Raw genomic sequence first — 53,795 nt, 5'->3', positions numbered from 1 at the left:
CGGCAGGGCGAGATCTTCGGGCTTCCGGTCGACGAAGTCGGCTTCCTCACGGGGTGGTTGCACGTCGGCTATCAGGTGAAGCTCATCGGCGGACGAGCCGTCTTCGCCCCGCCGAAGCGCGGCAAGGTGCGTGACGTTCCCTTGCCCGTGCACGTGAGCCGCGCGCTGGCCGCCCATATGAAGGAGTTCCCGCCCGAGGAGGTCACGCTGCCGTGGGAGACGCTGAACGGTCCGCTCGTGACCAAGCGTCTGATGTTCACGACGGAGGAGGGCAAGGCCGTCGGCCGGCACTACTTCAACACCGCCTCCTGGAAGCCCGCCCTCGTGGCCGCGGACGTCATCCCGGCTCCTGAACCGGGGGAGAGGCCCAAGGAGTCGCGCGAGGACGGCATGCACGCGCTGAGGCACTTCTACGCCTCCGTGCTGCTCGACGCGGGCGAGAACATCAAGGCGTTGAGCGGCTATCTGGGGCACGCCGACCCCGGCTTCACGCTGAGGACGTACACCCACCTCATGCCGAGCAGCGAGAGCCGCACCCGGAAGGCTGTCGACGACGTCTACAAGGCGCGCGGCGAAGCACCCGACGGCCCACAGACGGCCCAGGCGGCATGACGACGGCCCCCACCAGTGGCAAAGCTGCTGGTGGGGGCCGGTTTGGCCTCAAGTCTGGCCAAGTATAACTAGAACTGGTATCAGTTCTGAAGAACCGTCAGGAACATCGTCGGAACTTCAACGGGCAATTCCATCTCCCCGGGAGGCAGCGGTCATGACCGAGCTTGTGGAGCACGGAAAGCTGTTCATCGGCGGGGAGTTGACCGATCCCCTCGGCGACGGGGTCATCGAGGTGATCTCCCCGCACACCGAGCAGGTCATCGGCCGTGTCCCGCACGCCTCCGAGGCCGATGTCGACCGGGCCGTGGCCGCCGCCCGCGCCGCCTTCGACCACGGCCCCTGGCCCCGGATGACCGTCGAGGAGCGGATCGCGGTCGTCACCCGCATCAAGGACGCCATCGCCGTCCGGTACGAGGAGATCGGCCGCGTCATCAGCTCCCAGAACGGCTCCCCGTACTCCTGGTCCGTCCTCGCCCAGGCGCTCGGCGCGATGATGGTCTGGGACGCGGCGATCACCGTCGCCCGGGACTTCCCGTACGAGGAGCGGCGCGGCGGTGTCCTCGGGCCGCTGCTCGTGCGGCGCGAGCCGGTAGGGGTGGTCGCGGCGGTCGTCCCGTGGAACGTGCCGCAGTTCACCGCCGCCGCCAAGCTGGGGCCCGCGCTGCTCGCCGGCTGCACGGTGGTCCTCAAGCCCTCGCCGGAGTCGCCGCTCGACTCGTACATCCTCGGTGAGATCGCGGCGGAGGCCGGGCTCCCGGAGGGGGTCCTGTCGATCCTGCCCGCCGACCGCGAGGTCAGCGAGTACCTCGTCGGCCACCCCGGCGTCGACAAGGTCTCCTTCACCGGATCGGTCGCCGCCGGCAAGCGGGTCATGGAGGTCGCCTCCCGCAACCTCACCCGCGTCACCCTCGAACTGGGCGGCAAGTCGGCCGCCGTGATCCTCCCCGACGCGGACGTGGCGACCGCCGTCGCCGGGATCGTCCCGGCCGCCTGGATGAACAACGGGCAGGCGTGCGTGGCCCAGACCCGCATCCTCGCGCCCCGCTCGCGGTACGAGGAGATCGCGGAGGCCCTCGCGGCGGCGGCCGGCGCGCTCGTCGTCGGCGACCCGCTCGACCCGGCCACCCAGGTCGGTCCGCTCGTCGCCCGGCGCCAGCAGCAGCGCTCCCTCGACTACATCGGGATCGGGCAGGCCGAGGGCGCCAAGGTCCTCACCGGCGGCGGACGTCCGGCCGGTCTGGAGCGCGGCTGGTACGTCGAGCCGACCCTCTTCGGCGACGTCGACAACTCGATGCGGATCGCCCGCGAGGAGATCTTCGGCCCGGTCATCTGCCTCCTGCCGTACGGGGACGAGGCCGAGGCCCGGCGGATCGCGAACGACTCCGACTTCGGGCTCAGCGGCAGCGTCTGGACCGGGGACGTGGAGCACGGCATCGACTTCGCCCGTGGCGTCCGCACCGGCACCTTCAACGTCAACACCTTCAGCCTCGACATGCTCGGCCCCTTCGGCGGCTACAAGAACTCGGGCCTGGGCCGGGAGTTCGGCCCCGAGGGCTTCGGCGAGTACCTGGAGCACAAGATGATCCACCTGCCCGGCGGCTACGAGGGCGGGGCGTGATGGGGGACCGCTGGCACGTCGAGGTCGACCGGAGCGTCTGCATCGGCTCCGGCATGTGCGTCAACCACGCCCCGGACGGCTTCCGGCTCGACACGGCCCGTCAGTCCCACCCCCGCGAACCGGAGACCGACGCGGGCGAACGCCTCCTCGCGGCGGCGGAGGGCTGCCCGGTGGAGGCCATCCTCATCACCCTGGCGGACGGCGGGGAACCGGTGTTCCCTCCGGAGGAGTAGCCCTGTCGGGACGAGCAGCCGTTTCCACGTGCAAAACTAGGCCCCTTGGTCACGGGGGCAAGGGGCCTTCGTGCGCGCGGAATTGGGAGTGTTGTGCGCAAGGCGATGTGGGTGGCCGCGGCCGCCGGTGTGGCGCTGCTCGTCTCGGGCTGTGGCAGCGAGGGCGGTACGGACAAGGGCGGTTCGTCCTCGGCCGGTTCCTCCTCGGCCGGTTCGGCTTCGACGGGCGGTTCGGGCGGGGGCTCGGAGGCGGGCGACGGCACGCTCACCGCCGACGCGGTGAGCAAGGAGATCGAGAGCGCGGCGACCGCCGCCGGCTTCGCCGAGGACCCCACCGGCGACCCGGTGGCGCCCGAGCTGAAGAACTGCATGGTCACCTGGAACGCCGACGCCGAGAAGGCGGCCGACCCGAAGAAGTCCTACGACGGCACGGTCACGGCCCTCGCCAAGGGCGGCTGGGCCGAGGGTAAGGGCCTCGCGCAGGGCGGCTCGGAGATCAAGACCTTCACGAAGAGCGGCTGGCAGCTCAAGGCCAGCAACCACTCCACCGGGCCGCTGAAGATGGTGATGTTCATCGCCACCGACACCGGCCCGGAGTGCGAGGCGCTCTTCGCGGCCGACCTGAAGAAGAACAAGAAGCCCTGAGGTCACTCGCCCCCGGGAGCGGCACCCGCCCCGGGGGCGGTCAGGTCGATCAGCCGGCAGACCGTCTCGATGTCGATCTTCACCTGTGCGATCGAGGCGCGTCCGGACAGCCAGGTGATCAGCGCCGAGTGCCAGGTGTGCTCGATCACCCGGACCACCGAGAGCTGACTCGGGGTCGGATGCTCCGCCCCCATCGCGTCCAGGATGATCGCGGTCGTCACCCGGGAGACCGTGTCGACCTCGGGGCTCACGCTGCGGTCCGCGAAGGTCAGCGCCCGCACCATCGCGTCGGCCAGCTGCGGTTCCCGCTGCAGCGCCCGGAAGGCGCGCATCAGGGTCTCGGCGACCCGTTCCGCCGGGTCCGCGCCGGCGGGCGGCCGCTTCCGCAGCGTGGTGTGCATGTGCTGGAGCTGGTCCTGCATGGTCGCCACGAGGAGGTGGATCTTGGAGGGGAAGTACCGGTACAGGGTGCCGAGGGCGACCCCCGCCGCTTCGGCGACCTCCCGCATCTGCACGGCGTCGAAGCCGCCCCGGGCCGCGAGCTGGGCGCTGGCGTTCAGGATGCGGCGCCTCCGCGCCTCCTGGCGCTCCGTGAGGGGCGGCGACGCGGCTCTGTGGTCCGCTCTGCTGTCTGCGGTCATGAGGTCCCGTTCCGTGCGGCTTCCGTTCGGTGGGGAGCGACAGTATGGCCGTGCCGCCGCCGTGGCGCGAATCACCTGTTCCGGCTCTCACCACGGAGCTACCTGCCGGTAGATTCTGTGCTCCTTGAAGGATCAAGAACGATCAAGTCTGTAACTTGTTCTAGATTAGCGCGAGCGGTTACGCTCCCGCGAAACGCACGCTCGAAGGGGGTCGCGCATGACCGCTGAGGCCATAGAGGCAAGCCCCCGACAGGGCGTCACCGCGGCCGGTGACGGTCCGTTGCGGATCGCTCTCCTCACGTACAAGGGGAACCCGTTCTGCGGGGGCCAGGGCGTCTACGTCCGGCACCTCTCCCGCGAGCTCGTCCGCCTCGGCCACAGCGTCGAGGTCATCGGCTCCCAGCCGTACCCCGTCCTGGACGAGGGCGAGGACCTCGCGGGGCTCAAGCTCACCGAGATAGCCAGTCTCGACCTCTACCGCTCGCCGGACCCCTTCCGGACCCCGAAGCGCGAGGAGTACCGGGACTGGATCGACGCGCTCGAAGTCGCCACCATGTGGACCGGCGGCTTCCCCGAGCCGCTCACCTTCTCCCTGCGGGCCCGGCGCATGCTCGCCGCCCGCCGCGGCGACTTCGACGTCGTCCACGACAACCAGACCCTGGGGTACGGGCTCCTCGGCGGGCCGCGCGCGATCGGCGCGCCGCTCGTCACCACGATCCACCACCCCATCACCGTCGACCGGCAGCTCGAACTCGACGCCGCCGCCGACTGGAAGCGCCGCGCCTCCGTCCGCCGCTGGTACGCCTTCACCGGCATGCAGAAGAAGGTCGCCCGCCGGCTGCCGTCCGTCCTCACCGTCTCCGGCACCTCCCGCCAGGAGATCGTGGAGCACCTGGGCGTACGGGAGGAGCGCATCCGGGTCGTCCACATCGGTGCCGACACCGACCTGTGGTCGCCGGATCCGTCCGTCGCCGAGGTCCCCGGGCGGATCGTCACCACCTCCAGCGCCGACGTCCCGCTCAAGGGCCTGGTCTTCCTCATCGAGGCGCTCGCCAAGCTCCGTACGGAGAACCCCGAGGCGCACCTCGTCGTCGTCGGCAAGCGCGCCGAGGACGGGCCGGTGGCCGCCGCGATCGAGCGGTACGGGCTCGACGGCGCCGTCTCGTTCGTCAAGGGCATCAGCGATGCCGAGCTCGTGGACCTCTACCGGTCCGCGCAGGTCGCGTGCGTGCCGTCGCTGTACGAGGGGTTCTCGCTGCCGGCGGCGGAGGGGATGGCGACGGGGACCGCGTTGGTCGCGACGACGGGCGGCGCCATCCCGGAGGTTGCCGGTCCCGACGGCGAGACCTGCTTGGCGGTGCCGCCGGGGGATGCCGGTGCGCTGGCCGCTGCGCTGGGGCGGGTGCTTGGCGATCCCGAGCTGCGGGCTCGGCTGGGTGCCGCCGGGCGCGAGCGGGTCCTGGCCAACTTCACCTGGGCGCGGGCCGCGCAGGGGACGGCCGAGCTGTACCGCGAGGCCGTGGCCCGTCAGGGAGCCGGAGTCCGCCGGTGACACCCCGCCGTCGGTGCCGGGTGCGGCCCGGTGGGTCGGTTGTGCCCACCCGTTCCGCCCCGCGGAACGCCTGCCCACAACCGAGCGGCGGCGCCCACCCACAACTAGGCGGCGACTGCCCGCAACCACTCTCCAACCGTGAAAGGCAGACCTCGTGCTGACCGTCGACTTCACCCGTTTTCCGCTCGCCCCCGGCGATCGTGTGCTCGATCTGGGCTGTGGTGCGGGGCGGCATGCCTTCGAGTGCTACCGGCGTGGTGCCCAGGTCGTGGCGCTCGACCAGAACGGCGAGGAGATCCGCGAGGTCGCCAAGTGGTTCGCCGCCATGAAGGAGGCCGGCGAGGCCCCGGCCGGTGCGACCGCCACCGCGATGGAGGGCGACGCCCTCAACCTGCCCTTCCCCGACGAGTCCTTCGACGTCGTGATCATCTCCGAGGTCATGGAGCACATCCCCGACGACAAGGGCGTGCTCGCCGAGATGGTCCGCGTCCTCAAGCCGGGCGGCCGGATCGCGATCACCGTGCCCCGGTACGGCCCCGAGAAGGTCTGCTGGGCGCTCTCCGACGCGTACCACGAGGTCGAGGGCGGCCACATCCGCATCTACAAGGCCGACGAGCTGCTCGCCAAGATCCGGCAGGCCGGCCTCAAGCCGTACGGCACCCACCACGCGCACGCGCTGCACTCGCCGTACTGGTGGCTCAAGTGCGCCTTCGGCGTGGACAACGACAAGGCGCTGCCGGTCCGCGCGTACCACAAGCTCCTGGTCTGGGACATCATGAAGAAGCCCGCCCTGACCCGGGTCGCCGAGCAGCTGCTCAACCCGGTCGTCGGCAAGAGCTTCGTCGCCTACGCCACCAAGCCCCACCTCCCCAAGGCCGACGCCCAGTGACCTCTCCCGAGCGGATCGCCGAGCACCTCGTCCTGCCCGGGGTGCTCACCGCCGAGCAGGCCGCCGAGACCGTGGCCGGGATACTCGCGGTGCAGCGCGAGGACGGCGCCATCCCCTGGTTCCGGGGCCACCACCTGGACCCGTGGGACCACACCGAGGCCGCCATGGCCCTGGACGCGGCCGGCGAGCACGAGGCCGCCGCCCGCGCCTACGCCTGGCTCGCCCGCCACCAGAACGGCGACGGCTCCTGGTACGCGGCCTATCACGACGGCGACCCGGAGCAGGTCACCGACCGGAGTCGCGAGTCCAACTTCGTCGCGTACATCGCGGTCGGCGTCTGGCACCACTACCTGTCCACCGGCGACGACGCCTTCCTCGACCGGATGTGGCCCGTCGTCTACGCGGCCGTCGAGTTCGTCCTCGGGCTCCAGCAGCCCGGCGGCCAGATCGGCTGGAAGCGCGAGGACGACGGCACGCCGGTCGACGACGCGCTCCTCACCGGCAGTTCGTCGATCCACCAGGCACTGCGCTGCGCCCTCGCCATCGCCGAGGTCCGCGAGGAGGCGCAGCCCGACTGGGAGCTGGCCGCCGGGGCCCTCGGCCACGCGATCCGCCGGCACCCCGAGCGCTTCCTCGACAAGTCCCGCTACTCGATGGACTGGTACTACCCGGTCCTCGGCGGCGCGGTCACCGGGACTGAGGCCAAGGAGCGGATCGAGGCCTCCTGGGACGCCTTCGTCGTGCCCGGCCTCGGCGTGCGCTGCGTCGTCCCCAACCCGTGGGTGACGGGCGGCGAGAGCTGCGAACTGGCCCTCGCGCTCTGGGCGATGGGGGAGTCCGACCGGGCCCTCACGGTCCTCCAGGACATCCAGCACCTGCGCGCCGCGAACGGCATGTACTGGACGGGGTACGTCTTCGAGGGCGCCACGGAGGGCGACAAGGCCGTGTGGCCCGAGGAGCAGACCGCCTGGACCGCCGGCTCCCTCCTCCTCGCGGTCGCGGCCCTCGGCGGCGAGGAGGCGACCGTCGCCGTTTTCGGCGGCGACCGGCTCCCCGCGGGCCTGGCCCCGGACTGCTGCTGAGCATGCTTTCCCGCGCTCTAGGATGTGCGCGTTCATGAGTGGCATGAACATGCGCAAGGTGCGGGAGAGCAGAGTCAAGTGGACCGTCAAGGGTCTGTGAGCGGGAGATCCACGGCCTCGGCCGAGGAGCTGGCGAGCGAACTGCTCGCCCTGAAGAAGGCGTCGGGACTGAGCTTCGCCCAGCTCGGCGAGAAGACCCACTACGCGAAGTCGTCCTGGGAACGCTGGGTCAACGGGAAGCAGTTCCCGCCGCGGGCCGCCGTGGAGAGCATCGCCCGGCTCGACGGGAAGGACCCGGCGGTCCTGCTCGCCCTCTGGGACCGGGCGGACGAGGAACGGGCGTCGGCGGACGAGGCCTCCGACGGGGCCTCCGACGAGGCGCCCGTGCCCGTGCCCGCGCCCGCTCCGGACGCCGCGCCCGCGCGGCCCGGGCGCAGGCGCGCGCTGTGGATCTCGGCCGTGGCCGGACTCCTCGTCGCCGCGGCGGTCGCCGTGGCCGCCGTGATGTTCTTCGGCGAGAAGCCGGAGTCCCGCCCCACCCGCGCCGTGCAGGTCGCGGGCCCGGCGACGGGCTGCACCGGCACCGCGTGCGAGGGCCGGGACCCGAAGAAGATGAACTGCGGTGCCGACGCGGTCACGGAACGGACCGGCTCCATCCCCAAGGACCTGGTGATCGAGCTCCGGTACAGCAAGGCCTGCCGGGCGGCGTGGGGTCGCATCTCCTTCGCCCAGATCGGCGCCACGGTGGTCGTCAACAACTCCGACGGCGCCGCGCAGGCCGACGTCGTGCACTACGACCGGGACGTCTACACGCCGCTGATCGCGGCCCCGGACGACGGCTCGGTGTGGGTCTGCGCGGCCCTGCCGAAGGACGGGCCGCGCAGCTGCACCGGCCGCTTCATCCCGAGCGAGGAGAAGTAGCGGAAGCGGACAGGACCTCGCGGGACTCCCGCTCCTGGCGGTCCGTCAGGGTCTTCCAGTCCCTGGCGACGGCCGGATTCCGGTCCAGCCACCGCTGCTGGACGGCGGCGAGCCGGGTGTACGCGGTGTCGAGGTAGCCCGTCTCGTCCTTGCAGCGCAGATCCGTCGCCAGGGCGGTGCTGGACGCCCGGGCCCCGGGGGTGCGCAGGGAGGCGAGGAGCCGTGCGGGATCGGGCTCGGTGAACCCGGCCCGGTCCATGCACGTCCGCCACCGCGCCGTCACGGCCTTGAACGCGGGATCCTTCTCCACGTCCTTACGGGCCTGCTCCTGCGCCTCGAAGAGCATGATGCGCACCTGGAGCCACCGCATCCGGCCGTCGCCGAGGACGCGCTTCTCGGCCTCGGCGAGACAGCCGTTGCCCGGGCGGGACACGCTCATACGGATGCCCTTGGCCGTGACCCGCTTGCTCTGGTCCCCGAACAGGGCCCGGGCGTACGCCTCCGTGCTCTCCGGGCTGCCCGGCTTCGGGGGCGCCTCCGTCACCGGCGGGGCGGCCTCCGGGGCCGGCGACGCCGACTCCAGGCCGAACGGCTGCGGGAGCTGGTCGCCGCCCTCCGCCGCCTCCGCCGCCCCGACAGGGGCGTACCGGTAGCCCCGCTTCGCCATGCAGGTGATGGCGAACTGCCGCTGTGCCTCATGGCTGCGGTCGTTCGGGGTGAACAGGAGCTCGGTGACCGGGGGCCGCCGGTGCAGCTCGGCGGTGTCGATCCGGGTGGCCGTGGTGGTCCGGTGGTCCGGTTCCGGCGTCGTGCCGCACCCGGACAGCGCCGCCGCGCCGACGGCCAGGCCGAGCGCGAGTATGAGCGTGTGCCGCATCAGAAGCAGGGGATGGTGGTCGTGGAGCGGACCCGCAGGGAGCTGGCCTCGTTGCGCTGGCCCTTGCCGTTGCCCGAGTAGCCGTCCTCCGTCAGCGACCAGAGGTCGACCGAGCTGCCGGGGTTCACGCAGAACACGAGACCGCCGCCGTAGTTGATGTCGTAGTAGTAGTGGCTCTCGTAGCCGCTGTTGCTGGAGTTGCTGGCGGCCTCGACGTAGTCGTTCACCTTCACGTCGGCCGGGGCTCCGTCGAACGTGTCGTTGGTGAAGTCGCTGTCGCTGCTGAAGTACGAGTGCTTGACGTTGTTCTCGATGGAGCTGATGAAGACGCAGTGGTACCCGGACGCGCAGTTGGGACCTGCCGCCGCGGGCCCCGCGGTCGCGACGGCGCCGCCCACGAGCAGCGCGGTCGCGCCGGCCACGGAGGCGATCCGCTTGCCGAGTCCGGTGATCCGGTTGTTCTTGGTCATCTGTGAGCTGCCTTTCGGATGCGTGGAGGGGGACGGGGCCCGGCACACCCCCGTGTCGCCGGGCCCCGGATCGCGCCGGTCGGTCAGAAGCAGGGGATGGTGGTCGTGGAGCGGACCCGCAGGGAGCTGGCCTCGCCCGCCTTGCTGCCGCTGTCGCCGTTGCCGTCGACGCCGTCGTCCGGCAGCTGCCAGGAGTCGACCGAGCTGCCGGGGTTCACGCAGAACAGCAGCCCGCCGCCGTAGTTGATGTCCCGGTAGTAGTGGCTCTCGTAGCCGCTGTTGCTGGAGTTGCTGGCGGCGTGGACGTCGTCGTTCACGACGTTGCCGTAGACGTCGAAGTAGTCGTTGGTGAAGTCGGTGTCGCTGTTGAAGTACGCGTGCTTGTTGTTGTTCGCGATGGAGGCCGAGAAGACACAGTGGTAGCCGGACGGGCAGTTGGGGCCGGCTGCCGCCTGGCCCGCCGTCGCCACACCGCCCGCGACGATCAGCGCCGTCGCGCCGAGGGCGGCCGCGGCCCGCTTGCGGAACCCAGTGATGCTGCTCATTCTCTGATCCACCTTCATGTCGTGAGCCGGTGAGCGACCCGACGGGTCGCGCGCGCAGACAGGCTGACACCCGCCGCACGGCTCCGTATTGGACAAAAACGCACCACACGGAATGGCCGGTTTCAACCGGCCAGCCATGCACTGGCCCCGCTCCTGGCCGCCAGGAAACGGCCCGGCGGCATCCCCGTCATCGCCGTGAACTCGCGGCTGAGATGGGACTGGTCGTAGAACCCGCAGTCGGCCGCGACGCCGGCGGCCCCGCCGCCCGTGGCGAGGAGCCCGATCGCCCGGTTCAACCGGAGGACGCGGGCCAGGCGCTTCGGGGTGAGACCGATCTGCTCGCGGAAGCGGTTCTCCAGGTGCCGCAGGCTCCAGCCGGTCCTGGTGGCGAGCTCCCCGATCGGCAGGCGGCCCGCCGTGCGGTCGAGGAGCCGCCAGGCCTCCAGGACGGCGGGGGACGGCTCGTGGGACGGCGCGGAATCGGCCGTCCAGCGCAGCAGGGCCTCGTCGAGCAGGGCGAACCGTTCCCGCCACCCCGGGGCCGCCTCCAGGGCCGCGCCGAGGTCACGGACCCGGCCGCCCAGGACGTCCGCCGGGTCCGTGACCGTGTCCGCGAGCTCCCCGAGGGCGGCGCCGAAGAGGCGGTACGCCGCCCAGGGCGCGAGGGTGAGCTCCACCCCGTGGAGGTCGCCCTGGTGGCCGAGGACCCTGGCCCGGGTGTGCAGACCGGACACCACGGAGGTGTGCGCCGGCGCCGCGGCCCCCGCCGCCCCGCGCCCCGTCCGGCCGAGCCGCATCTCGCTGCCGAACCCGATGAGCAGCGACACCCTCCCGGTCGGCACCACGAGCCGCTCCTGCGGCAGGCCCGCCGTCGACCGGAATCCGCGGTACGCGCCGATGCCCGGCCGGAGCCGGGCGTCGGGCCTCGCGTAGAACCACTGGCAGTTTCCCGCTGCGCAGACGCGGCGTCTCACCGTCACACCCTTCCGGGTCCGGAGCCGTCCCGGACCGACCTTCGTGACCACTGTCCGATCGGGCCGGACGGGGGGCCAGAGGCATCGGCGTCCCAGGGACGCGGAGGGACGTCCCACGCCCCTGACCTGCGAGGACGTCAGTAGAGAGGGATGCGCGGACCGGCTGCGGCCACCCGTTCGGGGTCGCCCGGGTGGCCGCACGGAGGGCCCCGGGCGAGGCTGGCGCCACCGTCACCAGGGAGGTCCGTCTTGTCCAGAAGTGTTTCGCGCGGAGTCGTGGCACTGCTGCTGTCCTGCGCCCTGCTCCTGACCACCGGCGCCTGCGGCGGCGGCGACGACAAGACGAGTGCGAGCGCCGCCGAGGCCCCGACGGCCTCGGCGAGCTTCGAGCAGCAGAAGCTGGCGAAGACGCGGTTCGTGGCCAACGCCGGTCTGGCCGCCGGTGCCACCTACCAGTGGATCGTGAAGCCGTACCGCGCGGGCAAGTTCAAGAAGGGCGCGGACGGCAGGACCTTCGCCCTGGTGAAGGCGGGCCTCGCGGGCGCGTTCACGTACAACCGGCTCAAGGCGGCGGTGAACAACGCCAAGGGCGACCCGCTGCTCTCGAAGGCGGTCGCGCCGCTCTCCGCCGGGATCGAGTCGCTCAAGGACCTGGGGACGAAGCTCCGCAAGGGCGAGGCGGGCGACGCGGACGTCGGCGCCTTCGAGAACATCATCAACAGCGTCAAGGACGCGGGCAAGAGCGCCGGCGCCGAGGTCGTGGACAAGGTCCCCAGCGCCTCACAGCTCGGCGGCGGCTGACGCTATGCGTTGAGCTCCGCGAGCAGACGGAGCGTGGCCGGGTCCGGTGCCGTGACAAGGAGGTCCGTCACCGGGCCCTGCCGCCATCTCTCCAGGCGTTCGGCGATCCGCTCCCGGGGGCCGACGAGCGAGATCTCGTCGGCGAAGGCGTCCGGCACGGCGAGCACGGCCTCCTCGCGCCGGCCCGCCGCGAACAGCTCCTGGATGCGGCGGGCCTCCTTCTCGTATCCCATGCGCCCCATCAGGTCGGCGTGGAAGTTGCGGGCCGCGTGCCCCATGCCGCCGATGTAGAAGCCGAGCATCGCCTTGACCGGAAGGAGTCCGGCCGCCACGTCCTCGCAGAGCTGTGCCCGGACCATGGGGGCGACCAGGAAGCTTTCCGGGAGCGCGTCCGGGAGGGCGTCCGGGAGGGCGTAGACCTCGGCCCAGCGGTCGGGCGTCCAGTAGAGGGGCAGCCAGCCGTCGGCGATGGCGAGGGTCTGCGCGATGTTCTTCGGCCCCTCGGCGCCCAGCAGGATCGGGACGTCGGCGCGCAGCGGGTGCGTGATCGGCTTGAGCGCCTTGCCGAGGCCGGTGCCGTCCGGGCCGGTGTACGGGTGGGAGTGGTGGCGTCCGTCGAGCCGTACGGGGGCCTCGCGGCGTAGCACCTGGCGGACCACGTCCACGTACTCGCGGGTCGCGGTCAGCGGGGAGCGGGGGAAGGGGCGCCCGTACCAGCCCTCGACGACCTGCGGCCCGGACAGGCCGAGCCCGAGCAGCACGCGCCCGCCGGAGAGGTGGTCGAGCGTGAGCGCGTGCATCGCGGTGGTGGTGGGCGCGCGGGCGGCCATCTGCGCGACGGCGGTGCCCAGCCTGATGCGGCTGGTGTGCGCGGCGAGCCAGGTCAGTGCGGTGAAGGCGTCGGAGCCCCAGGCCTCGGCGGTCCACACGGAGTCGTAGCCGAGCCGCTCGGCCTCGCGGGCGAGGTCGAGGTGGGCGGGGGAGGGGCCGCGGCCCCAGTAGCCGAGGGCGAGTCCGAGCCGCATGCCCGCATCCTTTCTGACGCTTCGTCAGATACGTGTTGCGGGGACTGTACGGCAACGGCCCCCCGCCCGGAAGGGATTCCGGGCGGAGGGCCGTCGGGTGGAGCGGGGGATCAGCCGCGCTGGATGCCGGTGGTGTCCTGGAGGACGCCGCGGCGGCCGTCCTGCGTCTGGGCCACCAGGCCCGGACCGCGCTGCTCGACCGCCAGGTACCAGGTGCCCGGGGCGAGTTCGGCGATCGGCGCCTGCGAGCCGTCCTCCGCGTACAGCGGACGCGCGGCCGGGACCGCGAACCAGAACGGCGCGAAGTCGGAGGCCGGCTGCGGGGCCGGGGCGGCTGCCTGCGGCTCGGGCTGCTGCGCGGCCTGCGGCTGCGGGGCGGCGGCCTGAGCGCCGAACGGCTGGCCCGCACCCTGCGAGGGGTCCTGCGGGGCACCGTACGGCTGCTGCTGCGCGCCCGGGTAGCCGTAGCCGCCGGGGACGCCCGGCTGACCCGGCTGGCCGGGCTGCACGCCGTACGGCTGCGGGGTCTGCGGCTTGGGCGCGGTGACGAGCGGGGCCTTCAGGGCGGGGATCATCGGACCGGCGACGGCGGCACCGGCCAGGGCCAGGGAGGCGATGAGACCGAGGATCAGGCCCGCGCCGGCGTCGGGCCCGTCGAGGTCGATGATCGTCCAGAGGAACGACCAGGCGGTGAAGATCGTGGCGGCGACACCGAACTGGGCGAGGTCCAGACCCAGGACCTTGCGCGGCTGCGACTGCGGCAGCATGCGGGGGAGGACGATCAGGGCCGCGCCGATCACGCCCACCATGTAGACGCCGATGGCGTTCCCCAGGGAGGACCAGGAGTTCGGGGCGCCGGTGGGCACGCCCGTGTAGGAGTAGTAGCCCAGGAACGAGGCGATGAACAGCAACGCCGCTGCACCGATCAGCACGCCGTCGCCTCGGGTGAGGGATCGGATATCCACGTAAGAGTCCTTCGTCAGGTCGTCGGTCGTCGCGTCGGGGGTGGCGCTCGGGTGTTTCACGGCGCGGGAGAGGCCCCATCGTACGGAGCGAATCTATCGCCCGCCGTTCCTACCCCTCGAGGTAGGTCGCGATGCCGTCCGCGAGCCCCTGCGCCGCCTTCTGCCGCCACGTCGACGACGTGAGCAGCTGTGCGTCCTTCGGGTCACGCATATTGCCGCATTCGACGAAGACCTTGGGGACGGTCGAGAGATTGAGGCCGCCGAGATCGTCCCGTACGTCCAACCCCGTACCGTCGCCGATGTAGTTGGCGGGCGAGGTCCCGGTGGCGCGTGCGAACCGGTCCGCGATCCGCTCGCCGAGCGTACGGGACGGGGCGACGATCTTCGCGGTGTCGGCGGAACCCGCCCGGACCTTCGCGGGCAGGATCACGTGGAAGCCGCGGTGGCCCGCGGCCGAACCGTCCGCGTGGACGGAGACCACGGCGTCGGCGCGGGCCGCGTTCCCGATCCGGGCCCGCTCGTCGATGCACGGCCCCCAGGGGCGCTCGCCGTCATGGGTGAAGACCACCTTGGCGCCGCGCGCGGTGAGGAGGTCCCGCAGCCGGTGGGAGACGTCGAGGGTGAAGGAGGCCTCGGTGTAGCCGGCGTTGGTGGAGGTGCCGGTGGTGTCGCACTCCTTGCGGGTCGTCCCGATGTTCACCTTTTGGTTGATTTCGGTTGAGTGGTGGAAATTGCCGGAGTTGTGGCCGGGGTCGATGACGACGGTCCTCCCGGCGAGCGAACCGCTCCCCCGCGCCGGGACCGGCGAGCGGGTGGGCCGGGGGGCGGCGGGGGCGGAGGCGAAGGGCGGCCGGGACTGCGTCCCGCTCTCGCCCTGGGGCGCCTGGGCCTTTCCGCTCTGTGACGCGGCCTGGGAGGCCCCGCACCCGGCGAGCACGGCGCAGCAGCCCGTGGCGGCGAGGGCGAGGGTGAGGGTACGGCGGGCGGTGTTCCGGTGGTGGTACGGCACCCCGCGACTCTAGGCCCTGCGCGGGGCGAAACGCCGTAGCGGGTGCGTCGAGGTCGGTCACGGGCTTGCCGAAAACGGTGGACGCGTGTGGGCGAACCGTGGAGGGTAAGTGAGAAGGACGACGGTGGGGTGTCACCGCGCATGGACCACGAGGGGGAACCGTGGTGGGGGAAGAGCCGAACGACGCACGTCCCGAACCGAACGACGAGCCGCCGGCGGACAGGGCGCCGAGCGGGAGCGGGTCAAGGGAGGACCCCTGGGCCCCTCCGACCGCCGCCCCTGCCCCTACGCCTCCGGCTCCGGCGGCCCCCGCCGCTCCGGGCGCTCCGGGCGCGGGGGCGCCCACACTCGCCTTCGGGCCGCCGCCCGGCGGGGCGCCCGAGGCGGCCCCGCCCGCCGCCACTCCGGCCCCGGCTCCCGCGGCCCCGGCCGGTTCCGGGGCCCCGGCGGCTCCCGCCGCTCCGGGCGCGGGAGCGCCCACGCTCGCCTTCGGCGCGGGGGCCGGGGCGGGGGCCGAGTCGGCCCAGCCCGCCGCTGCCCCGCCTGCGGCGACGCCGACTCCCGCGGCCCCGCCCACGCTCGCCTTCGGGCCACCGCCCGGCGCGGGGGCCGGGGCCACTCCGCCCGGCGCGGGAGCCGGCGCCACTCCGTCCGGCGCCACTCCGCCCGAGGCGGCTCCGCTCGCGGCCATGGCCGGTGCCGCGGCCGGGCCCGCGGCCGCGCCCGGCTGGGCGGGGGGCGGGACCGTGCCGCCGCCGCCCGGCGCCCCGCCCGGTTTCGGGCCGCCGCCCGGTTACGGCCCCCCGCCGCCCGCGCAGCCCCCCGGCGACGCGAACCCGGCGCAGGCCGCCATGATCGGCCTGCTCAACCTCTCCTGCCTCGGTCTCGGCTACGTCCTCCTGCGCAACTGGGTCGGCGCCGCGCTCTGCTGGCTCGCCACCGCCGCCCTGCTCGTGGTCGCGCTCCCCGCCGACGTCGACGGCGTCCCCTCCGGCCTCCTCGTCGGCTACGGCGTCTTCCTGCTCGCCGTCGCCGCCGACGGCGCCCGCCGCGGACTGCGCGCCACCCTCCGGATAGGCGCCTCCTTCCGGCGCCTCGCGCTGCCGCTCGCCCTCGTCCTGCTCGCCGTGCCCGCCGGAGGCTCCCTCGCGTACGGCGCGGCCCGCGACGAGGCGAAGGAGCAGGCGATGCTGGAACTGCTCGCGGCGGCGGACGCGCTGGTGAAGTCCGCCGACGGCCTCGCCTTCGACAAGGCCGAGCCGACCTTCCGCAAGGCGCTCAGCGCCTATGAGGACCTCGGCACGAAGCACGCCGGCTCACGGGCCGGAAAGCTCGTCCCCGACCGCCTCGACGCGTACTACAAGACGGTCTCCGCCCCGTACGAGCACAAGCAGTACTGCGCGGCCATAGCGCCGCTCAAGCACCTGCGGGAGCTCCCCGCCACCGTGGACAAGGACCTCCTCGGCTCCCGGCCCGCCAAGACGGACGAGCCGCTCGCCGAGTCGCTCTACGAATGCGGTACGGCGGCGCTCGGCGTGCAGACGGCGAACCCGCCGGCGAGCGAGAGCCTCAACGAGCTCCTCGACACCTTCCCTCAGTCCGCCCAGGCGGCCAAGGTCGAACCGGCCGTCCGTGCGGCCGTCAAGACCCGGACGACCGCCCTCACCGGCTCCGAGCCCTGCGACGCGACCGCCCAGCTGCGCGCCCTGCGCTCCTCCCTCGACAACATGCCGGACCCGTCCCTCGAAGGCGCGGCGAAGGAGACGGCGGCCGCGGTCCAGAAGGGCGACTTCGCCTGCGGCACCGACCAGTTCAAGGACAAGGAGTTCAGCAGCGCGGTCACGACCATGACCGACTACGCCAAGACGTACCCGAACAGCCCGCAGGCCGCCCACGCCCGCTCGATCGCCATCGCCGCCGAGATCGCCGAGGAGGAGCCCGCGGCCGGCAAGAGCCTGCCCCCGGCCGACGTCCCCGGCGGCGAGCGGATGATCATGGTGGTCAGCAACGACGGCCCCGGCGAGGTCGAACTGCTCTACACGGGCCCGATGACCGGCAGGGTCACCCTCAAGGCGTGCGGGACCTGCAAGAAGTACCAGACCCCGCTGCTCGTCAACTCCCCGAAGATCAAGGCCTGCTCGGGGCCGTCCTCGAAGTACCCGAAGGCGACCCTCCTGCTCCCCGCCGGCGACTACCACTTCCTCCAGAAGCGCGCGGCCACCGGCACCTCCACGGCGGGCGACACCAAGTCGAGCAGGACGAAGATCGAACCGGGCTACAGCTACACCAACTGCCTGTACGTGACCTCACTGTTCTGACCGTCCCGACGGACAATTGATGTTCATCCCGGCGGCCGTCACCTTTCGAGGAGACGGCCGTTGGAGTGTCGGTGATCTTGGGCCTTCCAAGATCGTCCGACCCTCCGAGTCCTCAGGACGGAAACAGACGGATGAACAGCACGGCGGTCCTGGACCGCGACACCGGGCGCCCGCCCACCCCGGGCCGCCCGGCCTCCCCCTTAACCTGGTCCGACTTCGGCTGCCGGGTGAACGCGCAGCCCCCGGCCGAGCTCTTCGAGCGGTACGAGAGCTCCCGCTTCCTCTACCCCGCCAAGCGGGCCAGGCTCGCCCCCTACCGGTCGCTGATCCTGGAGAACTGGGAGCGGGCCCGCCGCGCCGGTGAACTCCTGCACCTCGTGATCAGCTACGAGGAGCCCGACGGCGGCTGGGCCTCCCTCTCCTCCTGGCGGTCCACCCACGCGGGCTGGCAGACCCAGCACCTGGTCAGCTCCGGCACCCTGCTCGGCGGCCGGGCCGTGATGCTGGCCGCGCAGGCCGTGCGGATGGGGGAGTGGCGGGACGTCGCCCAGCAGAACTGGTTCAGCCCGGGCAACCGCTTCGCCGCCCTCGCCTTCGGCGGCATGACCGACAGCATCGGCCCCGAGCTCGCCCTCACCGTCCCCGGCGAGTACGTGATGGTGCCGCTGGACCTCGCCGAGAACCTCGGGGAAGGCGCCGACCGGCCGGTCGGCGAGCTCGACGGCGGGGCCTGCCCCGAACTCGCCGAGCTCGCCCGCGCCTGCCGGGGCGAGGTGTTCGTACGCGCCGAGGGCCTCGACCGGGACGACCTGCTGCTCCACGACGTCGACCGGCTCTACCGGCTCGTCGGACTGCGTCGCCACCGGCGGATCTTCGTGCAGTACGACGCCACCGGCCGGCTCCGGGCCGCCGCGCTCGCCTACCGCGGCCCGCTCGGCTTCAACTTCTCCTTCCTGGAGAACCGTTGCGACGTACTCGTCTCGCCCGAACTCGACGAGACCGAGGCGCAGCGGGCGCTCGACGCGCTGATCGCCGCCGCGAGCACCGCCTACAAGGACTTCGAACCCGGCTGCGTCCCCGTGGCCGGGGAGACGCCGATGGACCGGCTGGTCCGGGCGGGCGCCGAAGCCGTCCGGCCGTACACCCGCGCCATCTGGCTCGCCGAGGCGTACCCCGACGTCCACCGGCACATCGACCGCCTCTACGCGAGCCGCCTGCGCGGCCGGGGGCAGAACCCGAGGAGGAACCCGTGAGCGTCCCGTACCTGATGGAGGACCGGCGCGAGGCCGGCCGGCTCGTCGCGAAGGTCGACGCCGACGACTGGGTACGGGAGTACCTGGGCCCGGTCCTGCCCGCCGGCGCGGGGCGCGTCCTCGACGTCGGCGCGGGCCCCGGCCACATCGCGGAGGCCGTCCACCGCGCCCGGCCGGAGGCGGAGGTCACGGCCTTCGACGGCAACCCCGACCGGCTCGCCGCCGGCACCGGGAACCCGGCGGGCGACGCCCTGGTCCGCCGCACCGGGGACGCCCGCGCGCTCCCCTTCGAGGACGGCTCCTTCGACCTGGTCTACTCGCGGCTCATGCTCCAGTACGTCGCCGAGCGCGAGAAGGCCGTCGCCGAGATGGCCCGCGTCACCCGCCCCGGCGGCCGGGTCGTGCTCTTCGACCTCGACGGGCAGCTCGTCTGGCACGACCCCGTCGGCCCCGAACTGCGCGCGCTCCTCGACCCGGTGACCGAGGCCCTCGCGGCGGCCGGGTTCGACCCGCACACCGGGCGCCGGCTCTTCGCCCTCGCCCGCCGGGCCGGCCTCACCGACCTGGACGTACGGGTCGACCCGTACCACCTGATCGCCGGCCGGATCGACCCGGTGGAGCGCGAGCAGTGGGCGCTCAAGCTCGACATCGCCCGCCCGCTGATCGCCCGCGCGCTCGGCTCGGCGGAGGCGGCCTCCCGGGCGGTCGAGGTCTTCCTCGCCCACCTGGACAGCGAGGAGACGCTGACCTACTCGGTCGCCTTCACGGTGACGGGAACGGTCAACGACGACGCAGGACCCGCAGCGAGTCGGTGACCGAGACCTCCTCGAAGTCACCCGACTCGAGCGCGCGGAGGTAGATCCGGTACGGCGCCTGGCCGCCGTCCTCCGGGTTCGGGAAGACGTCGTGGATGACGAGCAGGCCCCCGGGGGCGACCTTGGGGGCCCAGCCCTCGTAGTCGTTCGTGGCGTGCTCGTCGGTGTGCCCGCCGTCGATGAACACGAACCCGAGCTGCCCGCCCCAGGTCTTCGCGACCAGCGGCGAACGGCCGACGATCGCGATGACGTGCTCCTCAAGCCCCGCCTTGTGGAGCGTCCGGCGGAAGGTCGGCAGGGTGTCCATCAGCCCCACCTCCGGGTCCACCACGCTCTCGTCGTGGTACTCCCAGCCCGGCTGCTGCTCCTCGCTGCCCCGGTGGTGGTCCACGGTCACCGCGACCGTCCCCGCCTGCCGGGCCGCGTCCGCGAGCAGGATCGTCGACCGCCCGCAGTACGTCCCGACCTCAAGCAGCGGCAGCCCCAGCTTCGCGGCCTCGACGGCCGCCCCGTACAGCGCGAGCCCCTCCCCGACGGGCATGAACCCCTTCGCGGCCTCGAAGGCGGCAAGGATCTCGGGCGAGGGCTCGGACATGGTCACTCCTACTGGCGGGTACGCGTCTGTGGCCGCCCATGGTGCCCTACTCGTCGCACTCGAACCACACCGTCTTCCCGTCCCCCTTCTCATCGACCCCCCACCGCTCCGTCACGGCCTCCACCAGCGCAAGCCCCCGGCCGCTCTCGTCCAGCGGATCGGCGGCCTTGGCGATGAGCGTCCCGGCAACGGCGTCCGCGACCTCGACCCGGAGCCCGTACGGCTCCCGCAGCAGCAGCACGGAACACCGGCGGCCTGGCACGTGCCGGACGACGTTCGCGACGAGCTCGGTGAGCGCGAGGGTCGCGGAATCGGACAGCTGGTCGAGCTCCCAACGCGTGAGGAACATGCGCAGGATGCGACGCATGTGACCCGCGGAGTGCTCACCGACGGTGAACCCCATCCGGTAGCTGTGGGTAACTTCCGCAGGACGGAGGTCAGTTGCATCATTCATGCCACCAGGGTGGAGCGACTTCGTTACGCTCGGCTACGGCCTGAACACAACGCCTTCGTGCGTCTGCTAGGGGGTGACCTCGCCGTGGTCAATATCCGCAACCTGGATCCGAGCGCCTCGCCGCTGGACTACTACGGTTCGGAACTCCGCCGTCTGAGAGAGGGCGCCGGGCTCAGCCAGTCACAACTGGGCGAGATCCTCTTCTGCACCGGCTCGCTCGTCGGCCAGATCGAGACGGCGAGAAAGGTCCCGACCAGGGAGTTCTCGGAGCGGGTGGATGCCGCGCTGCTGACGGGCGGGTTCTTCACGCGGCTGGTGGGGTTGGTACTGAGGAGCCAACTGCCGACGTGGTTCAGACCGTACGCGGAGATGGAGGCGAAGGCGACGTACCTCTGCACCTTCCAGGCACAGTTGGTGCACGGCCTGCTTCAGACGGAGGAGTACGCCCGCGCTCTCATGGGCGCCAGGTTCGAGAGCGACCTCGACGGTCTGGTCGCCGCGCGCATCGAGCGCCAGCGGATCATGGACCGCGAGCACCCGCCCCTGTTCTGGGCCGTCATGAGCGAGGCAGCACTGCGCCAGGAGATCGGCGGGCGAGAGGTGATGCGGCAGCAACTGGCCCACCTGTTGGGCGTGCAGGAACGCGAGTGGGTGAAGCTCCAGATCCTCCCGTTCGAGGTCGGGGCGCACGCGGGATCGCACGGCTCCTTCACTCTCCTCCGCTTCGAGGACGACCCCGACCTCGTCTACACCGAGGACTTCGTCCAGGGGCATATGACCGTGAACTCGGCCGCGTTCAAGGAGGGGTCGCTCCGTTACGATCACCTCCGAGCGGCCGCTCTCTCGGTGGAGGACTCGTCCGCGCTGATCACCCGCGTCATGGAGGAACACTATGGAGACCAACCAGAGCCTGGCGGGAGCGCACTGGCGTAAGTCCTCGTACAGCGGTGACAACGGCGGCGAGTGCATCGAGGTCGCCGACCTCTCCGCCCACATCGCCGTTCGCGACTCCAAGAACCCCGAAGGCCCCGCCTTCCTCGCCACCCCCGCCGCCTTCACGGCCTTCGTGAGCGCCGCCGCCCAGGGGCGCATCGGCAGCTGACCGTGGCGACCCTCATAGGAATGGTGATCCTCGCCCTCGTCCTGCCGACGTGGGCGGGGATCACGTACGTGGGACTGGCCCGGGCCCGGCGGGAGGCCGGCGGCCTGCCGCCCTCACCCCGCCCCCGCCGCTCACCCGCCAGGAAGGCCGCCTGGATCGCCGGGCTCGCCTACCTCGCGGGCGGCGTGCTGCACGTGTACGGCCTGACCTACCTGCCGTCCCTCTTCCCGGAGGACACGTGCTGGTTCAACGCGGGCGCGAAGGTCATGCCGGACTCCAGCAGCGCCCTGCCCGTCAGCCTGGTCTGCCAGGGCGAGGAGATCGTCCCGTGGTGGGTCAACCCGGGGCTCCTCGTCCTCGCGGTCACCGCCGTGGCCGCGACCGTCGCCGCAGTCGTCCTCCGGTTCAGGCGCCGGTAGGGGACAGGCGGAGGGTCCAGGTGTCGACCGTGTACTTCGCCGGGTCGGTCGCGTGCGGCTCCGCGATGCTCGCGACGATCCTGCCTTCCTGGTCCTGGTGCAGGGTCCGTATCGCCCGGCCGTCGCCGACGTCCTTCAGCTTCGCGAGGACGGTCGTGCCGAGGTCCCGTCCCACCGCCCGGAGCACCCCGCCGTCGAGCACCAGCACGGTCCCGTCCGGGAGGACGACCGGCTTCGGCGGCTGCGGGTCGGACAGCTGGGGGCCGGGCGTGACGACGCCGCCGGGCAGGAGCCGTACGACCCGGTTCTTCGTCGGGGTGGTCCGGTCCGCCTCCACGACCCGGACGCCGCTGCCGACGACGTAGTGCCCGTACGAGGGCCACAGGTCGGTCTCGTCGCCGTCGCGGTCGTACTCCCGCGTCTCGAAGATGCCGTAGCCCTCCAGGCCCAGCAGGAACCGGCCGCCGCCGCGTGCCGCCCCGCGCGCCCCGCGCAGCTCGGCGACCAGCCGCCCGTCGGCGAGGTCGAGGAGGAGCGCCGGGCCGAGGTGGCCCCACGCCGTGTACTCCAGCGAGTCGGTGGTGACGAGGACCCGGCCGCCCGAGATGTGCGCCGCGTTCGGCCGCCCGGAGAAGGAGTGCTTCCACAGGGTGCGGCCGTCGGCGCCGACGCCGGTGACCGCACGGGGCCGGCCGTGGACGGCGATCCCGTCCCGGCGGGCGAGCGGCGTGCCGGGACGGGGCCGCTCGTACGGGGGCAGGCCGTCGGCCCGCCGATGGTCCAGGATCACCGCACGCATGCTCGACATGGCGGGAGCGTAGTCCCCGCCGGCCGGCGACGTCCTCAGGGCAGGTCGTCGCGGCCCAGCCACGCCGGTCTGACCGGCACCCCGTCCGCGTACCGCTCGACGTCCGGCTCGGGTTCCGGCTCGGGTTCCGGTTCCGCCGCCGCGGACTCCGGCTCCGGAGCCGGGGGTTCGGGTGCGGGCTCCGGTTCGGGCGCGGGCTTCGGCGCGGCGGAATCCTCCAGCAGCTCCGCCACCGTGAACCGGGTGACGTACGACTGCCACGCTCCGTCCACGACGAGCAGGAACCCGTCGTCCTTCCGGAGGAGCCGACGGCGCTTGGGACTTCGGGGATGCTCCGGTGTGAAGCTCCGCGCCCGGCGCTCCAGCTCCTCCAACGCGTCCTCGCGCGACCCGGAGACGTGCGCCATCACGTAGGCCTCCGTGTGCTTGCGCTCCCCGAGCCCCACGGTCACCTCCATGACCAGCCCCCACGTCCGCACGTCCATGGACCCCCCGTTCTCGTACGTGTGTCCCCCCTTCCACAGTAGGTGGACGGGGGGCGGTCGCTCAGCTCCCGACCAGCACGCCCCGCAGCTTCAGCACCCCCACCTTCCACTCCTCGCCGTCCGACTCCTCCCAGAGCTCCAGGAGTTCGGACGGCTCGGTGAGCACCCGGTCCAGGGCCTCGACCGCCGCCGGGCGCAGCTCCTCGGGCAGCACGCCCAGCGGCTTCTTCGGGCCGTACGAGGTCGTGACCGGCTCCCCGCCCGGGCACTGCGCCGCGAGCAGGGCCGCCGAGGCGATCGCCTCCACGGCCAGGTCCGAGTCGAGGTACTCGCCGCCGGTCTCGATCACCTCGCGGAAGGACGTGCGCAGCACCTCCGCCTTCTTCTCCACCGGGGCTTCGTCCACCCGGTACGAGAAGTCGGCGGCGGTGTCGTTGTCGAAGGGGCCGATGTCCCACGTACCCATGGCGTGCTCGCTCTCTCTGTAGCCCAGTTGTACCGACAGCGTGACAGTCACCACTGACAACGCCCCCCGCCTGCCGGTCTAGGCTCTTCGGGCCGCCGGGACGGGCGGTACGGGACGCGACGGGGAGGTCGGACGTGGACGAGCAGGCCGAGGTGGCACAGCAGACGCGAGAGGTGTCGTGGGTGCGGCGGGTGATCCGGAGCCGTACCGCCCGCGTCTCGGTCGTCGCCGGGCTCGTCGGTGTTCTGCTCGGCGCCGGCACCGTCGCCTGGCGGACCGACACGCTGCCCCTGGTCGACGGTCCCGCCCCCTGCTGGGACTCGCTGAGCGAAGGGACCGTGACCGCGCTCTTCGGTGAGGACCGCGAGATCCGTGCCGAGGAGCAGAAGCTGGGGCGCGACTGGCGTGATCGGGACCTGGCCTACGGGGAGTGCCGGGTGTCGGGCCTCAAGGACGGGGAGGTGCGCAGCCGGATCTCGATCCGGGTCCACGAGCTCGACGGGCTGTACGGCATGGACGGCCACCGCTGGCCCGCCGAGTACCTGGAACCGGACATGGTGCCGCTCGGCAAGGGGGTGCCCGGCATGGCGAACGCGTCCCGCGCCTGGGTGGCGTTCCCCGAGAGCTGCACCGGCAAGCCGCGCGATTTCACCGCCTCGACGGTCGTCGACGTGGCCCTGGGCCGGGCCGGCATCGACCGCCGGCCCGAACTGCCCGGCTGGGAGGAGGACCGCGCCGCGCTGGCGCGGACGGCCGTGGACGCCGCGAACGGCGCGATGCGCGCCCTCGGTTGCACCGCGTCCTACCCGTTGCCCGGCACACTTCCGGCGGTGGCCGGCTGGGAGGAGACGCGGGCGGGCACGCTCTGCGGGATCAAGGGCTTCGCTCTGCCCGCCGGTTTCTCCGCCGAGCGGCGTGAAGCGCTCTCCAGCGAGCGGTTCGGTGGCTTCGGCGGCCCCGCCCGGGTCTGCGAGGTCGGCGGCCAACAGCCCAACACCTACCTGCGGTTCACGACGGTGGTGGATCCCGGGCTCGTCGACCTGTTCGCGCAGGACGTCATGCGGGGCGGTGCGCGCGTCCAGGGCCCCAAGGGCTACGGCTCGCTGAGCGAGACGCGCGCCGCCTACAAGGCGAAGTGTCCGAAGGGTTCGGTGGTCTTCCTCGTGGAGCAGAAGCGTGCGATCGACGACGTCGCCTTCGACCTGACGCGCTCGCTGCTCCCCGCCTACGTGGCGGCGGAGACGGAGCGGATCGGCTGTGGCCCGGAGAAGGTGAAGATCATGCGCGGCTGACCGACTCGGCCCTTCGCCTTCAGGGCCGGGTGTCTTCGAGGTTCTCGATCATGCGCTCCAGGACGCGGACGGCGGTCCCGTACTCCTCCGGGGTGATGCCGTCGACGGAGCGGGTGCGGAACGCCTTCACGTGGTCCGCCACCTCGGCCAGGCGGGCGGCGCCGTCCGGGGTGAGGGCGAGCTGCCCGGAGGCCGGGCGGGACGTCCAGCCTCCGGCGAGGGTCGTCTCGATGGCGGCGGTCAGGGTGGGGGCGTCGGCGTTGGCCGAGAGGATCTTCAGGACCTCGGCGTCGGTGATCCCGTCTTCCTTCTTGACCATGTTCAGGACCTGCCAGGCGACGCGGGTGAGGCCGAACTCCCCGAGCGTGCCGTCCATGACACGCGTGAGGGCCTTGTCGGTGCGGTTCAGCAGGAAGCCGATGGGGGGCATGGTGTTGGGCTTGTGCTCCATGCGGGGTTCTCCAGACGGTGGTGAGGGGTCTCAGCGGTCGGACGGTTCCGGCGTCAGTATCGACGTCCAGTCCTGCGTCCGCGCCCAGTCGTCGAAACCGTGCCAGCCGACCTCGGGGAACTCGCGGCGCAGGCCGGTGACGTCGACGTCGAGGCCGGTCGTGGTGAAGTAGGAGAACATCGCGGCCAGGTCCGTGGACCGGGTGCGGACATGGGCGAGGGGGACCTCCTCGTAGGAGACCGGGCGGCCCATGGCGGCGACGGTGAGCATGGTTCCCCCTGGGATATTTGCTGTGCAATGCATTCTCTGTGCTACGCAGAAGACTCTACCCCGGTTTCTCTGCGTCATGCAGGTTTTCTCGAATCAGGTTTCTGACCTTCCGTCAGAATGGAACGTGTTCTAGTCTGCGCCCCATGGGCATCGCCATCACGCACGAACAGCGGGAGCTCGCCCGATCCGTCCGGGGCTGGCTCACCCGCGCCGTACCCCCCGAGGAAGTCCGCAAGCACCTGGACGTCCCCGACACCGCCACAAGCCGCCCCCCGTACTGGGACGCCGCCGCCGAGCAGGGGCTCCTCGGCCTGCACCTCCCCGAGGAGCACGGCGGAGGGGGCGGCGACCTCGGGGACCTCGCCGTCGTCGTGGAGGAGGCGGCGCGGGCCCTGCTGCCCGGGCCCTACCTGCCCTCCGTGCTCGCCGCCGAGGTCCTCCACCGCGCCGGGCGGCACGAAACGGCCGGCACGCTCGCGCGTGGGGAGCGGATCGGGGCCGTCGCCCTCGGCGGCACCGGCACCCTCACCGCCGTCCGCACCGCGAGCGGCTGGCTCCTCGACGGCACCGCGCCCCCCGTCCTCGGCGGCGCCCAGGCCGACCTCGTCCTCCTCCGGGCCGCCACCGCCGACGGCTCCGTCTGGCTCGCCGCCGACACCGAGGGCCTCGCCGTCCGGCCCCACGAGAGCGCCGACCCCACCCGGCCCACCGCCGAGATCACCGCCCGCGCCGCCCACGTACCGGCCGAGCGCGAGCTCGGCCTCGAAGCCGGAGTCGTCCACGACCTCGCCGCCGTCCTCTTCGCCGCCGACGCCTGCGGCACCGCCGCCCGCGCCGTCGAGACCGCCGCCGAACACGCCCGCACCCGCGAACAGTTCGGCCGGCCCATCGGACAGTTCCAGGGCGTCAAACACCTCTGCGCCGACATGCTCGTCCGGCTCGAACAGGCCCGCGCCCTCACCTGGGACGCCGCCCGCGCCGGCCAGGACGAGGCCCGCTCCCTCACCGCCGCGCTCGCCGCCGCCACCGCCCTCGACACCGCCTACACCTGCGCCAAGGACTGCATCCAGATCCTCGGCGGCACCGGCTTCACCTGGGAGCACGACGCCCACCTGCTGCTGCGCCGCGCCCTCGTCGCCCGCCAGCTCCTCGGCACCGGCGACCACCACCGGCTCGCCGCCCTCCGGCACGCCGCCGCCGGCGTCCGGCGCGGCCTCCGCCTCGACCTGCCGCCCGAGGCCGACGCGTACCGCCGCGCGGCCCGCGAGGCCGTCGCCCCCGCCGCCGGGCTCGACCCGGCCGCCGCCCGGCGCGCCCTCGCCCCCACCGGCTACGCCGCCCCGCACCTCCCGGAGCCGTACGGGCTCGGCGCGGGCCCCCTCCAGCAGCTCGCCGTCCAGCGGGAGCTCGACGAGGCCGGGATCAGCCTCTCCGGACTCGGCATCGCCACCTGGGTCGTCCCCTCGCTCCTCGCCCACGGCACCCCCGAGCAGCAGGCCGAGCACCTCGCCCCGACCCTGCGCGGCGAGCGCCTCTGGTGCCAGCTCTTCTCCGAGCCCGAAGCCGGCTCCGACCTCGCCTCCCTCCGCACGCGCGCGGAGCGGACGGAGGACGGGCGCTGGCGGATCAACGGGCAGAAGGTGTGGACGAGCGCCGCCCAGTGGGCCCACCACGGCATCCTGCTCGCCCGCACCGACCCCACCGCCCCCAAGCACCAGGGGCTCACCTACTTCCTCGTCGACATGAAGAACACCCCCGGCATCGACATCCGGCCGCTCAAGGAGATCACCGGGGACTCCCTCTTCAACGAGGTCTGGTTCGACGACGCCCTCCTGCCCGCCGACGCCGTCGTCGGCGAGGTGAACGACGGCTGGCGGGTCGCCCGCAACACCCTCGGCAACGAACGCGTCCACATGGCCGACCAGGTCGCCTTCGACACCGGCCTCGAAGCCGTCATCGCCCAGGCGGACCGGGTCGACAGCTCCGTACGCGTACGGATCGGGGCCCTGCTCGCCGAGGCGCACGCGCTCGCGTGCATCGGTCTTCGCACCACCCTGCTCCAGGTGTCCGGCCTCGAACCCGGCGCGGGCGCCAGCGTCCGCAAACTCGTCCAGACCCTCCACCAGCAGAAACTCGCCGAACTCACCCTCGAACTCCGCGGCCCCGAGGGCGCCGTGCGCGAGGGCCCCGGCGAACGGGCCGTCCACGGCCTGCTCATGTCCCGCTGCCTCACCATCGCGGGCGGCACCACCCAGGTACAGCTCAATGTCGTCGCCGAGCGCCTGCTCGGCCTCCCGAAGGACTGAGGGGGAACTCGGAAATGGGCAAGGCGTATGTCGTCGGCGTCGGCATGACGAAGTTCGAGAAGCCGGAGACCCGGGACTGGCAGTACTGGGACATGGCCGAGGAGGCGGGCACCGCCGCCCTCACCGACGCCGGCGTCCCCTACGCGCGCGTGGAGCAGGCCGCCGTCGGCTACTGCTTCCAGGCCTCCACCGCGGGACAGCGCGCCGTGTACGAGCTCGGGCTCACCGGCATCCCCGTCTACAACCTCAACAACAACTGCGCCACCGGCTCCACCGCCCTCATGACCGCCCGGCAGTTCGTCGAGGGCGGCATCGCCGACTGCGTCCTCGCCCTCGGGTTCGAGAAGATGGCGCGGGGCTCGCTCGGCGGCGGCGCGGGCGCGGGCGACTTCAAGACCTCGCCCGTCGCCCGGCACTACGGCATCATGGCAGCCCGTCACGGCTTCGAGGCCAGTCCTCCCACCGCCCAGATCTTCGGCAACGCCGCCCGCGAGCACATGGAGCGGTACGGGACCACTGAGGTGCAGCTCGCGGCCGTCGGCGCCAAGAACCACCAGCACTCGGCGAACAACCCCAACGCCCAGTTCCAGGACGTCTACACCGTCGACGAGATCCTCGCCGCGAAGACCGTCCACCGGCCGCTCACCAAGCTCCAGTGCTCGCCCACCTCCGACGGCGCGGCCGCCGCCGTCGTCGTCTCCGAGCGCTTCGTCGACGAACACGGGCTGCGGGGGCGGGCCGTGGAGATCGCCGGGCAGGCGATGACCACCGACACCGAGGAGTCCTTCGCCTCCGGCTCCTGCATCGACGCCGTCGGCCGCCCGATGTCCCGGGCCGCCGCCCGCCTCGCGTACGAACGCTCAGGCCTCGGCATCGAGGACGTCGACGTCGTCGAACTCCACGACTGCTTCTCCATCAACGAGCTGCTCACCTACGAGGCGCTCGGCATGTGCGAGGAGGGCGCCTCCGGCAAGCTCGTCGAGTCCGGCGCCACCACGTACGGCGGGCGCTGGGTCGTGAACCCCTCCGGCGGCCTCATCTCCAAGGGCCACCCGCTCGGCGCGACCGGTCTTGCCCAGGCCGCCGAACTGGTCTGGCAGCTGCGCGGCGAGGCGGGGGCCCGGCAGGTCGCGGGGGCGCGGGTCGGGCTCGCCCACAACATCGGCCTGGGCGGGGCCGCGGTGGTGACGCTGCTGCGGAAGGCGTGATCCCCGAGGGGCGGGACACGGCGTCGGGCGGCGTAGGTCCGAGGGGCCGAGTCCGGGCCGCGGCCCTAGGACCCACGCCGTATGTACGGGGCTGAAGCGGTCTGCGACCATCACATCCATGCCGCAGACCGACTCCGCCACCACGACCACGTCCTCCGCCCCCCGACTCTCCCCCCGCCCCTGGGCGGTCGTCCTGACCGCCTGCGCGGGGCAGTTCCTCGTCGTCCTCGACGTCTCCGTCGTGAACGTGGCACTGCCGTCGATGCGGTCCGACCTCGGGCTCTCGGCGGCCGGCCTGCAGTGGGTGATCAGCGCGTACGCGATCGCCTTCGCCGGGTTCATGCTGCTCGGCGGGCGGGCCGCCGACCTCTACGGGCGCAAGGCGATGTTCCTGCTCGGGCTCGGTCTCTTCACCGCCGCCTCGGTCGCGGGCGGTCTCGCCCAGGAGGGCTGGCAGCTCGTCGCGGGCCGTGCGGTCCAGGGCCTCGGCGCGGCCGTCCTCTCACCGGCCACGCTGACCCTGGTCACCGGCGCCGTCGCGGTCGGACCCGCCAGGACCCGGGCCATCGCCACCTGGACGGCGGTGGGCGCGGCCGGCGGCGCGGCGGGCGGCTTCGTCGGCGGGCTCCTCGTCGACCTGCTGTCCTGGCGCTGGGTGCTCCTCATCAACGTCCCGATCGGGGTCGTCGTCCTGGCCGGCGCGGTGTACTGGCTCCGCGAGAGCCGCACCGGCGCCGGCCGCCGCCTCGACCTGCCGGGCGCGGTCCTCGTCACGGCGGGCCTCGCCACCCTCGCGTACGGCATCGTCCAGACCGAGGAGGCCGGCTGGACCGACCCGGCGACGCTCCTGACGCTCCTCGGCGGCCTTGCACTCCTCGCCGTCTTCGTGACCGTCGAGGCCCGCACGGCGGCCCCGCTGATGCCGCTGAAGCTGTTCCGTACGCGGGCGGTGTCGGCGGCCAACGTGGGGATCCTGCTGTGCGGTTCGAGCTCGTTCGGCATGTGGTTCTTCATGACGACGTACGCGCAGAGCGTCCTCGACTACAGCCCGCTGCAGGCCGGCCTGGCGCTCGTCCCCAGCTCCCTCAGCGTCGTCCTCGGCTCGAAGCTGGCCCCGCGTCTGATGCCGGCCGTCGGCGCCCGCAACCTCGCCGTGACGGGCGCGCTCATCGGGGCCGGCGGCTTCGCCTGGCAGTCCACGATGACCGTCGACGGCGACTTCCTGACGACGATCCTCGGCCCCGGGATCCTGATGATGGGCGGCATCGGCCTGGCCACCACCCCGCTGGCCACCCTCGCCACCTCCAGCGCCGCCCCGGGCGACGCGGGCCTCGTCTCCGGCCTCGTCAACACCTCCCGCACCATGGGCGGTGCCCTCGGCATCGCGGTCCTGACCACGCTCGCGACCGCCGTCACGGGCCCGACCGCGACCCCCGCCGGCCTCACCGCCGGTTACGCGGCGGCCTTCCGCGTCTCGACGGCCGTCCTCGTCGGCGCGGCCCTGCTGATGCTGCTCTGGCTCCCGAAGGGCTCCGCGAAGAGCAGCACCAAGGTCTAGAGCCAGCCCTTCTGGCGCGCCGCCCGCACCGCCTCCATCCGGTTCCGCGTGCCCGTCTTGCCGATCGCGGAGGACAGGTAGTTCCGTACGGTCGACTCCGAGAGGTGGAGGGTCGCGGCGATGTCCGCGATCGTCGCGCCGTCCACCGAGGCTGCCAGGGCGTCCCGCTCACGCCCCGTCAGCGGGTTCGGGCCCGCGCTGAGGGCCGCCGCCGCGAGCGCCGGGTCGATGACCGTCTCGCCCCGCAGCGCCTGCCGCACCGCCTCGGCCAGGTCCTCCACGGGGCCGTCCTTCACGAGGAAGCCCGCCGCGCCCGCCTCCATCGCCCGCCGCAGATAACCCGGTCGGCCGAAGGTGGTGAGGATGAGGACCCGGCAGTCCGGGACCTCGTCCCGCAGGTCCGCCGCCGCGTCGAGCCCCGAACGTCCCGGCAGTTCGATGTCGAGGAGGGCCACGTCCGGGCGTGCGACGAGCGCCGCGTCGACGATCTCGTCCCCCCGCCCGACCTGCGCGACCACCTCGATGTCGTGCTCCATGCCGAGCAGCAGGGCCAGTGCCCCGCGCATCATGCCCTGGTCCTCGGCGAGCAGAAGTCTGATCATTCGGCGGGCTCCCCCTGGTGCTGTACGGGGGCCTCCACGGGGAGTTCCGCGGTGACCCGGAACCCGCCGCGCGGAGCGGGCCCCGACTCAAGAGTGCCGCCTGCCGCGGCGAGCCGCTCGTGCAGGCCGCGCAGGCCGCTCCCCGGGGTGCCCGTGGTCGCCGGGCCGTGGCCGTCGTCGGTGACCGTGAGGCGGACCCGTTCGGCGGTGCCGGAGAGGGTGATCTCGCAGCGGGCGGCGCCGCTGTGCCGGATCGCGTTGGTCGCGGACTCGCGGACCACCCAGCTCAGCAGGGCCTCCGTCGCGGGTTCGAGGAGCGGTCCCGAGCGGCGTACGACCGGTTCGATGCCGGCGGTGGAGAGCGCGTCGCGCGCCCGGTCGAGCTCGGTGGCGAGGCTGCCCTCGCGGTAGCCGGTGACCGCCTCGCGGATCTCGGTCAGCGCCTGGCGGCCCACGGACTCGATGTCCGCGACCTGCGCGAGCGCCGCGTCCAGGTCGCGCGGGGCGAGCCGCCGTACGACCTCCGACTTCACCACGATCACCGACAGCGTGTGGCCGAGCAGGTCGTGCAGGTCGCGGGAGAACCGCAGCCGTTCCTTCTCGACGGCCGTACGGGCCAGCTCCTCGCGGGTCTCGCGCAGTTCCCGGACCGTCTCGTCCAGGGCGAGGATCGCCGCCGTCACCATGACGGAGATGAACGTGCCGTACACGACGCCGAGCGAGTCCCAGCCGTCGCGCCAGTACGTCACCACCCCGACCGCCGCGACCAGCGGGAAGACGATGAACCGCAGCCGCTCCCTGCCCCGTACCACCGCGCCGACCGCGAGGCCCAGGAGCGGGAAGAGGAGCAGCCACTCCCGGCCGTAGCCGATGGCGAGGGCGAAGGTCAGCGCCCCGAGGGCGACGAGGAGGGCCCAGGTGGCGGGCGACTCGCGGCGGCGCCGGTCGAAGGCGCGGAAGACGATCGCGATGTAGAGGGTGTTGAAGGCGAGGAGGCCGAGCCCGCCGAGCCAGGGGTTGGGGGCCCCGCCCTCGATGAGGTGGGACAGTGCGCCCAGGCCCATCAGGAGCCAGGGGAGGAGGCTCAGCCCGTTCGGCCCCCGTTCCTTCCGGACGCCGGCCCGGATCCGGGCCCGCTCCCTCCGGCCCCCGGCCCGCTCCTTGGCGGCTCCGGTCCACACTTCCCAGACGTCCTTCATCCCCGTGTCCCCTGTCCCCGCTCGCTCACGCGGTCCGTGCCGAACGACGGTACGAGACCGCCGCGTACGTGCCGAACAGGGCCGCCCAGACCGCGATGATCGCGAGTGCCGTCACGCCCGGGGCGTGCCCGGTGGTGACCGAGACGCCGATCTCGGCGAAGCGGTTGGTCGGGGTGTACTCGGAGAGGGCGCGCAGCCAGCCGGGGAAGAGGCTCACCGGGAACCACAGGCCGCCGAGGACCGCGAGGCCCAGGTTGCAGGCGATGTTCGCGACGCCCGTCGTCTGCGCGGTGAGACGGTAGCCGTTGCCGATGCCGAGGAGGGTGAAGGGGAGCGAGCCGAGCCAGAGGGTGAGCGCGACCACGGCCCACTGCCAGGCCGCGAGGTGGACGTCGTTGAACAGGCCGCCGGCGAGGAGGACTCCGAGGATCGCCGGGAGCACCACGACCGAGCCGGTCAGGGCGCGGCCGGTGACGACCTGGCGCGGGGACATCGGGGTGATCCGCAGCTGCCGCAGCCAGCCGGAGCCCTTGTCCTCGGCGACGCCGGTGCCGATCGACAGGGCGGCGCCGAGCGCTCCGTACGCCGCCATGCCGACCATGGAGGCGGCCTTCCACTCCGGTTCGTTCTGGCCGCCGAGGTTGGTGAAGAGGAGGTACATCATCACCGGGACGGCGATGGTGCCGATGGCGAAGCCGGTGTCGCGCAGGGTGCGGCGGACTTCGAGGCGTACGTACTCGGTGATCATCGGGTCGTCTCCAGGGCGGGGGCCTGCGCGGCCGGGGCGTGCGCGGTGAGGGTGAGGAAGGCGTCGTTGAGGGACACGGGGGCGACTTCGAGGCCCCGGATCGCGTCCCGGTCGGCGAGTGCGCGGACGGTCGCGTCGGAGTCGTCGGTGTGCAGCCGGGCGCGGTCGCCGCGGATCTCGACGGCGGTCACCCCGGGGAGCAGGTCCAGGCCCTCGCTGGGGGCGCCGGCCAGGTCGAAGGAGACGAGGCTGCCGCCGGCGGCGCGCTTGAGCTGCTTGCTGGTGCCGTCGGCGAGGACGCGGCCGGAGTCGATGACGACGATCCGGTCGGCGCTGGCGTCGGCCTCCTCCAGGTAGTGGGTGGAGAACAGGACCGTGTTGCCGCGCCGGGCGTAGCCCCGCATCGACTCCCAGAAGAGCTCGCGGGCCTCGACGTCGAGGGCGGCGGTGGGCTCGTCGAGGACGATCAGCTCGGGGTTGCCGACGAGGGCGACGGCGAAGCGGACGCGCTGGACCTGGCCGCCGGAGAGCCGGTCGACCCGGCGGCCGGCGAGGTCGGTGAGGTCGGCGAGCGCGAGGGCCTCGGAGACCGGCATGGGCTTCGGGTAGGTCCGGGCGACGAAGGCGACGAGCTCGCGGACGGTGACCCGGGGGACCGGGCGGCCGTCCTGGAGCATCGCGCCGACCCGGCCGGCGGCGACGGCTTGGGCCGGGGTGCCGCCGAAGAGCCGGACCTCGCCGTTCTCGGGCTCGTCGAGGCCGAGGAGCAGGCCGATGGTGGTGGACTTGCCGGCGCCGTTGCGGCCGAGCAGGGCGACGGTCTCGCCGCGCCGGATGGTGAGGTCGATGCCGTCCACGGCGCGGACCGGTCCGAAGGACCGGGTGACTCCGGTGAAGGCGACCGCTGTCTCGTTCTTCATGGGTACGACGCTACGGAGCGGGGGCGGGGGTCCGGCAGGCGTGAATGTACGGACCCGGCCGTGACAAATGTCCTGGGGCTCCCGGAGGCCACGCATCTGACGTGTCGTCAGGAGGGGTTCACAACCTCCCACCCCTCCGCTATACATGGGTCACCGAACTGGAACGCGTTCTAGATCTCGACGGATCCGGCGCGTACGGGACGGTCCCGCACGGCCTCGGTGCGGTCGACGGTGCGGACGGCCGCGCCGAGGTCTCCACCCGCCACAAGGAGCAGCAGCCCGATGCCCATCGACCCCGCAAAGGCCGTCGCCGCGGAACCCCGCAGCGCCGAGATCTCCTGGGACCACAAGGACGTCCAGCTCTACCACCTGGGCCTCGGGGCGGGCGTCCCCGCGACCGACCCCGACGAGCTCCGCTACACCCTGGAGTCCAGGCTCCACGTCCTGCCCAGCTTCGCCACCGTCGCGGGCGCCGGCATGGGCGTCGTCGGCGGACTGTCCGCCCCCGGCATCGACATCGACCTCGCCGCCGTCCTGCACGGCGGCCAGTCGATCACCCTCCACCGCCCCCTGCCCACCGGCGGCCGCGCCGTCTCCACCTCCCGCGTCGCCGCCGTGTACGACAAGGGCAAGGCCGCCGTCCTCGTCCTGCGCTCCGAGGCCGTCGACGAGGACGGCCCGCTGTGGACCAGCGACGCCTCGATCTTCGTACGGGGGGAGGGCGGCTGGGGCGGCGACCGCGGGCCCTCCGAGCGCCTCGAACTCCCGGACCGCGAGCCCGACGCCACCGTCGAGCGGCCCATCCGCGAGGAACAGGCCCTGCTCTACCGGCTCTCCGGCGACTGGAACCCGCTCCACGCCGACCCCGAGTTCGCCAAGCTCGCCGGCTTCGACCGGCCGATCCTGCACGGGCTCTGCTCGTACGGCATGACCCTCAAGGCGGTGGTGGACACGGTGCTCGGCGGGGACGTCACCCGGGTCCGCTCGTACCGCACCCGCTTCGCCGGGATCGTCTTCCCGGGCGAGACCCTGCGCATCCGGATGTGGGCCGGGGACGGCCGCGTCCAGGTGGCGGTGACGGCAGTGGAGCGCGACGACGCCCCGGTCCTCGCCGACACCCTCGTCGAACACTCCTGAGCGTCTGACCCCTTGATCGCCTGATCGTCCGATGGGAGCCGCACCATGCGCGCAGCCGTACTGCACGAGATCGGCCAGGACAAACTCGAAGTCCTCGACGACGTCGAGGCGGTGGGCTTCGGCCCGGGCAAGGTGCGGATCCGGGTGAGGGCCACCGGCCTGTGCCACTCCGACGTCTCCGCGATGAGCGGAGTCCTCCCGCAGCCCGCCCCCTTCATCCCCGGTCACGAGGGCGCCGGCGAGATCCTCGACGTCGGCGACGGCGTCACCGGCCTCAGCCAGGGCCAGCGGGTGCTGCTCTGCTGGCTGCCCGCCTGCGGCAGCTGTCCGGCCTGCAAGCGCGGCCAGACCCAGCTGTGCCTGGCCGGCTTCATGAACGCCGGCGTCCCCAACTTCAAGCGCCCCGGCGGTGACGTCTTCGGCTTCGCCGGCACCGGCACCTTCACCGAGGAGGTCGTCGTCGACGCGGGCTGCGCCGTCCCCATCCCGGACGACGTGCCCTTCGACATCGCCGCCCTCATCGGCTGCGGCGTGACGACGGGCCTCGGCGCCGCCATCAACACGGCGAAGGTGGAGGCCGGTTCGTCGGTCGCCGTCATCGGCTGCGGCGGCGTCGGCATCTCCGCGATCCAGGGCGCCAAGCTCCAGGGCGCCGCCCAGATCGTCGCCGTCGACCCCGTCGAGTCCCGCCGCGAGGCCGCCCTGAAGTTCGGCGCCACGGAGGCGGTCGCCCCGGACGCGCTCGCCGACGCCAAGCAGCGGATCACCGGCGGCGAGGGCTTCGACTACGTCTTCGAGGTCGTCGGCAAGTCCGCCACCGCACGCACCGCGTACGAGACGACCCGCCGCGGCGGCACCCTCTGCGTCGTCGGCGCGGGCGCCCTCGACGACTTCCTCCAGCTCAACATGTTCGAGCTGTTCTTCGACGAGAAGCGGATCCTGCCCTCGATGTACGGCGGCGGGGACGTGCTCCGTTCGTACGAGCGGGCCATCGCGCTCTGGCGGGCCGGCCGCATCGACCTGGAGTCGCTCATCACCCACCGGGTGCCGCTGGCGGGCATCAACGAGGCCCTGGAGCAGATGCGGACCGGCGCGGCCCTCCGTACCTGCATCGAGATCTGAGAGGACTTCTGCGAGATGTCACTCCCCCTTGAGGGTTTGAGCGCGATCGTCACCGGCGCCGGGCGCGGTCTCGGCCGCGCCGAGGCCCTGGAACTGGCCCGGCTCGGCGCCGCCGTCGTCGTCAACGACTACGGGCAGCCCGGCCGCGACGGCTCGGGCGCGGCCTCCGCCGCACCCGCCGAGGAGGTCGCCGCGGAGATCCGCGCGGCGGGCGGCCGGGCGGTCGCCCACCTCGGCGACGTCTCCGACTTCGAGACGGCGCGGGCCCTGGTCGACCTGGCGGTGAGCGAGTTCGGGAAGCTGGACGTCCTGGTCAACAACGCGGGCATCCTGCGCGACCGGATGGTCTTCTCGATGACCGAGGACGAGTGGGACTCGGTCATTCGGGTCCACCTCAAGGGCCACTTCAACACCACCCACTTCGCGGCGGTGCACTGGCGGGGCCGCGCCAAGGCGGGCGAGACCGGCGTCTACGGCCGCATCGTCAACACCTCCTCGGAGGCCTTCCTCGCGGGCTCGGCCGGACAGCCCAACTACGCGGCCGCCAAGGGCGGCATCGTGGGCCTGACCACCTCGTCGGCGCTCGCGCTCGCCCGGTACGGCGTGACCGCCAACGCGATCTGCCCGCGGGCCAGGACGCGGATGACCGAGGACGTCTTCGCAGGCTTCGCCGAGCCGTCTGCCGAGGGAGAGCTCGACCCGCTGTCCCCGGACCACGTGGCGCCGCTCGTCGGCTATCTGGCCTCCCCGGCGGCGGCCGGCGTCAACGGGCAGCTGCTCGTCGTGCACGGCGGGATGGTGGCGGTCGTGGACCGGCCGAAGGTCTCGGCCAAGTTCGACACGGCCAAGGAGGCGTTCACGTACGAGGAACTGGACTCCCTCCTGACCCCGCACTACGCGTCCCGTCCGGCGGGCGAGACCTTCGCGGCGGCGGAGGTGCTGGGTCTGAAGAAGGGCTGAGCCACCACTGGGGTGTGGGGACCCGTCGACGGACGGGCGGTGGGGAAGGCGAAGGGCCCCGGGGAGACCCGGGGCCCTTCGCTTCTTCCTTCGCTTCTTCTTGCCGTTCGGCCTGCTTGCTCGGCCTGTTTACTCGGCCTCGCGGCGGTGCCGGCCGTGCGGCGAGGACGTGGAGTCCTCCGCCGGCGAGGCCTGACCGCGGTGCTTCCCGGAGCCGTGCGACTCCGTACCCTGCGTGCTTGCTTCGGACATGCTGGAACTCACCCCGTAGGTCTTGCTCTTGCTGTGCGGCGGAGAGTCTAGCCAGCCGGTTTGCGGTCGGTCAGCGGAGCCTGCTGCAAAGGCACCGGACGGCACACCCGGGGCTCCTCGACGACCACCACCGGCTCCGGATCCGGCTCCGGGGGCACCTCCAGGGCGGCGAGACCGCAGGGCGCCTCGGCCGTCGCGTACGGCAGCCGCAGCACGCCCTCGGCCGTCCACAGGCCCGCCCCGGCCAGCCAGCCCTGGGGCGCGGCCAGCTGGGCCATCCGGCGGGACGAGGGCTGCCAGACGCCCACCCAGCTGCCGCCCGCCGCGTCGATCCGCAGCGCCACCGCGCAGGACTCCGGCATCAGCACCTGCCCCGGCTGCACCGCGAACGGCGTCACCGCCGCGTCGTCGAGCCGCAGGCAGTCGGGGAACCGCACCGGCAGCAGGGAGCCGAGCACGCCCCAGCCGAGCCGGTCGTGTCCCGGGGACGGCGCGTCGGAGCGGATCAGGAGCAGCCCGCTGTCCGGGTCCGCGAGCAGCAGCCGGTCGTCGCTCTCCTCGGTGATCTGGAGCAGCGGCGTCACCTCCCCGCCCCGCTCCAGGTCGACGGCGACCGCCTTCACCGGACCGCCGTCGAGCCGCCGGTCGAGCGCGAGCATCCGGCCCGTACGGTCCAGCCAGACCCCGCCCGAGCAGCGGCCCTTGACCTCCGCCACCTGCTCGGGACCGAAGGCCCCGCCCGCCACCAGCCACAGCGTCGTCGTGTCGGGGCCGACGCACATGGCGTACGCGCAGATGCCGTCCGGCGAGGGCGGGAGCAGCACCAGGTCCTCGGAGCCGGGCGCCTCCACCGCGCCGAGCTGGAGCTCGCGGGTGTCCGGTCCTGTGGGGTAGAGCAGCGAGAACGTGTTCCGCCGCCCGTCCACGCGGCGGGCGACGAGGACCCGGCCGTCGGCGAGGGGCAGCAGCTGGGCGCCCGGCTCCTCCGGCTGGTCGAGGGGGAGGGGGACGGCGTACGGCTCCGGGCCGTCGAGGGTCCACCTCTCCACGTACAGGGCGTCACCGTCGCCCGCGAGCCTGGCCGCGTACGCGCCGTTGGCCGTGATCGTGAACCCCGCCGGCCAGGCCGCGCCGGGCTCGCGGTCGTCGTCCTCGGCCGTGGTCTCGATGGCACACGCTGTCATCGACTCGTCACCTCCGGCCACGAAGCTAGTTTTCGCACTTCCAGCCGAACAACACGAGCAGGGTCACTTCACACATAAGGGTGGCCCTGCGGCGGTTCGGCTGAGGGGGAGGGGGTGGTTGTGCTGGAGTGACCCATGGTGAGTAAGGTAAGGCGAACCTAACTGGAGTCTCCGGCTCCGGTCGGTCGCGCCCGTTTCCGTGCCCGGGTGACCCGTGATCCCCGCCAGGACGACCCGTACAGGAGCCTTCTCATGTCCCTCCGCCGCCGCGGCACCGCCGCCGTCCTCGCCCTCGCCGCCGGGCTCTCCCTCGCGGCCTGCGGAGGCGGCGGCGGAGGCTCCGACTCCGCCGGGAAGGACGACACGGCGAAGAAGAAGGACGTCGCCACCGGCGGCAAGGACTTCGGCGACGCCGCCGCCAAGACCGCGGCCATGGGCACCGACGCGAAGCCGGGCCAGTTCCCGCGCACCCTCACCCACGCCCTCGGCACGACCGAACTCAAGGCCGCCCCCAAGCGGGTCGTCGTCCTCGACGTCGGCGAGCTCGACAACGTCGTCTCCCTCGGCGTCAAGCCCGTCGGCTACGCCCCCTCCGAGGGCGACGACGGCATCCCCGGCTACCTCAAGAAGGACGCCGGCACCCCGAAGTCCGTCGGCACCATCAACAACCTCAACCTGGAGGCCATCGCCAACCTCCAGCCCGACCTCATCCTCGGCAGCCGGCTGCGCGCCGCCGACAAGTACGACGAGCTGTCGAAGATCGCGCCGACCGTGTTCTCCATCCGTCCGGGCTTCACCTGGAAGGAGAACTACCTCCTCAACGCCGCCGCGCTCGACAAGACGGCCGAGGCGAAGGCGAAGCTCGCCGCGTACGAGACCAAGGCGAAGCAGCTGGGAACGGACCTCGGCCCGAACAAGCCGACCGTCTCCATGGTCCGCTACCTCCCCGGCAAGATCCGCCTCTACGCCAGGGCCTCCTTCATCGGCACGATCCTGGAGGACGCCGGCCTGCCCCGGCCGAAGAACCAGCAGATCAACGAGCTGGCGGCCGAGATCAGCCCCGAGAAGATCGACGAGGCCGACGCCGACTGGATCTTCACCGGCGTCTACGGCGACGCCAAGGCCACCAAGAAGGACACCGCCCAGGCCAACCCGCTCTGGAAGAACCTCAAGGCCGTCAAGGCCGGCCGGGCCAAGGACGTCCCGGACGAGACCTGGTACCTCGGCCTGGGCGTGACGGCGGCGAACAGCGTGCTCGACGACCTGCGGGGCTACCTGGTCAAGTAAGGCGGGGTTGTCCACAGGCCAGGACGACGGGGCACGGGAGCCAGGTAGCCTTTCCTCCGTGCCCCGTCTGTCTGAAGTCATCGCCGAGCTCGACGCCCTCTGGCCACCAGAGCGAGCCGAGTCCTGGGACGCCGTCGGCACCGTCTGCGGCGACCCCGACGCCGAGATCACCCGCGTCCTCTTCGCCGTCGACCCCGTCCAGGCGATCGCCGACGAGGCGATCGCCCTCGGCGCCGACCTGATCGTCACCCACCACCCGCTCTACCTGCGCGGTACGACGACGGTCGCGGCCGGCCACTTCAAGGGCCGCGTCGTGCACACCCTCATCAAGAACGACATCGCCCTCCACGTGGCGCACACCAACGCCGACACCGCCGACCCCGGCGTCTCCGACGCCCTCGCCGGCGCGCTCGACCTCCGGATCACCGGCCCGCTCGTCCCCGAGAACAACCTCGGCCGGATCTGCGAGCTCGACCGCCCCGAGACCCTCGCCGAGTTCGCCGCCCGCGCCGCCAAGCGGCTGCCCGCCACCGCGCAGGGCATCCGCGTCGCCGGCGACCCCGGCATGACCGTGCGCCGCGTCGCCGTCAGCGGCGGCTCCGGCGACAGCCTCTTCGACGCCGTACGGGCCGCCGGCGTGGACGCCTTCCTCACCGCCGACCTGCGCCACCACCCGGTCTCCGAGGCCACCCAGCACTCACCGCTGGGCCTTGTGGACGCCGCCCACTGGGCCACCGAATGGCCCTGGTGCGAGCAGGCCGCCGCCCAGCTCGACGAGATTTCCGACCGCCACGGCTGGGACCTCCGCGTCCACGTCTCGAAGACGGTCACCGACCCCTGGTCCTCCCACCACACCTCCCCTGGAGCCCCCAACTGAACGCCGCGCCCGCCGACCAGATCCGCCTCCTCGACGTCCAGGCCCTGGACGTCCGCCTCCAGCAGCTCGCGCACAAGCGCAAGTCGCTGCCCGAGCACGCCGAGATCGAGGCGCTGACCAAGGACCTCACCCAGCTGCGCGACCTGCTCGTCGCCGCGCAGACCGAGGAGAGCGACTGCGGCCGCGAGCAGACCAAGGCCGAGCAGGACGTCGACCAGGTCCGCCAGCGCGCCGCGCGCGACCAGCAGCGGCTCGACTCCGGCGCCGTCTCCTCCCCGAAGGACCTGGAGAACCTCCAGCGCGAGATCGTCTCCCTCGCCAAGCGCCAGGGCGACCTGGAGGAGATCGTCCTCGAGGTCATGGAGCGCCGCGAGTCCGTCCAGGAGCGCCTCGCCGAGCTGACCGAGCGGGTCGCCGCCGTCCAGGCCAAGGTGGACGACGCCACCGCCCGCCGCGACGCCGCCCAGGCCGAGCTGGACGCCGAGTCCGCCGCCGTCGCCAAGGAGCGCGAGCTCGTCGCGGGCTCCGTCCCGGCCGACCTCATCAAGCTGTACGAGAAGCTGCGCGAGCAGCAGGGCGGCGTCGGCGCGGCCCGGCTGTACCAGCGCAAGTGCGAGGGCTGCCACATCGAGCTCAACATCACCGAGCTCAACGAGGTCCGCGCCGCCGCCGCCGACGCGGTCGTCCGGTGCGAGAACTGCCGCCGGATCCTCGTCCGCACCGCGGAGTCCGGCCTGTAATGCGCGAACTCGTGGTCGAGGCCGACGGCGGCTCCCGGGGCAACCCGGGGCCCGCCGGCTACGGCGCGGTCGTCCTCGACCCGGCGACGGGGGAGACCCTCGCGGAGGCCGCCGAGTACATCGGCGTGGCCACGAACAACGTCGCCGAGTACAAGGGCCTGGTGGCGGGCCTGAAGGCGGCCCGGGAACTGTTCCCGGACGCCGCCGTCCACGTCCGCATGGACTCCAAGCTGGTCGTCGAGCAGATGTCCGGCCGCTGGAAGATCAAGCACCCGGACATGAAGCCGCTGGCCGCCGAGGCCGCCCGCGTCTTCCCGCCGGGCCAGGTCCGCTACGAGTGGATCCCGCGCGAGCGGAACAAGCACGCCGACCGGCTCGCGAACGAGGCGATGGACGCGGGCAAGCGGGGCCGCCAGTGGGAGCCGTCCGCCTCCACGGCCGGCCTGGACGCCACGGCCGCCCGCAACGCCGCGACGCCGCCCCCGTCGGGCCCCCCGGGCGACGCGGCGGCGGGCGCGGCGCGAGCCCGTGCGGCGCTGGCGGGTACGGGTGCGGCCGGGGGCCTCGGCACGGGTACGGGCCCGGCCGCCGGGACGCCGGTCGGCTCCGCGACGGGCTCGGGCGCGTGGCCGGGTGCCGTGTCGCGCCCGACGACCCCGGCCACCGAGCCGGACGACGGCCTGTTCGCCGCCGAAGAGGCCCTCGCGGCCTCGGTGGCCTCCGGCGACTTCGAGGCCGAGGCGGGCGTGCTGGCCCCGACGGGCCATGCGGCCCGTGCCGAGGCCCGGGGCACGAGCGCAGGGACCGCCGAGGGCGGCGTTTCGGCGCCGGCTGACGCCGCGTACGCGCAAGCCGCTCCCGCGGCGGGAGGCACTGCCGCCGCGCAAGCCGGCACCGCTCCCGCGCAGGGCACCGCTCCCGCGCAGGCCGCCGCCCCCAGCCAGGGCTGGGCCGGGCCCGACATGGGGGCGCCCGCCACCTTCGTGCTGCTGCGGCACGGGGAGACCGCGCTCACGCCCGAGAAGCGGTTCTCGGGGAGCGGGGGCAGTGACCCCGAGCTGTCGGCGGCCGGGCTGCGGCAGGCCGAGGCCGTCGCCGAGGCGCTCGCCGCGCGCGGCACCATCCAGGAGATCGTCAGCTCGCCGCTCACCCGCTGCCGGCAGACCGCCGGCGCCGTCGCCGCCCGCCTCGGGCTCGACGTGCGGATCGAGCAGGGACTGCGGGAGACCGACTTCGGTGCCTGGGAGGGCCTGACGTTCGGCGAGGTCCGCGAGCGTTACCCGGCCGACCTCGACGCCTGGCTGGCCTCGCCGAAGGCCGCGCCGACCGGCGGAGGCGAGAGCTTCGCGACCGTCGCCCGGCGCGTCGCCGCGACCCGGGACCGGCTGACCGCCGCGTACGCGGGCCGTACGGTCCTCCTCGTCACCCACGTCACGCCGATCAAGACCCTCGTCCGGCTCGCGCTCGGCGCCCCGCCGGAGTCGCTGTTCCGGATGGAGCTGTCGGCCGCCTCGATCTCGGCCGTGGCCTACTACGCCGACGGCAACGCCTCCGTACGCCTCCTCAACGACACCTCGCACCTGCGGTAGGGCGCAAACCGGTGGCGGCGGGCCCCGGCCCCGTACCACCATCGCCCGCATGACGTGGTCCTTCACCGACAGCGCCGCGGCCTTCCGGGCCGCCGCCGCAGAGCACCTCGCCGCCGACGCCGCCCGCAACACCGCCGTGCTCACGCTCATGGACAAGGCCGGGCGGCTCGGCTGGTGGGCGGAGGCGGACGGCCGGGTCACCGGCGTCCTCGCGGAGGCGCCGCCCGGCGTGCCCTCCCTCGGGGTCATGACGGAGGAGGCGGCCCGCGCGCTGACCTTTCCCCCGGGCGAGGAGCCGACGGAGGTGCGCGGTGAGACCGCCGCCGTCGAGGCGTACGCGGAGGCCACCGGCCGCCCCTGGGCGACCACCGCCCGGATGCGGCTCTTCCGGCTCGGCGAGCTGACCCCGCCGGACCCGGCCCCGGCCGGCAGGGAACGGGTCGCCACCGAGGCCGACGTCCCGCTCGTCGCCGCCTGGACGAGGGAGTTCGCGGTGGCCATCGGGGACGAGCCGGCCGAGGACTACACCGGCTTCGTCACCGAGCGGATCTCCGAGGGACGACTGTGGCTCTGGGAGGCGCCCGACGGCCGCCCGGTCTCCATGGCCGCCGTCTCCCGCACGATCGAGGGCCAGGCCCGCGTCCACCTCGTCTACACCCCGCCCGCCGAGCGCGGCCGGGGGTACGCGGCCGGCGCCACCGAGGCGGTCAGCCGCGCCGCCCGGGAAGCCGGAGTCGCGCAGGTCCTCCTCTTCACGGACCTGGCCAACCCCACCAGCAACGCCCTCTACCAGCGCCTCGGCTACCGCCCCGTCACCGACCACCTCGGCGTGACGTTCACCCGGTGACCGGGACCCCCAGCTCCGCCGCCCCGCGCGCGAGCGCCTCCACCCGCCCCCAGTCGCGAGCCGCGAGGGCGTCGGGCGGCAGCATCCACGTACCGCCGACGCAGCCGACGTTCGGCAGGGCGAGGTAGTCGGGGGCGGAGCCGAGGGAGATGCCGCCCGTGGGGCAGAAACGGGCCCGGGGGAGCGGGCCCGCGAGGGACTTCAGGTACGGGATGCCGCCCGTCGCCTCGGCCGGGAAGAACTTCATGTCCCGCACCCCGTCTTCGAGGAGGGCCACGACCTCCGAGGCCGTCGACACCCCCGGCAGGAACGGCACGCCCGAGTCCCGCATCGCGCCGAGCAGCCGCTCGGTCCACCCCGGGCCGACCAGGAACCGCGCCCCGGCGCCCACCGCGTCCGCGACCCCGGCCGCCGAGACGACGGTGCCCGCGCCGACGACCGCCTCCGGCACCTCGGCCCCGATCGCGCGGACGGCGTCGAGCGCGGCCGGGGTGCGCAGGGTGACCTCGATCACCGGCAGCCCGCCGGCCACCAGGGCCCGCGCCAGGGGCACGGCGTCGGCGGCGTCCTCGATCACGACGACGGGGACGACACGGCATCCCGGGGCAAGGTCGAACACGCTCGTCGAGGACATGGGCGTCATCCTGCCCAGGGCGAGCGTCAACCGCAACGAGCGTTGCGGAGGGTGCAATGGTTCTTCTCGGGTCAGTGGATCTCGTCGACCAGGACGTCGAGCGCCCCCGCCTTCCCGCCCTCCTCCACCACGTACCGCAGGTCCCGCAGCGCCTCCGCCAGCTCCGCCGGCGAACCCGGCTCCGCGCCCGCCTCCAGGAGGCTCCGTACGATCCGGCCCTTCGTCGCCTTGTTGAAGTGGCTGACCACCTTCCGGGTCGGCGCGTGCAGCACCCGCACCGTCGCCGTCCGGGCCGCGAGCTCACCCTTCGGCTTCCACGCCGACGCGTACGCCGAGGAGCGCAGGTCGAGGACGAGTCCGTCCCCGGCCGCCTCCGGCATCACCGAGGCCATCGCGCCCCGCCAGTGCGCGCCGAGCGCCCCGAGCCCCGGCAGCTTCACGCCCATCGAGCAGCGGTAGGACGGAATGCGGTCCGTCACCTTCACCGCGCCCCAGAGCCCCGAGAACACGAGCAGCGAGCTCCCCGCCCGCTCCCGGGCCGCCGCGTCCAGGGTCGCCAGACCCAGCGCGTCGTACAGCACGCCCGTGTAGATCTCCCCGGCCGGACGCGCGCCCGCCGTCCGCAGCTCCGTGTTCTTCGCGACCTCGCCGCGCAGCCCCTCGCTCAGGCCGAGCACCTCGCGCGCCTTCTCCTCGTCGGCGGCGCACAGCTCGACCAGCTCGTCTAGGACCGCCGCCCGCGCCTCCGCGAGCCCCGGCAGGGACAGCGACTCAGGCTTCAGCGGCGCCCCGCGCCCCGAGGAGGCCTTGCCTTCGGAGGGCGGCAACAGCACGAGCACGGTGGTTCTCCTTCGTACGTACGGGGGGTGGGGGTGCGGCCCCGACGGTCCAGCGTACGAGGCCCCTCCCCGCTCCGCGTACAGGCGCCGGGCCTCACCCCACGTACGAGGTGCCGGACCACCCTCACGTACGAGGCGCCGGGCCCCACGCCACGTACGAGGCGCCGGACCACCCCCGCGTACAAGGTGCCGGGCCCCACCCCGCGCCATACGCTCGGTCCATGCCCCGCCGCCACATCCACGTGACCGGCGCAGCCGAGGCTCCGCTGCGGGCCGCCCTGCGCGCACTCCGTACCGAGCTCGCGGTTCCCGAGGACTTCCCGCCCGCCGTCCTCGCCGAGGCCGAGGCGGCCGCGAAGAACCCCCGCCTCCCCTCGTACGACGCCACCGACCTCCCCTTCTTCACGATCGACCCGCCCGCCTCCACCGACCTCGACCAGGCCATGCACCTGGCCCGCAGGGCCGACGGCGGCTATCGCGTCCACTACGCCATCGCCGACGTCGCCGCCTTCGTCACCCCCGGCGGCGCGATCGACGCCGAGGCCCACCGGCGCGTCCTCACCCTCTACTTCCCCGACGAGAAGGTCCCCCTCCACCCGCCCGTCCTCTCCGAGGGCGCCGCCAGCCTCCTCCCCGGCGAACCCCGCCCCGCCCTCCTCTGGCGCATCGACCTCGACGCCGACGGCCGGCGGGTCGCCACCGACGTCCGCCGCGCCCTCGTCCGCAGCCGCGCGAAACTCGACTACGCGGGCGTGCAGCGGCGGATCGACGACGGAACCGCCGAAGAGCCCCTCGCCCTCCTCCGGGACATCGGCCGTCTCCGCGAGGCCCTCGAAGCCGAACGCGGCGGGATCTCCCTCAACGTCCCCGAGCAGGAGATCGTCGAACGGGACCACACCTACACCCTCGAATACCGGGCCCCGCTCCCCGCCGACGCCTGGAACGCCCAGATCTCCCTCCTCACCGGCATGGCGGCCGCCGACCTCATGACCGCCGCCGGCACCGGCATCCTGCGCACCCTCCCCACCGCCCCCGACGGCGCCGTCGCCCGGCTGCGCCGCTCCGCCCATGCCCTCGGCGTCGACTGGCCGCACCACGTCTCGTACGCCGACGTGGTCCGCTCCGCCGACCCCACCAACCCGCGCCACGCGGCCTTCCTCCAGGAGTGCACCACCCTCCTGCGCGGCGCCGGCTACACCGTCTTCACCGACGGCCACGTCCCCACCCCGGCCGTCCACGCCGCCGTCGCCGACGAGTACACCCACTGCACCGCGCCGCTGCGCCGCCTCGTCGACCGGTACGCGGGCGAGCTGTGCGTGGCGGCGGTCGCCGGGGACGAGCCGCCCGAGTGGGTACGGGCCGCCCTGCCCGCCCTTCCCGACGAGATGGCCGGCGGCGCCCGCCGCGCCAACACCGTCGAACGCGAGAGCGTCGACATCGTCGAGGCGGCCCTCCTGAAGGAACGGATCGGCGAGATCTTCGACGCGTACGTCATCGACGTGAAGGAACGCGAACCGGCCGTCGGCACCGTCCACCTGGAGGACCCGGCGGTCGTCGCCCGCATCCAGGGCGGGGAGGCGAAGCTGCCGCTGGGGGAGTGGCTGCGGGTCAGACTGTCGGAAGCGGACCCGGGGACGGCGAAGGTCCTGTTCGCGCCCGCGTGAGCGCGTCGTACAGGGCCTTCGGCTCGTCGGCGTGCAGCCGGATCAGCCGTACGGGACGGGGCGCGCCGAGCAGCCGGGGCGCGTCGACCGGCCCGGTCAGCTCGATGGTGACGGAGGTCTGGGAGCCGACGGCGAGGTTCAGCTCGCCGTCGGCCTTCTCGTGCGAGAACAGGGACTCGCGCCGGACGGCCGCGATCCGCCCGACCGGGACGCGCACGTCGACGTGCGCACCCTGCCGGACCCGGAGGACACCGCCGGCGAGCGTATGCGGGCGGGTCACGGAGGCGGCGTGCAGCCCGAGCACGAACAGCACGGTGTAGACGTCCAGGACGAGGAAGACGGCGTGGACGAAGGGCCACTCGGCGAGCAGGTACGACATGCCGACCGTCTCGACCACGCACACGAACGCGAAGCCGTACATCAGCGCGGCCTGGTCGCGGGCGTGCGGGAAGACCCCGTCGGCCCCCTCGACCCCGTGCCGCCGCCGCCCGACCCACCGCACGAGACCCGCCATCAGCCGCAGCTCGTGCCCGATCAGCCGCAGCACGACCTCGGGCACGAGCTCGCCCAGCGCCTCCCGGGCGGAGAGCCCGAGCCGCCGCAGCCGCCGGAAGACGAGGACCTCGGCGAGGAGAAGCCCGGTCACGAGCAACTCCCCGGCGAGGAGCACGGCGCCGGGTATCCGCACCCCGGCGAGCAGGAGGACGAAGAGCACGAACTCGGCGGGGAGCGCGGCGTAGGCGACCGCGCGCAGGAGCCGCAGCGGGCGGGTGCGGGGCACGGCGCCCCCCTCCGTCCTGCGGACGGTGTTCGTCGTCATCGGCCCGCTTCCCCTCTCCCCGTTCTCTCCGTCCGTCGTTCCGTCACCAGTCCCACCGCCCGCCGCACCGCCGCCGACTGGGCCGGGGCGAGGTCCGCGAAGAACGTGTCGGCGAGGCCCCCGGCGCCCTCCGGGGGCAGCTCCACCGCCATCTCGTCCGGCAGGACGGCGGCCAGGGCGCGGGCCGCCTCCTCCACCCGGGGGTCGTCCACCTCCACGTCGGCGAGGGCGTCGAGGAGCGCGTACAGCTCCCGCGCGCTGCCCGCCGCGCCGTGCATCAGCTCCATCAGCCGGGCCCGTTCCGCCTCGGGGACGACGGTGTCGAGGAGGGCCAGGATCTCCCGGTCCTTCGCCGCCATCGGGGACTCGGGCAGCTCGCCGAGACCCGCGAGCAGCGCCGCCAGCTCCGGCGAGACGGGGCCCTCGGCGGGCAGGCGCCCGGCGCGGGCCTCGGCGAGGAGCGGGGCGAGGCGTTCCCGGCGCTCCCGGATGACGGCCTCCTGCCGGGCCAGGTCGTCCGCGAGCTCCTCCAGCACCTCGACGAGCCCCCGCCCCTCGTCGTCCGCGAGCACGTCCCGTACCTCGTCGAGGCCGAGCCCCAGCTCGGTCAGCCGCCGGATCCGGGCGAGCAGCACGGCGTCCCGGACCCCGTACTCCCGGTACCCGTTGGCCCGCCGCTCGGGCTCGGGCAGCAGCCCCGACTGGTGGTAGTGCCGCACGGCCCGGGGGGTGACCCCGACGAGCGCGGCGATCTCGCCGATACGCATGCGCCCAGTAGAAACCCTGACGCTGCGACAAGGTCAAGCGGTCGCTCCGGGGCCCGTACCCTTCGCCTTCGACCTGGAGACGGCCGACTTCCTCTGAATCGGCGGGTAGCATGGTCGGCACGGCAGACGAGCCGGGCGGACGGCCGCGTGGAGATCCTCGGATCTCCCCGAGGAACGTCCGGGCTCCACAGAGCAGGGTGGTGGCTAACGGCCACCCGGGGTGACCCGCGGGACAGTGCCACAGAAAACAGACCGCCGGGGACCTCGGTCCTCGGTAAGGGTGAAACGGTGGTGTAAGAGACCACCAGCGCCTGAGGTGACTCAGGCGGCTAGGTAAACCCCACTCGGAGCAAGGTCAAGAGGGGACACCCCGGTGTCCCTGCGCGGATGTTCGAGGGCTGCTCGCCCGAGTCCGCGGGTAGACCGCAGGAGGCCGGCGGCAACGCCGGTCCTAGATGGATGGCCGTCGCCCCGACGACCGCGAGGTCCCGGGGCACAGAACCCGGCGTACAGCTCGACTCGTCTGTCGGCAGTCGTGAGAAGGGCCCCTGAACAGGTTTCCACCTGATCAGGGGCCCTTCGGCGTCGGCTCAGCCGGGCTCCGGGCCGCCGTGGCGGCGGAGCCAGGCCAGGACTGCGCGGACCCGGCGGTGGCCGCTGTCGCCGGTCGACAGGCCGAGTTTGAGGAAGACGCTGCCGATGTGCTTGTGGACGGCGTTGTCGGTGACGAAGAGCCGCTGGGCGATGCCCGCGTTGTCGTGGCCCTCGGCCATCAGCGCCAGGACCTCGCGCTCGCGGGGGGTGAGGGCGTCGACGGGATCGCCGCGGACGGCGAGGAGCTGGGCGATCACCTCCGGGTCCATGGCGGTGCCGCCGGCGGCCACGCGGCGCAGGGCGTCGGTGAACTCCGCGATGCGGCTCACCCGGTCCTTGAGGAGATAGCCGATGCCGCCGCGGGGATCGGAGAGGAGACGGCCCGCGTACTCCTGCTCGACGTACTGGGACAGGACCAGGACGGGAAGTCCGGGGTGGTCGCGGCGGGCCCGGAGGGCGGCGTGGATCCCCTCGTCGCGGAAGGCCGGGGGCAGCCGTACGTCGACGATGGTGACGTCCGGGCGGTGGGCCTCGACGGCGGCGAGGAAGCCGGGGGCGTCCTCCGCGATCGCGGCGACCTCGAAGCCCTGGGAGCCGAGGAGGAGTTCGAGTCCCGAGGCCAGCAGGACGTTGTCCTCGGCGATGACTACACGCACGGCAGCTCCACGGTGAGGGTGGTCGGCCCGCCCGGCGGGCTGGTGATCTTCATGGTGCCGTCCAGGGCGGCCGCGCGGCGACCGATTCCGTCCAGGCCGCTGCCCCGGGACGCGTCCGCCCCGCCGGTCCCGTCGTCGGTGATCTCCGCGGACAGCGACGCGCCGTCGCGGGTGACCCGGACGGCGGCCCTGGTGGCCCGGCTGTGCCGGGCGATGTTCGCGAGGGCCTCGGTGACGGCGAAGTAGGCGACCGCCTCGACCGCGGCGGGGACCTCGCCGAGCTCGCCGATGTCGATACGGGTCGGCACACCGGCCCTGGCGCCCAGGGCGCCGAGCGCGCCGACGAGACCCTGGTCGGCCAGGACCGGGGGGTAGATGGCGCGGATGACGGACCGCAGCTCGGTCATGGCCTCCTCGGTCTCCGCCTGGGCCTGCCGTACGAGCACGGCGGCCGCGTCCGGGTCCCGGGGGAGGGTCTCCCCGGCCACGGCCAGCCGCATGGCGATGGCCACGAGCCGGGCCTGCGTGCCGTCGTGCAGGTCGCGTTCGATCCGGCGGAGTTCCGCGCCGTGCGCCCGCAGCACGTCCGCGCGCGTCCGGGTGAGCTCGCTGACGCGCTCCGCCAGCCGCTCCGCGGAAGACGGCGCCAGGACGGCCAGACAGCACCGCGCGTGCACCCGGGCGAGCGGGGGGAGGGCGAGGGCCGACAGGGCCGCGAGGAGAACGAACTGTGCCAGGTTGGCCGTCAGCGCGGCGGTCCAGCCGTCGACACGGACGTCGAGGAGCAGGAGCCGTGGCGGGTCCGACGGGGGGAACGCCCACCACCCCACGGTGACGAGCAGGGTGAGGAGCAGATTGCCCAGGCACAGCAGGGCGACCGCGCCCGCGGGCAGGCCGGTGGCCACCTGGGCCGCGAGCCACGCCAGGTCGCGGCGGACGGCGCGCGGGCGCGGCTCCACCGGCCGGCCGAGGAGCGCCCCGGCCCGCCGGCGGTGGTGCTCCGCCCAGGGAGCCGCAAGCGACGGCACGCACAGCAGCGGCGCCGCCACGAGCGTCACCGCCGCGGTCAGCAGGGTGCCGAGCAGGTAGCGCCCGCAGCGCCCGGTCTCGACCGACCGTGCGCGGGCCTCGCCGATCACGCCGTGCACGGGTCCGCCTTCGTTCGTCGTACGGGACCGGAGGCGGCCCTCGGAAGCGCCACGGTACGTGCCGGGCGGCCCGGGCGGCATTACAGCCAGCTGTAGGTCGCAACCGGCCGTCCGCGGTAGCGACGTGCGACTCGACGCCTTCCTAGCGTGGAACGCATGAAATCCACCGCCCCGGCCTCCGCGCCGCAGAGCCGTCCGTCCCAGCCCCGTCATCGCAGGATCGGCCGAAAGTGGCTGGCCGTCGCGGCGGCCGCCGTACTGGGAACGGCGGGTGCGGCCCTGGCCGTTCAGTTCGCGGACGGAGCGTCCGCGCCGTCCGCTCCCGGCTACCGGCAGGACGACCTGCGCCGGGACACCGATGCCCTCCGGGCCCTTGGGATCACCGGCGTCCAGGCGCGGGTGACCACCGCCGCCGGCCGGGATCTGGTCGCCACCGCCGGCGTCGCCGCGGTCGGCACGCAACGCCCCGTGCCCCGCGACGGCCACTTCCGGATCGCCAGCACCGGCAAGGCACTCATGGCCACGGTGATCCTGCAGCTGGTCGACGAGGGCAAGCTGTCCCTGGACGACACGGTGGACCGCCGGCTGCCCGGTCTGATCGACGGGAACGGCAACGACGGACGGAAGATGACCGTCCGTCAGCTGCTGCAGAACACCAGCGGCCTCCACGACGACCTTCCCGGCTTCGACACCCCGCAGCAGTACTACCGGCACCGCTACGACACTTACACCCCCGAACAGATCGTCGCCCGGGCGATGAAGCACCACCCGGACTTCGAGCCCGGCACCGGCTGGGGTTACTCCAACACCGGCTACGTCGTCCTCGGCATGATCGTCGACGAGGTCACCGGCCGCCCCTGGCAGGAGGCGGTCGAGACCCGGATCCTGAAACCGCTCGGCATGCACCACACGTACCTGCCGGGCGACACGCCCACCCTTCGCCGCCCGCACGCCGACGGCTACCAGGTCTTCACCTCCGGCGAACGGATCGACGTCACCGAGCAGCTCGTCCCCGACCTCGGCGGGTACGTCTCCACCACGGCGGACGTCAACCGCTTCTTCCAGGGACTGCTCGGCGGCAAGCTGCTGTCGGAGGCGCGCCTGGCCGAGATGAAGCACACCGTCCCGGTCCCCAAGGAGTTCGAGGTGTTCTGGCCCGGCGGACGCTACGGCCTCGGCCTGGTCGAGCGCCCCCTGAGCTGCGGCGGCAGCTACTGGAGCCACGAAGGGGGCGAGGCCGGCTACATCACCCTCGACGGCGCCACCGGTGACGGCCGCCGCACCGTCACCGTCTCCCTGACCACCAGCTTCAACGACCTCGACAGGACGATCCGTCAGCAGAAGGCCGCCAGTGCCCTCGTCGACCGCGCCCTGTGCGACACCACCGGAAAGTAGCCCTCAGGGGCGCCGGACCTCGAAGTGGAAGCAGCCGTACTCGACGGCCCGCACGTGCACGAGGGCGACGGCCGGGTCGGCGAAGGCCTCGGCGAGCGCCTTGTCGAAGCCCTCGGCGGGGGTCTCGGGGAGCTCCAGGAGCCGGCCCCCGACGATCCGGCCGGCCGTGTCGTAGCGGCGGAGGGTACGGAGCGCGCCGGTACGGGAGAAGGGGTACTCCTCCGAGGGCGCGGGCCCGCCGCAGTCCTCGGCGTGGATGAAGACGGGGCCCTGCTCGTCGTACGCGCCCGGCGTGGCACCCGTCTCGGCGGCCCAGCGGCGGAGCGGCGCGTACGAGACGAGGGCGATCCGCTCGCCGGGCTCGGAGAGGCGCAGGCAGCAGCGGAGGGGGTGGCCGCCGTCGGTGGCGGTGTACGGCACGCAGGCGCGGCCGGCGTCGTCGGTGACGCGGAGCCGGGCGAGGGCGGAGGGGGCGATGGGCCGGGCGAAGTACGTGTTCATGCCGTCAGGGTGGCGCGGGGCGGCACCGTACCGCTGGCGCAATTCGGACGCGGCATTCGGGCCGGGTGTTCCGCCGCGCTCGGGCCGGGCGTTCCGCCGGACCGTTGTCAGTGGGCTTCGGTACGGTCGCTTCGCGAGCCGCTACGAACGGAGACGTACGAATGAGCCGTCATTTCCAGGTCACCTTCGACGCCCACGACCCCCGGGCCCTTTCGTCCTTCTGGCGCGACGCGTTGGGATACGTCCACCCCGGGCCGCCCGGAGTGGAGCTGCCCGAGGGCGCCGATCCGCTGGCCGCCTGGGACGAGTTCCTCGCGCGGATCGGCGTACCGGAGGAGCAGCGCAACACGCGGTCGGCCATCGAGGACCCGGACGGCGAGGGCCCCCGCGTGTTCTTCCAGCAGGTGCCCGAGGGCAAGGTCGCCAAGAACCGCGTCCACCTCGACGTCCGTGCCGCTCCCGGGCTTCGGGGGGACGAGCGGATGGCGGCCCTCGAGGCCGAGTGCGACCGGCTCGTCGGGCTCGGGGCGAAGCGGGTGCGCCGCTTCGAGCCCGCCCCGCCGATGAGCGGCGGCCACATCGTGATGACCGACCCCGAGGGCAACGAGTTCTGCCTCGACTGACCCCGGCCCACCCTGGGCGCATCCGGTGAAT

Annotated in this window: 58 protein-coding genes and 1 other RNA gene (1 of these 59 cut by a window edge); 31 read left to right on the top strand and 28 right to left on the bottom strand. The window is 73.2% G+C overall.

The features are described 5' to 3' along the window. The 4 genes from SVTN_RS11445 to SVTN_RS11430 all read left to right on the top strand — a co-directional run. Positions 1–612, top strand: the final stretch of a protein-coding gene (locus SVTN_RS11445) for a tyrosine-type recombinase/integrase (protein ID WP_041128998.1). It extends 654 nt beyond the left edge of the window; the window shows 612 of its 1,266 coding nt (coding positions 655–1,266); the start codon falls outside the window, past its left edge; its stop codon occupies positions 610–612. 154 nt (positions 613–766) lie between these two features. Continuing rightward, positions 767–2,230, top strand: coding sequence for an aldehyde dehydrogenase (locus SVTN_RS11440; RefSeq protein ID WP_041128997.1), 1,464 nt, complete (start codon positions 767–769; stop codon positions 2,228–2,230). Further along, positions 2,230–2,463 carry a ferredoxin gene (locus SVTN_RS11435; RefSeq protein ID WP_041128996.1) on the top strand — a complete coding sequence of 78 codons (234 nt, stop codon included), beginning with the start codon at positions 2,230–2,232 and terminating at the stop codon, positions 2,461–2,463. Before SVTN_RS11440 ends, SVTN_RS11435 begins: the two co-directional genes overlap by 1 nt. A 93-nt stretch (positions 2,464–2,556) precedes the next feature. Further along, a complete protein-coding gene (locus tag SVTN_RS11430; protein ID WP_041128995.1) occupies positions 2,557–3,108 on the top strand; it encodes a hypothetical protein in 552 nt (183 codons plus the stop codon). Between the two features lie 2 nt (positions 3,109–3,110). Here SVTN_RS11430 and SVTN_RS11425 read toward each other — a convergent pair whose 3' ends face one another. Then, complete coding sequence (locus tag SVTN_RS11425; RefSeq protein ID WP_041128994.1) at positions 3,111–3,749, bottom strand: TetR family transcriptional regulator; 639 nt, start codon at positions 3,747–3,749, stop codon at positions 3,111–3,113. A gap of 217 nt (positions 3,750–3,966) precedes the next feature. Between SVTN_RS11425 and SVTN_RS11420 the strand changes: the two genes are divergently transcribed. The 4 genes from SVTN_RS11420 to SVTN_RS11405 all read left to right on the top strand — a co-directional run bounded on the left by SVTN_RS11420 (position 3,967) and on the right by SVTN_RS11405 (position 8,193). Then, positions 3,967–5,301 carry a glycosyltransferase family 4 protein gene (locus SVTN_RS11420; RefSeq protein WP_041128993.1) on the top strand — a complete coding sequence of 445 codons (1,335 nt, stop codon included), beginning with the start codon at positions 3,967–3,969 and terminating at the stop codon, positions 5,299–5,301. Positions 5,302–5,455: 154 nt separating this feature from the next. Then, a complete protein-coding gene (locus tag SVTN_RS11415; RefSeq protein ID WP_041128992.1) occupies positions 5,456–6,190 on the top strand; it encodes a class I SAM-dependent methyltransferase in 735 nt (244 codons plus the stop codon). After that, positions 6,187–7,272 carry a prenyltransferase gene (locus SVTN_RS11410; RefSeq protein WP_041128991.1) on the top strand — a complete coding sequence of 362 codons (1,086 nt, stop codon included), beginning with the start codon at positions 6,187–6,189 and terminating at the stop codon, positions 7,270–7,272. The genes SVTN_RS11415 and SVTN_RS11410 overlap by 4 nt, the downstream gene beginning before the upstream one ends. Positions 7,273–7,368: 96 nt before the next feature. Next, the gene (locus tag SVTN_RS11405; RefSeq protein ID WP_052499062.1) at positions 7,369–8,193 is read left to right on the top strand and encodes a DUF2690 domain-containing protein; all 825 of its coding nucleotides are present in this window, start codon (positions 7,369–7,371) and stop codon (positions 8,191–8,193) included. Here SVTN_RS11405 and SVTN_RS44210 read toward each other — a convergent pair. From SVTN_RS44210 to SVTN_RS11385, 4 genes are all read right to left on the bottom strand, one after another. Beyond that, a complete protein-coding gene (locus tag SVTN_RS44210; protein ID WP_041128990.1) occupies positions 8,171–9,070 on the bottom strand; it encodes a hypothetical protein in 900 nt (299 codons plus the stop codon). The two genes, SVTN_RS11405 and SVTN_RS44210, sit on opposite strands and share 23 nt — an antisense overlap. Further along, a complete protein-coding gene (locus tag SVTN_RS11395; protein WP_041128989.1) occupies positions 9,070–9,540 on the bottom strand; it encodes a hypothetical protein in 471 nt (156 codons plus the stop codon). The genes SVTN_RS44210 and SVTN_RS11395 overlap by 1 nt, the downstream gene beginning before the upstream one ends. 83 nt (positions 9,541–9,623) lie before the next feature. Continuing rightward, positions 9,624–10,085 (bottom strand): hypothetical protein, encoded by a 462-nt coding sequence (locus SVTN_RS11390; protein WP_041128988.1) that lies wholly within the window; start codon positions 10,083–10,085, stop codon positions 9,624–9,626. A 122-nt stretch (positions 10,086–10,207) separates the two neighbouring features. Continuing rightward, positions 10,208–11,059, bottom strand: a complete 852-nt coding sequence (locus SVTN_RS11385; protein WP_159026435.1) for a helix-turn-helix domain-containing protein — start codon at positions 11,057–11,059, stop codon at positions 10,208–10,210. 249 nt (positions 11,060–11,308) lie between these two features. Between SVTN_RS11385 and SVTN_RS11380 the strand changes: the two genes are divergently transcribed. Continuing rightward, positions 11,309–11,860 carry a hypothetical protein gene (locus tag SVTN_RS11380; protein ID WP_041128987.1) on the top strand — a complete coding sequence of 184 codons (552 nt, stop codon included), beginning with the start codon at positions 11,309–11,311 and terminating at the stop codon, positions 11,858–11,860. Between the two features lie 2 nt (positions 11,861–11,862). On the opposite strand, the gene SVTN_RS11375 is transcribed toward SVTN_RS11380, so the two are convergent. The 3 genes from SVTN_RS11375 to SVTN_RS11365 form a co-directional block, all read right to left on the bottom strand. Then, positions 11,863–12,885: an LLM class F420-dependent oxidoreductase gene (locus SVTN_RS11375; protein WP_041128986.1), complete on the bottom strand. Its 1,023-nt coding sequence runs from the start codon at positions 12,883–12,885 to the stop codon at positions 11,863–11,865. A 110-nt stretch (positions 12,886–12,995) separates the two neighbouring features. Then, complete coding sequence (locus SVTN_RS11370) at positions 12,996–13,850, bottom strand: hypothetical protein (protein WP_174518251.1); 855 nt, start codon at positions 13,848–13,850, stop codon at positions 12,996–12,998. Positions 13,851–13,959: 109 nt separating this feature from the next. Beyond that, positions 13,960–14,859, bottom strand: coding sequence for an N-acetylmuramoyl-L-alanine amidase (locus tag SVTN_RS11365; RefSeq protein WP_041128985.1), 900 nt, complete (start codon positions 14,857–14,859; stop codon positions 13,960–13,962). 689 nt (positions 14,860–15,548) lie between these two features. Between SVTN_RS11365 and SVTN_RS11360 the strand changes: the two genes are divergently transcribed. The 3 genes from SVTN_RS11360 to SVTN_RS40960 all read left to right on the top strand — a co-directional run bounded on the left by SVTN_RS11360 (position 15,549) and on the right by SVTN_RS40960 (position 19,245). After that, positions 15,549–17,177: a tol-pal system YbgF family protein gene (locus SVTN_RS11360; protein ID WP_245727500.1), complete on the top strand. Its 1,629-nt coding sequence runs from the start codon at positions 15,549–15,551 to the stop codon at positions 17,175–17,177. Positions 17,178–17,308: 131 nt separating this feature from the next. Further along, a complete protein-coding gene (locus SVTN_RS40965; protein WP_052499060.1) occupies positions 17,309–18,430 on the top strand; it encodes a hypothetical protein in 1,122 nt (373 codons plus the stop codon). Beyond that, entirely contained in the window at positions 18,427–19,245 is an 819-nt protein-coding gene (locus SVTN_RS40960) for a methyltransferase domain-containing protein (RefSeq protein WP_052499059.1), read from the top strand. Before SVTN_RS40965 ends, SVTN_RS40960 begins: the two co-directional genes overlap by 4 nt. On the opposite strand, the gene SVTN_RS11340 is transcribed toward SVTN_RS40960, so the two are convergent. Both SVTN_RS11340 and SVTN_RS11335 read right to left on the bottom strand, forming a co-directional pair. After that, positions 19,211–19,840 carry a class I SAM-dependent methyltransferase gene (locus tag SVTN_RS11340; RefSeq protein WP_041128982.1) on the bottom strand — a complete coding sequence of 210 codons (630 nt, stop codon included), beginning with the start codon at positions 19,838–19,840 and terminating at the stop codon, positions 19,211–19,213. The two genes, SVTN_RS40960 and SVTN_RS11340, sit on opposite strands and share 35 nt — an antisense overlap. A gap of 46 nt (positions 19,841–19,886) precedes the next feature. After that, a complete protein-coding gene (locus tag SVTN_RS11335; RefSeq protein WP_342669674.1) occupies positions 19,887–20,189 on the bottom strand; it encodes an ATP-binding protein in 303 nt (100 codons plus the stop codon). Between the two features lie 189 nt (positions 20,190–20,378). On the opposite strand from SVTN_RS11335, the gene SVTN_RS11330 reads away from it, so the two are divergent. Genes SVTN_RS11330 through SVTN_RS11320 form a run of 3 tightly spaced genes read left to right on the top strand, consistent with a single transcriptional unit; the run spans position 20,379 to position 21,815 of the window. Beyond that, the gene (locus SVTN_RS11330; protein ID WP_041133789.1) at positions 20,379–21,227 is read left to right on the top strand and encodes a helix-turn-helix domain-containing protein; all 849 of its coding nucleotides are present in this window, start codon (positions 20,379–20,381) and stop codon (positions 21,225–21,227) included. Then, positions 21,187–21,396: a DUF397 domain-containing protein gene (locus tag SVTN_RS11325; RefSeq protein WP_041128980.1), complete on the top strand. Its 210-nt coding sequence runs from the start codon at positions 21,187–21,189 to the stop codon at positions 21,394–21,396. The genes SVTN_RS11330 and SVTN_RS11325 overlap by 41 nt, the downstream gene beginning before the upstream one ends. 20 nt (positions 21,397–21,416) lie before the next feature. Then, a complete protein-coding gene (locus tag SVTN_RS11320; RefSeq protein ID WP_041128979.1) occupies positions 21,417–21,815 on the top strand; it encodes a hypothetical protein in 399 nt (132 codons plus the stop codon). Here SVTN_RS11320 and SVTN_RS11315 read toward each other — a convergent pair. From SVTN_RS11315 to SVTN_RS11305, 3 genes are all read right to left on the bottom strand, one after another. Further along, positions 21,802–22,623 carry a hypothetical protein gene (locus tag SVTN_RS11315; protein WP_052499058.1) on the bottom strand — a complete coding sequence of 274 codons (822 nt, stop codon included), beginning with the start codon at positions 22,621–22,623 and terminating at the stop codon, positions 21,802–21,804. The two genes, SVTN_RS11320 and SVTN_RS11315, sit on opposite strands and share 14 nt — an antisense overlap. 35 nt (positions 22,624–22,658) lie before the next feature. Beyond that, positions 22,659–23,108: a hypothetical protein gene (locus SVTN_RS44205; RefSeq protein WP_041128978.1), complete on the bottom strand. Its 450-nt coding sequence runs from the start codon at positions 23,106–23,108 to the stop codon at positions 22,659–22,661. 61 nt (positions 23,109–23,169) lie between these two features. After that, positions 23,170–23,574: a DUF4259 domain-containing protein gene (locus SVTN_RS11305; RefSeq protein WP_041128977.1), complete on the bottom strand. Its 405-nt coding sequence runs from the start codon at positions 23,572–23,574 to the stop codon at positions 23,170–23,172. 134 nt (positions 23,575–23,708) lie between these two features. Here SVTN_RS11305 and SVTN_RS11300 point away from each other — a divergent pair, with 134 nt between their 5' ends. Continuing rightward, positions 23,709–24,866: a hypothetical protein gene (locus tag SVTN_RS11300; protein WP_052499057.1), complete on the top strand. Its 1,158-nt coding sequence runs from the start codon at positions 23,709–23,711 to the stop codon at positions 24,864–24,866. A gap of 19 nt (positions 24,867–24,885) precedes the next feature. Here the strand turns inward: SVTN_RS11300 and SVTN_RS11295 are convergent, their stop codons facing one another. Further along, positions 24,886–25,317 carry a MarR family winged helix-turn-helix transcriptional regulator gene (locus tag SVTN_RS11295; RefSeq protein WP_041128976.1) on the bottom strand — a complete coding sequence of 144 codons (432 nt, stop codon included), beginning with the start codon at positions 25,315–25,317 and terminating at the stop codon, positions 24,886–24,888. Positions 25,318–25,347: 30 nt separating this feature from the next. After that, positions 25,348–25,587, bottom strand: a complete 240-nt coding sequence (locus tag SVTN_RS11290; RefSeq protein ID WP_041128975.1) for a hypothetical protein — start codon at positions 25,585–25,587, stop codon at positions 25,348–25,350. A gap of 143 nt (positions 25,588–25,730) precedes the next feature. Here SVTN_RS11290 and SVTN_RS11285 point away from each other — a divergent pair, with 143 nt between their 5' ends. The 3 genes from SVTN_RS11285 (at position 25,731) to SVTN_RS11275 (ending at position 30,659) form a co-directional block, all read left to right on the top strand. After that, positions 25,731–27,893 (top strand): acyl-CoA dehydrogenase family protein, encoded by a 2,163-nt coding sequence (locus SVTN_RS11285; RefSeq protein WP_041128974.1) that lies wholly within the window; start codon positions 25,731–25,733, stop codon positions 27,891–27,893. 14 nt (positions 27,894–27,907) lie between these two features. Further along, positions 27,908–29,101: a lipid-transfer protein gene (locus SVTN_RS11280; RefSeq protein ID WP_041128973.1), complete on the top strand. Its 1,194-nt coding sequence runs from the start codon at positions 27,908–27,910 to the stop codon at positions 29,099–29,101. Between the two features lie 118 nt (positions 29,102–29,219). Then, on the top strand, positions 29,220–30,659 hold the full coding sequence (locus SVTN_RS11275) for an MFS transporter (RefSeq protein ID WP_041128972.1): 1,440 nt from the start codon (positions 29,220–29,222) through the stop codon (positions 30,657–30,659). On the opposite strand, the gene SVTN_RS11270 is transcribed toward SVTN_RS11275, so the two are convergent. The 4 genes from SVTN_RS11270 to SVTN_RS11255 are packed head-to-tail and all read right to left on the bottom strand — an operon-like array spanning position 30,656 to position 34,128. Beyond that, on the bottom strand, positions 30,656–31,261 hold the full coding sequence (locus SVTN_RS11270) for a response regulator transcription factor (RefSeq protein WP_041128971.1): 606 nt from the start codon (positions 31,259–31,261) through the stop codon (positions 30,656–30,658). The two genes, SVTN_RS11275 and SVTN_RS11270, sit on opposite strands and share 4 nt — an antisense overlap. Beyond that, complete coding sequence (locus SVTN_RS11265; protein ID WP_052499056.1) at positions 31,258–32,460, bottom strand: sensor histidine kinase; 1,203 nt, start codon at positions 32,458–32,460, stop codon at positions 31,258–31,260. The genes SVTN_RS11270 and SVTN_RS11265 overlap by 4 nt, the downstream gene beginning before the upstream one ends. 25 nt (positions 32,461–32,485) lie before the next feature. Further along, complete coding sequence (locus SVTN_RS11260; protein WP_425428959.1) at positions 32,486–33,208, bottom strand: ABC transporter permease; 723 nt, start codon at positions 33,206–33,208, stop codon at positions 32,486–32,488. Further along, positions 33,205–34,128 (bottom strand): ABC transporter ATP-binding protein, encoded by a 924-nt coding sequence (locus tag SVTN_RS11255; RefSeq protein ID WP_041128970.1) that lies wholly within the window; start codon positions 34,126–34,128, stop codon positions 33,205–33,207. Before SVTN_RS11255 ends, SVTN_RS11260 begins: the two co-directional genes overlap by 4 nt. A gap of 282 nt (positions 34,129–34,410) precedes the next feature. On the opposite strand from SVTN_RS11255, the gene SVTN_RS11250 reads away from it, so the two are divergent. From SVTN_RS11250 to SVTN_RS11240, 3 genes are read left to right on the top strand one after another with little or no spacing between them, the layout of a single operon-like run. Beyond that, entirely contained in the window at positions 34,411–35,265 is an 855-nt protein-coding gene (locus SVTN_RS11250) for a MaoC/PaaZ C-terminal domain-containing protein (RefSeq protein ID WP_041128969.1), read from the top strand. 45 nt (positions 35,266–35,310) lie between these two features. Next, positions 35,311–36,387, top strand: a complete 1,077-nt coding sequence (locus SVTN_RS11245) for a Zn-dependent alcohol dehydrogenase (protein ID WP_041128968.1) — start codon at positions 35,311–35,313, stop codon at positions 36,385–36,387. Between the two features lie 15 nt (positions 36,388–36,402). Beyond that, positions 36,403–37,347 carry a 3-oxoacyl-ACP reductase gene (locus SVTN_RS11240; RefSeq protein ID WP_041128967.1) on the top strand — a complete coding sequence of 315 codons (945 nt, stop codon included), beginning with the start codon at positions 36,403–36,405 and terminating at the stop codon, positions 37,345–37,347. 129 nt (positions 37,348–37,476) lie between these two features. Here SVTN_RS11240 and SVTN_RS46130 read toward each other — a convergent pair whose 3' ends face one another. Together SVTN_RS46130 and SVTN_RS11235 are read right to left on the bottom strand one after the other, a co-directional pair. Next, positions 37,477–37,599: a hypothetical protein gene (locus tag SVTN_RS46130; RefSeq protein ID WP_099055187.1), complete on the bottom strand. Its 123-nt coding sequence runs from the start codon at positions 37,597–37,599 to the stop codon at positions 37,477–37,479. Between the two features lie 47 nt (positions 37,600–37,646). Beyond that, entirely contained in the window at positions 37,647–38,783 is a 1,137-nt protein-coding gene (locus tag SVTN_RS11235) for a hypothetical protein (protein ID WP_174518250.1), read from the bottom strand. Between the two features lie 252 nt (positions 38,784–39,035). Here SVTN_RS11235 and SVTN_RS11230 point away from each other — a divergent pair, with 252 nt between their 5' ends. The 5 genes from SVTN_RS11230 to SVTN_RS11210 are packed head-to-tail and all read left to right on the top strand — an operon-like array spanning position 39,036 to position 44,123. After that, on the top strand, positions 39,036–40,070 hold the full coding sequence (locus SVTN_RS11230) for an ABC transporter substrate-binding protein (protein WP_041128965.1): 1,035 nt from the start codon (positions 39,036–39,038) through the stop codon (positions 40,068–40,070). Between the two features lie 58 nt (positions 40,071–40,128). Beyond that, on the top strand, positions 40,129–40,947 hold the full coding sequence (locus SVTN_RS11225) for a Nif3-like dinuclear metal center hexameric protein (RefSeq protein ID WP_041128964.1): 819 nt from the start codon (positions 40,129–40,131) through the stop codon (positions 40,945–40,947). After that, positions 40,944–41,687 (top strand): zinc ribbon domain-containing protein, encoded by a 744-nt coding sequence (locus SVTN_RS11220; RefSeq protein ID WP_179949638.1) that lies wholly within the window; start codon positions 40,944–40,946, stop codon positions 41,685–41,687. The genes SVTN_RS11225 and SVTN_RS11220 overlap by 4 nt, the downstream gene beginning before the upstream one ends. Next, positions 41,687–43,276, top strand: a complete 1,590-nt coding sequence (locus SVTN_RS11215) for a bifunctional RNase H/acid phosphatase (RefSeq protein WP_041128963.1) — start codon at positions 41,687–41,689, stop codon at positions 43,274–43,276. Before SVTN_RS11220 ends, SVTN_RS11215 begins: the two co-directional genes overlap by 1 nt. Positions 43,277–43,325: 49 nt before the next feature. Next, a complete protein-coding gene (locus tag SVTN_RS11210) occupies positions 43,326–44,123 on the top strand; it encodes a GNAT family N-acetyltransferase (RefSeq protein ID WP_041128962.1) in 798 nt (265 codons plus the stop codon). On the opposite strand, the gene eda is transcribed toward SVTN_RS11210, so the two are convergent. Together eda and yaaA are read right to left on the bottom strand one after the other, a co-directional pair. Then, positions 44,113–44,757, bottom strand: coding sequence for a bifunctional 4-hydroxy-2-oxoglutarate aldolase/2-dehydro-3-deoxy-phosphogluconate aldolase (gene eda, locus SVTN_RS11205; RefSeq protein WP_041133783.1), 645 nt, complete (start codon positions 44,755–44,757; stop codon positions 44,113–44,115). The two genes, SVTN_RS11210 and eda, sit on opposite strands and share 11 nt — an antisense overlap. A 71-nt stretch (positions 44,758–44,828) precedes the next feature. After that, positions 44,829–45,596, bottom strand: coding sequence for a peroxide stress protein YaaA (gene yaaA / locus SVTN_RS11200; protein WP_041128961.1), 768 nt, complete (start codon positions 45,594–45,596; stop codon positions 44,829–44,831). Between the two features lie 221 nt (positions 45,597–45,817). Here yaaA and SVTN_RS11195 point away from each other — a divergent pair, with 221 nt between their 5' ends. Next, complete coding sequence (locus SVTN_RS11195; protein WP_041128960.1) at positions 45,818–47,260, top strand: RNB domain-containing ribonuclease; 1,443 nt, start codon at positions 45,818–45,820, stop codon at positions 47,258–47,260. Here SVTN_RS11195 and SVTN_RS11190 read toward each other — a convergent pair. Both SVTN_RS11190 and SVTN_RS11185 read right to left on the bottom strand, forming a co-directional pair. Next, positions 47,205–48,080, bottom strand: a complete 876-nt coding sequence (locus SVTN_RS11190) for a hypothetical protein (protein ID WP_052499055.1) — start codon at positions 48,078–48,080, stop codon at positions 47,205–47,207. The two genes, SVTN_RS11195 and SVTN_RS11190, sit on opposite strands and share 56 nt — an antisense overlap. Continuing rightward, positions 48,077–48,847, bottom strand: coding sequence for a MerR family transcriptional regulator (locus SVTN_RS11185; protein ID WP_041128959.1), 771 nt, complete (start codon positions 48,845–48,847; stop codon positions 48,077–48,079). Before SVTN_RS11185 ends, SVTN_RS11190 begins: the two co-directional genes overlap by 4 nt. A gap of 127 nt (positions 48,848–48,974) precedes the next feature. Between SVTN_RS11185 and rnpB the strand changes: the two genes are divergently transcribed. Further along, an RNA gene (gene rnpB / locus SVTN_RS41340) (RNase P RNA component class A) lies at positions 48,975–49,373 on the top strand. A 64-nt stretch (positions 49,374–49,437) separates the two neighbouring features. On the opposite strand, the gene SVTN_RS11180 is transcribed toward rnpB, so the two are convergent. Both SVTN_RS11180 and SVTN_RS11175 read right to left on the bottom strand, forming a co-directional pair. Continuing rightward, the gene (locus SVTN_RS11180) at positions 49,438–50,097 is read right to left on the bottom strand and encodes a response regulator transcription factor (RefSeq protein ID WP_041128958.1); all 660 of its coding nucleotides are present in this window, start codon (positions 50,095–50,097) and stop codon (positions 49,438–49,440) included. Beyond that, positions 50,088–51,245, bottom strand: coding sequence for a sensor histidine kinase (locus SVTN_RS11175; protein WP_041128957.1), 1,158 nt, complete (start codon positions 51,243–51,245; stop codon positions 50,088–50,090). The genes SVTN_RS11180 and SVTN_RS11175 overlap by 10 nt, the downstream gene beginning before the upstream one ends. Positions 51,246–51,401: 156 nt before the next feature. Between SVTN_RS11175 and SVTN_RS11170 the strand changes: the two genes are divergently transcribed. Beyond that, positions 51,402–52,640, top strand: a complete 1,239-nt coding sequence (locus SVTN_RS11170) for a serine hydrolase domain-containing protein (RefSeq protein ID WP_041128956.1) — start codon at positions 51,402–51,404, stop codon at positions 52,638–52,640. Positions 52,641–52,643: 3 nt separating this feature from the next. Here SVTN_RS11170 and SVTN_RS11165 read toward each other — a convergent pair whose 3' ends face one another. Next, positions 52,644–53,141, bottom strand: coding sequence for a DUF1203 domain-containing protein (locus tag SVTN_RS11165; RefSeq protein ID WP_041128955.1), 498 nt, complete (start codon positions 53,139–53,141; stop codon positions 52,644–52,646). Positions 53,142–53,302: 161 nt separating this feature from the next. On the opposite strand from SVTN_RS11165, the gene SVTN_RS11160 reads away from it, so the two are divergent. Further along, entirely contained in the window at positions 53,303–53,764 is a 462-nt protein-coding gene (locus tag SVTN_RS11160; protein WP_041128954.1) for a VOC family protein, read from the top strand. Positions 53,765–53,795: the final 31 nt, after the last annotated feature.

The organism is Streptomyces vietnamensis (assembly GCF_000830005.1).
GTDB classification, from domain to species: domain Bacteria; phylum Actinomycetota; class Actinomycetes; order Streptomycetales; family Streptomycetaceae; genus Streptomyces; species Streptomyces vietnamensis.
This window is presented reverse-complemented; position numbering and strand designations above follow the sequence as displayed.

Coding starts and splice junctions, on each gene's coding strand:
- SVTN_RS11440 (WP_041128997.1), top strand. CDS start 767: ATGACCGAGCTTGTGGAGCACGGAAAGCTGTTCATCGGCGGGGAGTTG.
- SVTN_RS11435 (WP_041128996.1), top strand. CDS start 2,230: ATGGGGGACCGCTGGCACGTCGAGGTCGACCGGAGCGTCTGCATCGGC.
- SVTN_RS11425 (WP_041128994.1), bottom strand. CDS start 3,749: ATGACCGCAGACAGCAGAGCGGACCACAGAGCCGCGTCGCCGCCCCTC.
- SVTN_RS11420 (WP_041128993.1), top strand. CDS start 3,967: ATGACCGCTGAGGCCATAGAGGCAAGCCCCCGACAGGGCGTCACCGCG.
- SVTN_RS44210 (WP_041128990.1), bottom strand. CDS start 9,070: ATGCGGCACACGCTCATACTCGCGCTCGGCCTGGCCGTCGGCGCGGCG.
- SVTN_RS11395 (WP_041128989.1), bottom strand. CDS start 9,540: ATGACCAAGAACAACCGGATCACCGGACTCGGCAAGCGGATCGCCTCC.
- SVTN_RS11390 (WP_041128988.1), bottom strand. CDS start 10,085: ATGAGCAGCATCACTGGGTTCCGCAAGCGGGCCGCGGCCGCCCTCGGC.
- SVTN_RS11375 (WP_041128986.1), bottom strand. CDS start 12,885: ATGCGGCTCGGACTCGCCCTCGGCTACTGGGGCCGCGGCCCCTCCCCC.
- SVTN_RS11360 (WP_245727500.1), top strand. CDS start 15,549: ATGGCCGGTGCCGCGGCCGGGCCCGCGGCCGCGCCCGGCTGGGCGGGG.
- SVTN_RS40965 (WP_052499060.1), top strand. CDS start 17,309: ATGAACAGCACGGCGGTCCTGGACCGCGACACCGGGCGCCCGCCCACC.
- SVTN_RS11340 (WP_041128982.1), bottom strand. CDS start 19,840: ATGTCCGAGCCCTCGCCCGAGATCCTTGCCGCCTTCGAGGCCGCGAAG.
- SVTN_RS11335 (WP_342669674.1), bottom strand. CDS start 20,189: ATGTTCCTCACGCGTTGGGAGCTCGACCAGCTGTCCGATTCCGCGACC.
- SVTN_RS11325 (WP_041128980.1), top strand. CDS start 21,187: ATGGAGACCAACCAGAGCCTGGCGGGAGCGCACTGGCGTAAGTCCTCG.
- SVTN_RS11320 (WP_041128979.1), top strand. CDS start 21,417: ATGGTGATCCTCGCCCTCGTCCTGCCGACGTGGGCGGGGATCACGTAC.
- SVTN_RS11315 (WP_052499058.1), bottom strand. CDS start 22,623: ATGTCGAGCATGCGTGCGGTGATCCTGGACCATCGGCGGGCCGACGGC.
- SVTN_RS44205 (WP_041128978.1), bottom strand. CDS start 23,108: ATGGACGTGCGGACGTGGGGGCTGGTCATGGAGGTGACCGTGGGGCTC.
- SVTN_RS11305 (WP_041128977.1), bottom strand. CDS start 23,574: ATGGGTACGTGGGACATCGGCCCCTTCGACAACGACACCGCCGCCGAC.
- SVTN_RS11295 (WP_041128976.1), bottom strand. CDS start 25,317: ATGGAGCACAAGCCCAACACCATGCCCCCCATCGGCTTCCTGCTGAAC.
- SVTN_RS11290 (WP_041128975.1), bottom strand. CDS start 25,587: ATGCTCACCGTCGCCGCCATGGGCCGCCCGGTCTCCTACGAGGAGGTC.
- SVTN_RS11285 (WP_041128974.1), top strand. CDS start 25,731: ATGGGCATCGCCATCACGCACGAACAGCGGGAGCTCGCCCGATCCGTC.
- SVTN_RS11280 (WP_041128973.1), top strand. CDS start 27,908: ATGGGCAAGGCGTATGTCGTCGGCGTCGGCATGACGAAGTTCGAGAAG.
- SVTN_RS11275 (WP_041128972.1), top strand. CDS start 29,220: ATGCCGCAGACCGACTCCGCCACCACGACCACGTCCTCCGCCCCCCGA.
- SVTN_RS11270 (WP_041128971.1), bottom strand. CDS start 31,261: ATGATCAGACTTCTGCTCGCCGAGGACCAGGGCATGATGCGCGGGGCA.
- SVTN_RS11265 (WP_052499056.1), bottom strand. CDS start 32,460: ATGAAGGACGTCTGGGAAGTGTGGACCGGAGCCGCCAAGGAGCGGGCC.
- SVTN_RS11260 (WP_425428959.1), bottom strand. CDS start 33,208: ATGATCACCGAGTACGTACGCCTCGAAGTCCGCCGCACCCTGCGCGAC.
- SVTN_RS11255 (WP_041128970.1), bottom strand. CDS start 34,128: ATGAAGAACGAGACAGCGGTCGCCTTCACCGGAGTCACCCGGTCCTTC.
- SVTN_RS11250 (WP_041128969.1), top strand. CDS start 34,411: ATGCCCATCGACCCCGCAAAGGCCGTCGCCGCGGAACCCCGCAGCGCC.
- SVTN_RS11245 (WP_041128968.1), top strand. CDS start 35,311: ATGCGCGCAGCCGTACTGCACGAGATCGGCCAGGACAAACTCGAAGTC.
- SVTN_RS11240 (WP_041128967.1), top strand. CDS start 36,403: ATGTCACTCCCCCTTGAGGGTTTGAGCGCGATCGTCACCGGCGCCGGG.
- SVTN_RS46130 (WP_099055187.1), bottom strand. CDS start 37,599: ATGTCCGAAGCAAGCACGCAGGGTACGGAGTCGCACGGCTCCGGGAAG.
- SVTN_RS11235 (WP_174518250.1), bottom strand. CDS start 38,783: ATGACAGCGTGTGCCATCGAGACCACGGCCGAGGACGACGACCGCGAG.
- SVTN_RS11230 (WP_041128965.1), top strand. CDS start 39,036: ATGTCCCTCCGCCGCCGCGGCACCGCCGCCGTCCTCGCCCTCGCCGCC.
- SVTN_RS11215 (WP_041128963.1), top strand. CDS start 41,687: ATGCGCGAACTCGTGGTCGAGGCCGACGGCGGCTCCCGGGGCAACCCG.
- SVTN_RS11210 (WP_041128962.1), top strand. CDS start 43,326: ATGACGTGGTCCTTCACCGACAGCGCCGCGGCCTTCCGGGCCGCCGCC.
- eda (WP_041133783.1), bottom strand. CDS start 44,757: ATGTCCTCGACGAGCGTGTTCGACCTTGCCCCGGGATGCCGTGTCGTC.
- SVTN_RS11195 (WP_041128960.1), top strand. CDS start 45,818: ATGCCCCGCCGCCACATCCACGTGACCGGCGCAGCCGAGGCTCCGCTG.
- SVTN_RS11190 (WP_052499055.1), bottom strand. CDS start 48,080: ATGACGACGAACACCGTCCGCAGGACGGAGGGGGGCGCCGTGCCCCGC.
- SVTN_RS11185 (WP_041128959.1), bottom strand. CDS start 48,847: ATGCGTATCGGCGAGATCGCCGCGCTCGTCGGGGTCACCCCCCGGGCC.
- SVTN_RS11170 (WP_041128956.1), top strand. CDS start 51,402: ATGAAATCCACCGCCCCGGCCTCCGCGCCGCAGAGCCGTCCGTCCCAG.
- SVTN_RS11165 (WP_041128955.1), bottom strand. CDS start 53,141: ATGAACACGTACTTCGCCCGGCCCATCGCCCCCTCCGCCCTCGCCCGG.
- SVTN_RS11160 (WP_041128954.1), top strand. CDS start 53,303: ATGAGCCGTCATTTCCAGGTCACCTTCGACGCCCACGACCCCCGGGCC.